The 57,671-nt window shown below is 44.7% G+C and carries 46 protein-coding genes and 1 other annotated feature (2 of these 47 only partly in view); of the genes, 38 read left to right on the top strand and 8 right to left on the bottom strand.

What is annotated here, in order from left to right; all coding sequences use genetic code 11:
• The 3 genes in view from EHV15_RS04080 to EHV15_RS38190 are tightly spaced (at most 24 nt apart) and all read left to right on the top strand, a layout consistent with a single transcriptional unit that may run on beyond the window.
• Positions 1 to 1,084: the 3' portion of an ABC transporter substrate-binding protein gene (locus tag EHV15_RS04080; RefSeq protein WP_246061300.1), read on the top strand. The gene continues 314 nt to the left of window position 1, outside the view; the window shows 1,084 of its 1,398 coding nt (coding positions 315-1,398); its start codon lies beyond the left edge, outside the window; it ends in the stop codon at positions 1,082 to 1,084.
• A 15-nt stretch (positions 1,085 to 1,099) separates the two neighbouring features.
• The gene (locus EHV15_RS04075) at positions 1,100 to 2,443 is read left to right on the top strand and encodes an MBL fold metallo-hydrolase (RefSeq protein ID WP_128630113.1); all 1,344 of its coding nucleotides are present in this window, start codon (positions 1,100 to 1,102) and stop codon (positions 2,441 to 2,443) included.
• Between the two features lie 24 nt (positions 2,444 to 2,467).
• Positions 2,468 to 2,551 (top strand): putative holin-like toxin, encoded by an 84-nt coding sequence (locus EHV15_RS38190; protein WP_425464462.1) that lies wholly within the window; start codon positions 2,468 to 2,470, stop codon positions 2,549 to 2,551.
• 259 nt (positions 2,552 to 2,810) lie between these two features.
• Here EHV15_RS38190 and fucO read toward each other — a convergent pair whose 3' ends face one another.
• The 4 genes from fucO to EHV15_RS04055 all read right to left on the bottom strand — a co-directional run bounded on the left by fucO (position 2,811) and on the right by EHV15_RS04055 (position 5,459).
• Complete coding sequence (gene fucO, locus EHV15_RS04070) at positions 2,811 to 3,962, bottom strand: lactaldehyde reductase (protein WP_128630112.1); 1,152 nt, start codon at positions 3,960 to 3,962, stop codon at positions 2,811 to 2,813.
• A 168-nt stretch (positions 3,963 to 4,130) separates the two neighbouring features.
• Positions 4,131 to 4,394 (bottom strand): hypothetical protein, encoded by a 264-nt coding sequence (locus EHV15_RS04065; RefSeq protein ID WP_128630111.1) that lies wholly within the window; start codon positions 4,392 to 4,394, stop codon positions 4,131 to 4,133.
• Positions 4,395 to 4,409: 15 nt separating this feature from the next.
• Complete coding sequence (locus tag EHV15_RS04060) at positions 4,410 to 4,904, bottom strand: hypothetical protein (RefSeq protein ID WP_128630110.1); 495 nt, start codon at positions 4,902 to 4,904, stop codon at positions 4,410 to 4,412.
• Between the two features lie 264 nt (positions 4,905 to 5,168).
• The gene (locus EHV15_RS04055; RefSeq protein WP_128630109.1) at positions 5,169 to 5,459 is read right to left on the bottom strand and encodes a DUF6809 family protein; all 291 of its coding nucleotides are present in this window, start codon (positions 5,457 to 5,459) and stop codon (positions 5,169 to 5,171) included.
• Positions 5,460 to 6,236: 777 nt separating this feature from the next.
• On the opposite strand from EHV15_RS04055, the gene EHV15_RS04045 reads away from it, so the two are divergent.
• The 4 genes from EHV15_RS04045 to galU all read left to right on the top strand — a co-directional run bounded on the left by EHV15_RS04045 (position 6,237) and on the right by galU (position 8,745).
• Positions 6,237 to 6,548: an ArsR/SmtB family transcription factor gene (locus tag EHV15_RS04045; RefSeq protein ID WP_128630108.1), complete on the top strand. Its 312-nt coding sequence runs from the start codon at positions 6,237 to 6,239 to the stop codon at positions 6,546 to 6,548.
• Between the two features lie 13 nt (positions 6,549 to 6,561).
• Positions 6,562 to 7,083: an SRPBCC family protein gene (locus EHV15_RS04040; RefSeq protein WP_178075756.1), complete on the top strand. Its 522-nt coding sequence runs from the start codon at positions 6,562 to 6,564 to the stop codon at positions 7,081 to 7,083.
• 362 nt (positions 7,084 to 7,445) lie between these two features.
• Positions 7,446 to 7,640 (top strand): hypothetical protein, encoded by a 195-nt coding sequence (locus EHV15_RS04035; protein WP_128630106.1) that lies wholly within the window; start codon positions 7,446 to 7,448, stop codon positions 7,638 to 7,640.
• Between the two features lie 208 nt (positions 7,641 to 7,848).
• The gene (galU, locus tag EHV15_RS04030) at positions 7,849 to 8,745 is read left to right on the top strand and encodes a UTP--glucose-1-phosphate uridylyltransferase GalU (protein WP_128630105.1); all 897 of its coding nucleotides are present in this window, start codon (positions 7,849 to 7,851) and stop codon (positions 8,743 to 8,745) included.
• A gap of 22 nt (positions 8,746 to 8,767) precedes the next feature.
• Here the strand turns inward: galU and EHV15_RS04025 are convergent, their stop codons facing one another.
• A complete protein-coding gene (locus tag EHV15_RS04025; protein ID WP_128630104.1) occupies positions 8,768 to 11,224 on the bottom strand; it encodes an O-antigen ligase family protein in 2,457 nt (818 codons plus the stop codon).
• Positions 11,225 to 11,329: 105 nt separating this feature from the next.
• Here EHV15_RS04025 and EHV15_RS04020 point away from each other — a divergent pair, with 105 nt between their 5' ends.
• The 18 genes from EHV15_RS04020 to rfbD all read left to right on the top strand — a co-directional run bounded on the left by EHV15_RS04020 (position 11,330) and on the right by rfbD (position 33,289).
• Positions 11,330 to 12,124: an ABC transporter permease gene (locus EHV15_RS04020; protein ID WP_128630103.1), complete on the top strand. Its 795-nt coding sequence runs from the start codon at positions 11,330 to 11,332 to the stop codon at positions 12,122 to 12,124.
• 27 nt (positions 12,125 to 12,151) lie between these two features.
• Positions 12,152 to 13,441: an ABC transporter ATP-binding protein gene (locus EHV15_RS04015; protein WP_128630102.1), complete on the top strand. Its 1,290-nt coding sequence runs from the start codon at positions 12,152 to 12,154 to the stop codon at positions 13,439 to 13,441.
• Positions 13,434 to 14,339: a class I SAM-dependent methyltransferase gene (locus EHV15_RS04010; RefSeq protein ID WP_128630101.1), complete on the top strand. Its 906-nt coding sequence runs from the start codon at positions 13,434 to 13,436 to the stop codon at positions 14,337 to 14,339. Before EHV15_RS04015 ends, EHV15_RS04010 begins: the two co-directional genes overlap by 8 nt.
• A gap of 17 nt (positions 14,340 to 14,356) precedes the next feature.
• A complete protein-coding gene (locus tag EHV15_RS04005; RefSeq protein WP_128630100.1) occupies positions 14,357 to 15,871 on the top strand; it encodes a coiled-coil domain-containing protein in 1,515 nt (504 codons plus the stop codon).
• Between the two features lie 17 nt (positions 15,872 to 15,888).
• Entirely contained in the window at positions 15,889 to 18,123 is a 2,235-nt protein-coding gene (locus EHV15_RS04000) for a glycoside hydrolase family 99-like domain-containing protein (protein ID WP_178075755.1), read from the top strand.
• Positions 18,124 to 18,143: 20 nt separating this feature from the next.
• Positions 18,144 to 19,088, top strand: coding sequence for a glycosyltransferase family 2 protein (locus tag EHV15_RS03995; RefSeq protein ID WP_128630098.1), 945 nt, complete (start codon positions 18,144 to 18,146; stop codon positions 19,086 to 19,088).
• Between the two features lie 113 nt (positions 19,089 to 19,201).
• Positions 19,202 to 22,564 carry a hypothetical protein gene (locus EHV15_RS03990; protein WP_128630097.1) on the top strand — a complete coding sequence of 1,121 codons (3,363 nt, stop codon included), beginning with the start codon at positions 19,202 to 19,204 and terminating at the stop codon, positions 22,562 to 22,564.
• Between the two features lie 233 nt (positions 22,565 to 22,797).
• Positions 22,798 to 25,062, top strand: a complete 2,265-nt coding sequence (locus tag EHV15_RS03985) for a hypothetical protein (protein ID WP_128630096.1) — start codon at positions 22,798 to 22,800, stop codon at positions 25,060 to 25,062.
• A gap of 87 nt (positions 25,063 to 25,149) precedes the next feature.
• Positions 25,150 to 25,500 (top strand): EamA family transporter, encoded by a 351-nt coding sequence (locus EHV15_RS03980; RefSeq protein WP_128630095.1) that lies wholly within the window; start codon positions 25,150 to 25,152, stop codon positions 25,498 to 25,500.
• 38 nt (positions 25,501 to 25,538) lie between these two features.
• Positions 25,539 to 26,651, top strand: coding sequence for an FAD-dependent oxidoreductase (locus EHV15_RS03975; RefSeq protein ID WP_128630094.1), 1,113 nt, complete (start codon positions 25,539 to 25,541; stop codon positions 26,649 to 26,651).
• Positions 26,648 to 27,622 (top strand): glycosyltransferase, encoded by a 975-nt coding sequence (locus EHV15_RS03970; protein ID WP_128630093.1) that lies wholly within the window; start codon positions 26,648 to 26,650, stop codon positions 27,620 to 27,622. The genes EHV15_RS03975 and EHV15_RS03970 overlap by 4 nt, the downstream gene beginning before the upstream one ends.
• 13 nt (positions 27,623 to 27,635) lie before the next feature.
• Complete coding sequence (locus tag EHV15_RS03965; RefSeq protein ID WP_128630092.1) at positions 27,636 to 28,415, top strand: NAD-dependent epimerase/dehydratase family protein; 780 nt, start codon at positions 27,636 to 27,638, stop codon at positions 28,413 to 28,415.
• Positions 28,412 to 29,248: a sugar phosphate isomerase/epimerase family protein gene (locus EHV15_RS03960; protein ID WP_128630091.1), complete on the top strand. Its 837-nt coding sequence runs from the start codon at positions 28,412 to 28,414 to the stop codon at positions 29,246 to 29,248. Before EHV15_RS03965 ends, EHV15_RS03960 begins: the two co-directional genes overlap by 4 nt.
• Complete coding sequence (locus tag EHV15_RS03955) at positions 29,245 to 30,069, top strand: glycosyltransferase family 2 protein (protein ID WP_128630090.1); 825 nt, start codon at positions 29,245 to 29,247, stop codon at positions 30,067 to 30,069. The genes EHV15_RS03960 and EHV15_RS03955 overlap by 4 nt, the downstream gene beginning before the upstream one ends.
• Positions 30,066 to 30,809 carry a sugar phosphate nucleotidyltransferase gene (locus EHV15_RS03950; protein WP_128630089.1) on the top strand — a complete coding sequence of 248 codons (744 nt, stop codon included), beginning with the start codon at positions 30,066 to 30,068 and terminating at the stop codon, positions 30,807 to 30,809. The genes EHV15_RS03955 and EHV15_RS03950 overlap by 4 nt, the downstream gene beginning before the upstream one ends.
• A 23-nt stretch (positions 30,810 to 30,832) precedes the next feature.
• On the top strand, positions 30,833 to 31,381 hold the full coding sequence (gene rfbC / locus EHV15_RS03945) for a dTDP-4-dehydrorhamnose 3,5-epimerase (protein WP_128630088.1): 549 nt from the start codon (positions 30,833 to 30,835) through the stop codon (positions 31,379 to 31,381).
• A 13-nt stretch (positions 31,382 to 31,394) separates the two neighbouring features.
• Positions 31,395 to 32,417: a dTDP-glucose 4,6-dehydratase gene (gene rfbB, locus EHV15_RS03940; RefSeq protein ID WP_128630087.1), complete on the top strand. Its 1,023-nt coding sequence runs from the start codon at positions 31,395 to 31,397 to the stop codon at positions 32,415 to 32,417.
• Positions 32,414 to 33,289: a dTDP-4-dehydrorhamnose reductase gene (gene rfbD, locus EHV15_RS03935; RefSeq protein ID WP_128630086.1), complete on the top strand. Its 876-nt coding sequence runs from the start codon at positions 32,414 to 32,416 to the stop codon at positions 33,287 to 33,289. Before rfbB ends, rfbD begins: the two co-directional genes overlap by 4 nt.
• A gap of 64 nt (positions 33,290 to 33,353) precedes the next feature.
• Here the strand turns inward: rfbD and EHV15_RS03930 are convergent, their stop codons facing one another.
• Positions 33,354 to 34,478, bottom strand: a complete 1,125-nt coding sequence (locus tag EHV15_RS03930) for an acyltransferase (RefSeq protein WP_128630085.1) — start codon at positions 34,476 to 34,478, stop codon at positions 33,354 to 33,356.
• A 120-nt stretch (positions 34,479 to 34,598) separates the two neighbouring features.
• Here EHV15_RS03930 and EHV15_RS03925 point away from each other — a divergent pair, with 120 nt between their 5' ends.
• The 4 genes from EHV15_RS03925 (at position 34,599) to EHV15_RS03910 (ending at position 38,606) form a co-directional block, all read left to right on the top strand.
• Entirely contained in the window at positions 34,599 to 34,814 is a 216-nt protein-coding gene (locus EHV15_RS03925; protein WP_246061298.1) for a hypothetical protein, read from the top strand.
• Positions 34,815 to 35,179: 365 nt separating this feature from the next.
• Positions 35,180 to 36,109: a glycosyltransferase family 2 protein gene (locus tag EHV15_RS03920; protein WP_128630084.1), complete on the top strand. Its 930-nt coding sequence runs from the start codon at positions 35,180 to 35,182 to the stop codon at positions 36,107 to 36,109.
• Positions 36,110 to 36,179: 70 nt separating this feature from the next.
• Complete coding sequence (locus EHV15_RS03915; protein ID WP_128630083.1) at positions 36,180 to 37,691, top strand: sugar transferase; 1,512 nt, start codon at positions 36,180 to 36,182, stop codon at positions 37,689 to 37,691.
• Positions 37,692 to 37,727: 36 nt separating this feature from the next.
• Positions 37,728 to 38,606 (top strand): phosphatidylinositol-specific phospholipase C/glycerophosphodiester phosphodiesterase family protein, encoded by an 879-nt coding sequence (locus tag EHV15_RS03910; RefSeq protein WP_128630082.1) that lies wholly within the window; start codon positions 37,728 to 37,730, stop codon positions 38,604 to 38,606.
• An 86-nt stretch (positions 38,607 to 38,692) separates the two neighbouring features.
• Here the strand turns inward: EHV15_RS03910 and EHV15_RS03905 are convergent, their stop codons facing one another.
• Together EHV15_RS03905 and EHV15_RS03900 are read right to left on the bottom strand one after the other, a co-directional pair.
• Positions 38,693 to 39,349: a hypothetical protein gene (locus EHV15_RS03905; protein ID WP_128630081.1), complete on the bottom strand. Its 657-nt coding sequence runs from the start codon at positions 39,347 to 39,349 to the stop codon at positions 38,693 to 38,695.
• A 135-nt stretch (positions 39,350 to 39,484) separates the two neighbouring features.
• Positions 39,485 to 39,832 (bottom strand): DUF7689 domain-containing protein, encoded by a 348-nt coding sequence (locus EHV15_RS03900; RefSeq protein WP_128630080.1) that lies wholly within the window; start codon positions 39,830 to 39,832, stop codon positions 39,485 to 39,487.
• A 439-nt stretch (positions 39,833 to 40,271) separates the two neighbouring features.
• Between EHV15_RS03900 and pcrB the strand changes: the two genes are divergently transcribed.
• The 9 genes from pcrB (at position 40,272) to EHV15_RS03855 (ending at position 55,716) form a co-directional block, all read left to right on the top strand.
• Positions 40,272 to 40,967, top strand: coding sequence for a heptaprenylglyceryl phosphate synthase (gene pcrB, locus EHV15_RS03895; protein WP_425464424.1), 696 nt, complete (start codon positions 40,272 to 40,274; stop codon positions 40,965 to 40,967).
• 214 nt (positions 40,968 to 41,181) lie between these two features.
• Entirely contained in the window at positions 41,182 to 43,563 is a 2,382-nt protein-coding gene (gene pcrA, locus EHV15_RS03890; protein ID WP_128630079.1) for a DNA helicase PcrA, read from the top strand.
• Positions 43,564 to 44,683: 1,120 nt separating this feature from the next.
• Positions 44,684 to 46,705 carry an NAD-dependent DNA ligase LigA gene (ligA, locus tag EHV15_RS03885; RefSeq protein WP_128630078.1) on the top strand — a complete coding sequence of 674 codons (2,022 nt, stop codon included), beginning with the start codon at positions 44,684 to 44,686 and terminating at the stop codon, positions 46,703 to 46,705.
• Between the two features lie 147 nt (positions 46,706 to 46,852).
• Complete coding sequence (locus tag EHV15_RS03880; protein ID WP_128630077.1) at positions 46,853 to 48,205, top strand: radical SAM/SPASM domain-containing protein; 1,353 nt, start codon at positions 46,853 to 46,855, stop codon at positions 48,203 to 48,205.
• A gap of 222 nt (positions 48,206 to 48,427) precedes the next feature.
• The gene (locus tag EHV15_RS03875) at positions 48,428 to 49,840 is read left to right on the top strand and encodes an ABC transporter substrate-binding protein (RefSeq protein ID WP_128630076.1); all 1,413 of its coding nucleotides are present in this window, start codon (positions 48,428 to 48,430) and stop codon (positions 49,838 to 49,840) included.
• 24 nt (positions 49,841 to 49,864) lie between these two features.
• Positions 49,865 to 51,283 (top strand): ABC transporter substrate-binding protein, encoded by a 1,419-nt coding sequence (locus tag EHV15_RS03870; protein WP_246061296.1) that lies wholly within the window; start codon positions 49,865 to 49,867, stop codon positions 51,281 to 51,283.
• A gap of 48 nt (positions 51,284 to 51,331) precedes the next feature.
• Positions 51,332 to 52,702, top strand: coding sequence for an ABC transporter substrate-binding protein (locus tag EHV15_RS03865; protein ID WP_128630075.1), 1,371 nt, complete (start codon positions 51,332 to 51,334; stop codon positions 52,700 to 52,702).
• 67 nt (positions 52,703 to 52,769) lie between these two features.
• The gene (locus EHV15_RS03860) at positions 52,770 to 54,173 is read left to right on the top strand and encodes an ABC transporter substrate-binding protein (protein WP_128630074.1); all 1,404 of its coding nucleotides are present in this window, start codon (positions 52,770 to 52,772) and stop codon (positions 54,171 to 54,173) included.
• Between the two features lie 178 nt (positions 54,174 to 54,351).
• The gene (locus EHV15_RS03855; RefSeq protein WP_128630073.1) at positions 54,352 to 55,716 is read left to right on the top strand and encodes an ABC transporter substrate-binding protein; all 1,365 of its coding nucleotides are present in this window, start codon (positions 54,352 to 54,354) and stop codon (positions 55,714 to 55,716) included.
• A 361-nt stretch (positions 55,717 to 56,077) separates the two neighbouring features.
• Positions 56,078 to 57,671 (top strand) — a sequence feature (most likely nonfunctional fraction of RNA operon) (it continues 112 nt past the right edge of the window).

Raw genomic sequence — 57,671 nt, 5'->3', positions numbered from 1 at the left:
GCTGGTGGCCCAGGGCAGCTATGACGATCTGTCGCAGAAACTGATGGCCGCAGCGAAAGCGAAAACTTCGCCCACGATGTCCCAGGCCTATTCCAATTGGCAGACCGAATACGTGGCGAACGAACTGATTGAAGACCTGACGCCATATATCAACGATGCCAAAGTAGGCCTGAGCGCCGAGGACCAGGCCGATATCGTCAAAGCTTTTATGGATGACAACGCCTGGGACGGGAAAACATACGGCCTGCCTTTTAACAAAAGTACGGAAGTGCTGTACTACAACCAGGACTATTTGGACAAATTCAGGCTTGGCGTTCCGGCAACCTGGGATGAGCTGAAAACGGCGGCGGCCAAGCTGACGACCAACATCAACGGTAAAAAAGTCGTTGGCATCGGTTTTGAAAACTCGGTATCCGGCAATTTGGCCACCTATGTAAAACAAGCGGGCGGTGAATACGTAACCGAGGACGGCAAAATTGCGTTCAATTCTCCGGAAGGCGAACGAGCACTCGGTTTTCTATACGACTTGATCGTTACGACCAAAACGGGACGTTTGGCCGGAGAAGACGGTTATATGTCCGATCCGTTTGGGCGCGGGGACGTAGCGATGTATATCGGTTCTTCCGCCGGCACCTCTTTTGTCGATAGCGCGGTAAGCGGCAAATTCAAATGGTCGACCGCGCCGCTGCCCAAAGATAAAGCTGCTGCTTCCCCGTTTCAAGGCACGAACGTGATTGTTTTCCAAAGCGCCACGCCAGAGCAGAAACTCGCAGCCTGGGAGTTCGGGAAATTTCTGATCTCCAAGGAAGCGACGATCCAGTGGGCCAAGGAAACCGGATACGTGCCGGTGCGAGGTTCGGCTCTGGAAGACAGCGAGTGGACGGCGTTCATCGCGGAGCACCCCGAGCAAAAAGCGGCGTCGCAGCAATTTGACTCCGCCTTTGGCGAGCCGCATCTGGACGGCTACAACAAATTGCGCACCGATGTATCGAAGCAAATCGACGAGGTGCTGCACGGACAGAAAGCGGTAAAAGAAGGCTTGGCGAGCGCCGAGCAAGCCGCATTGAACAGTTTGAAGCCGTAACGGAGGTGGTTTGTTATGGGAGAATCGAACACGCGCATCCGTTTTTGGTCCGGTTTGCGGACGATTGGCGGAACGATCGTCACGGTGGAGCACGGGCAAAGCCGCATCGTTTTCGATTTCGGCCGTTGCTTCAGTCCGGCAGGGAATATGATGGAGCGCGGCATTGCTGAACTGACCGACCCGGTGGCCGACTTTTTGCGGTTGGGGCTGCTACCGCCGCTGGACGGGCTGTACGGCGAAAAGCCGCTGCTCGCAGCAGGAAGCGGTCTTCGCCCGGCAGGTGACGGCCACTTGCGGCAGGCGGTTTTTATCTCGCATCTACATCTGGATCACATGGCACTGATGGGAATGATCGATCCGTCGGTGCCGGTTCTGATGTCTGAGGAAAGCCTGCGGCTGTACGAAGCGCTGGAGGCGATCGGCGAAGGTGTGCCTAATGTGTCCGGCCGTACGTTTAGCTCTTTTGCCTATGATCAGCCGGTTGTTTGCGGCGAGATCGGCGTCACGCCGCTGCGGGTGGACCATGATGTGTCCGGCGCCTGCGCTTTTCTGGTGGAGACGCCGGACGTCCGGCTGCTGTATACGGGTGATTTCCGTTTGCACGGCAATCATCCCGAGTGGACGCTTGGGATGGCGGAGGCGGCGAAGCGCCGGCAAGTCGATGTGTTGATCATTGAGGGTACGACGCTTGCTCTGACGCAGGATGGGGAGGATGACGGCGATTCTTCCGGAGGCGCGGGCCTGGTCACGGAAGCCAGCGTGGCGGAACGCGCCGCGGCGGCGATGCGGGAAATGTCTGGCTTGGCGGTCATCAATATGTACCATCGGCACATTGAGCGGGTGGAGGCTTTGTGCGAGGCAGCGATCGCGGCTGGCAGGAAGCCCGTGTTGGAGCCGGACACGGCTTTCCTGCTGCGTTTGCTCACCGGACGGGAGGGTATCACCGTGCTTTCAGAATCTCCGGCCGAAGGCTTTGTTCCGGTTTCGCTCGCCGACATCAACGCAGCCCCGGAGCGGTTCGCGCTGCAGAACAGCTTCGCCCGGTCGTTGGAGTTGCTGCGGCTGCGGACGGAAGGAGGAGTGTATATCCACTCCAACGGAGCACCGCTCGGCGCCTACGATCCCGACTACGCCGCACTGCGGGACCTGCTGCGGCGGATCGGCCTGAATTATCGCTATATCGGCGCTTCCGGCCACGCAGCCCCCGAGCACCTGCGGCTTATCGGCGATCAGATCGGGGCCGATTGGTTTATTCCGCTGCACAGCCTGCATCCGGAACAAATGGAGTTATCGTCAGGGATTCGCCTGCTTCCCGAATACGGGAAGACCTACTGTTTTGAAAATGGGAAGCTTGTCTAGCAAAGAGAACAGGAAGGATGCCAGGTGGAAGTTTATCAAGCATTAGCGCTAATGATTTCATTTGCGACCTTAATTGTCCTGATACTTTCCTTCCATAAACACAAATAGACCGCCCTAGGCAAAGGAACCGGTCTATTTGTGTCGGTATGCCATTAAAAGCCTGCCGCCCTTAAAAGCGGCTATTGCCCGGGGCCGTGCCCTGCAAGCACGGCTCCCTAATAATAAAGGCTTTTAAAGCATTTAAAGTACTTTCATTGTATCACAAATAGAATGAAATTTACACGATCGCGAAGATTTTTTAGGGGGAGCCTGCAGCCGTTCTATGGCTGTGAGCTCCCCTACTTATTAACCTGTGAGATTTAGAAACCTAAAAAATCGCCCGATACAACTCCTCAATCTCGGCCACCGACGTTTCCCGCGGATTGCCCCCCGTACATACATCTTCGAACGCGGAGCGGGCGAGGGCGGGGATGTCCCCTTCCCGCACACCGACTTCACGGAGACGGGACGGGATGCCGACGTCCTCCGACAGCTGGCGAACTGCGGCAACCGCGGCGCTGCGCGCTTCTTCGATGCTCATTTGTTCGGTTCCCGGCACGCCCATCGCTTTGGCGATATCGCGGTATTTTTCCCCGGTGTAATCGGCGTTGTATGCCATAATGGACGGCAGCAAAATGGCATTGGCCACCCCGTGTGGCGTATCGTAAAAAGCTCCCAACGGATGGGCCATCCCGTGCACCAGCCCCAGGCCCACATTGGAAAAGCCCATGCCGGCGATATACTGCCCCAGCGCCATTCCTTCGCGGCCTTGTGGATCGTTGCTCACGGCACCGCGCAAAGACCGGGCGATGATTTCCACCGCTTTGAGGTGAAGCGCATCGGTCAGTTCCCAGGCCGCTTTGGTAATGTACCCTTCGATCGCATGGGTTAAAGCGTCCATGCCGGTGGCGGCGGTGAGTCCTTTGGGCATGGAGCTCATCATATCCGGGTCGACGATGGCGACGACGGGAATATCATGAGGATCGACGCAGACAAATTTCCGTTTGTTTTGCGTATCCGTGATCACATAGTTAATCGTAACCTCCGCCGCTGTCCCGGCTGTTGTCGGAACGGCGATAATCGGAACCGATTTATGGGCCGTCGCCACCGCTCCCTCCAAACTGCGAACGTCGGCGTATTCCGGATTGTTACTGATGATGCCAATTGCTTTGGCCGTATCCATCGGCGATCCGCCGCCGATCGCGATGATATAATCCGCACCGGCTGCCTTAAAGGCGGCCAATCCTTTTTGCACAACTTCAATAGTAGGATTCGCTACCGTTTCATCGAATACGGAATAGGGTAATTTGTGGAGGTCAAGCAGATCGGTTATTTTGGACACAACGTGATGCTTCACGAGCTCCTTGTCGGTTACGATCAATGCCTTAACAAAACGGCGCTGCTTCACTTCAGTGACGATATCGGCAATCGCCCCGGCCCCGAAATACGAGGTTTCGTTCAAAATCATACGTTGGCTCATGGCCAAACCCTCCTTTTTTGTGAAAATGTTCACTTGAATAAGGACATATAACTTTCAAGCTTTGTGCTTCTGACTCCATCATAAATATGATTTATTGGTAAATCAACATAAAACAACATTTATTTGTGGTTTTTGTTTGAATTTTTGGGCATAAAAAAATCCGCTCCATTAAGAGCGGACTTTGAAACCAGTAATGCGTTCAAATTCCTCATCAGCTTCTATTCTTCGTTTATCATATGCCTCTTGGCCAATGGATTGAATTATTTTTTGCCGGGCTCTCCGCATTAAAATCGAAGATTGTTCTCTTTGAGCACGAGTAGGAGGAATAATCATGACCCCATTTACAGGTGAAATTGCCCGCTTAGTCTTATGGGATTTGATTACCGAGGATTGGCTGACTCTAAGGACTTTACGAAGCTTTACCTTTGTCATAAGAGATCATCTCCTTTACTTATAGTATAACTTAATTAAACGTATGGCTTCAACATCGGTAAGGAACATCATTCCTCTACCGCCAAAATGGGCATGAAACCTCTCGCGATAATAAGTATACAAATTGGTTTTTGGATAAAAAGCTACATCTCCATGATAACCAGCCGCAAAACTCTGGAGACATGCTTCTCCCAAAAGAACATCAGCAACGTTTGTGAATTCACGGTTTTGATTTTTGTGACGGTTTGTAGGAGCACTCTCTAAAAGATCCACAAAAATGCGTCTCTCGAGCGCATCCTCATAATAAGCAATAGCTCCTTGTATTACAGAATTTCCAATAACCAAGAGCTTATACGGCATGGATACTTCATTTGGTCCTAAATATCTTGTCCAATCAAATGTGTTCTCCCAGCCTGCTTTATGTAAGGACTTTGTATCGACAATATTCATCTGTAAAATTTGAGAAGGGTAAAGTTCACCGTTACTGTGCTTCAAATGCCATTGTGACATGATTACACACCTCCGCAAGATCTCATTTGCGAAATTAATTGTCCTGATCCTATATTTCCATAAACACAAATAGACCGCCCTAAGCATAGGAATCGGTCTATTTGTGTCAGTCATTCCGCTGAAGCCTGCCGCCCTAAAAGTGGCTATTGCTAGAGGCCATTTTCGTAGCACTTCCGTACCCTTAATACAAGTGCCTTCCTTATAAGTAATAACATTGTCCCGCCTTCCTCCTCTTTTATCTGTGCGGGAGATCACGTTTCCGTTCTAAATTGAGCGGACAAGCTCCTCTTTTCCGACCAGCACTTCCGCCATGATGGCCGCTCCCAGCTTGAAGCCGTGCGTGAATGCCGCCTCATTATGCATGGCACTGGCCTCTGCATGAAGATCCAGCAAAGCTTCCAATTCGCGGAATTCCTCTTCGCCCAGTTTCTTGCGCCAGTTCTCCATCGCCGCGGAGATTTGTCCGCATAATGGACGATATTTCGGGTTCCTGGGCACGATCATTTCATCCGGCAAAATATTTCCGGCATAAAGCTCTTCCAAAATGCTTGGCATGTTTATCCTCCCTTTCTATATAAGTACGTGTTCAAAAAGTCGGGTTTGGAGCACCGAAGCTAATGCTTACGATGTGCGTTTTTTCAAAACGCTGTAGGTCGGATGAAGCTAGGGACGAAAGGAGCGGAGCGTACGTTTTGGGTACGTGAGCAACTGAAATGTTTACGCAGGAAACATACATCGAAAGCGTATGCTTGGCCCGGCTGAATTCAAGATTCGACGCCGAATCCGCTTCTTGACCTGCTTCGTGATCAAAAGATGACTTTTTGAACTACCTCATAATAAGAGGCCGCCTCCTTGAAAGGAAAGATTGCACATGGTAGGATATTTATGCAACTTTCCTTTGTTGGGGGTTGCCTTGGGGGAAGTGGCGTCGTTCTTTTGCGGGATGCGCCGCTTCCTTTTATTTTTCTTCTTCGGACAAAAGCAGTTTCAGCCCCAGACGGATCGCGTCAGTTCTGGTGATATTATGTTTCTTACAATAATCAGTCACAGCTCTGTACGTTTCTTCATCGAACCGCGCCTTAATAATGTAATTCTTGGGGTTGTCCGCTTTTGGCCGACCTGTTCGTGGACTCAGCTTGTACACCTCCTTTCTGTGTCACACAAATAAAACATATATTATGTGACACGTAAAATCAATATAAAATTCTAGTTTTTTACGTGAAAATACTCCTTTCAACAGAAAATTCTTCTTTTCGCCATATTCATATTATATAAACTTGAAGTTATATAACTAATAAGTTATGTTAATGATAAAGGAAGGGGGAGATAGGTTTGCCGGATACCTTTGCCGTCATTGCCGAGCCTTCCCGCCGGCGGATTTTGGACTTGCTGCTCCAGTCGGAATCGAACGTAACGGATCTGGCCGGAGCGCTGGGGCTGTCGCAGCCCTTGGTGTCAAAGCATTTGCGGACACTGCGCCAAAGCGGCCTGGTCAAGGTCCGGATCAAGTCCCAGCAGCACATCTACTCGCTGGAAGCCGAGCCGCTGGCGGAGATCGACGAATGGCTGAAGGCCTACCGCAAGAAGTGGAATCGACATGTTGACGCCTTGGAGAATTTTTTGGACCAGCAGAAAAAAGATTAGGAGGAAACGGAACATGAGATCGCCGATTGAGAATCCAAAGCTTATGCAAGAGCAGGAGGATTGGGTGCTAGTGCTGGAACGGGTATTGAACCATCCGCCTGAAAAAGTTTGGGACGGGCTGACCCGGGTCGATCAAGTCCCCAAATGGGGGCCGTTTTCAGCAGATAAGGATCTGGTTGAAGTGGGGGCCGTACGGCTGAAGCCTATCAACACGCCTGAGGCAGAAGAGATGGAAGGATATGTTTTAGAGGTTAACGCTCCGTATCTGCTCGTGTTTCGCTGGGGTGAAGACATCCTGCGCTGGGAACTGGCCGCCCTTGGCCAAGGTAAGACGACGCTGGTGTTGCGGCATCGGTTTGAAGATCGCAAACAAGCGCCTTCCTATGCGGCAGGTTGGCATCTTTGCCTGGATGGTTTGGCCGGAACGCTGGCCGGCGAACAAATGCCCTCGATGGTTGGGGAAGAAGCACTCAAATACGGTTGGCAAGAGCTATACGAGGCCTACGCAGAAAAGCTGGGCATCCACACGAAATGAAGGCCGAAACCCGACTGAAAACCGACTGATTAAAGCACAACGTCACTCGCTCAACTGACTCGAAAATAAACAATGTAAAGTCATTGAATAAGTTTTAGACAAGGGCGTTCCGCTAATGGGGGCGTCTCTTTTTTGAACGCAAAAATTCAGAATTCTCCCCGTGCAGACAGTCGTTTTTCTAGGAAAGACAAGTTTTGGAAGTTTTGTGAACTGAGGTACTGAAAAGCCTGATAACCAATGTTTATCAGTGCTAAAAAAATCGTTGATTTGCTATAATGAAGGCGTAAACAAAAGCATCGCTTATATCGTCGGAAGGCCATGATTTTTAAAGCAAAGCTTATCAATTTAGGAGGGTGACTTAGATGGTTGAAGGATTCCTTGAGGTGCAAATCGCCGTACACCAAATTCAAGGACGGTTGGAAATCGACGGAGAATCGGAATATCGCAAAATCGAATTCGGTACCGAACGTTTCCTGCACACTCCTGAACCCGGCCATCGGCTACACAGCGAAGAAGAACCTCAGCAACCTACGCGGCGCAAATGGTGGTTCCACTAAAAAATGAAGCTGTCGAAGAAGATGTTCTAGCCTGAACATGTTATCCCAACCGCTTTATCGGACATCCGTCTGGTGAAGCGGTTTTTTGTGTCGCAAAAAAGGGCGGGGGCTGGAGCATGTCTCTAGGTCGGTGTATCTATTTTTGTGCGAAGTATATGGTATAATGTCAACATCTGCAATTTTACTTTGATTTAGGGAGAATTTAGTAATGAAAATACGCAAAGCGATTATTCCGGCGGCTGGACTGGGGACGCGGTTTTTGCCAGCCACTAAGGCAATGCCTAAGGAAATGCTGCCGATCGTCGACAAACCCACGATCCAATATATCGTGGAGGAAGCGGTCGCCTCGGGGATTGAAGACATTATTATCGTGACGGGGAAAGGCAAACGCGCCATTGAAGATCATTTCGACAATTCTTTTGAACTGGAGCACAATTTAACGGAAAAAGGCAAGTGGAAGCTGCTGGACGAGGTGCGTAAATCGTCGGAAATGGCTGACATTCACTATATCCGGCAGAAAGAGCCTAAGGGATTAGGGCATGCGATCTGGTGCGCACGGAAGTTTATCGGCGACGAGCCGTTTGCAGTACTGCTGGGCGACGATATCGTCGAGTCGGAGGTACCTTGCCTAAAGCAAATGATCAATGTGTTTGAGGAGCATAAAGCTTCGGTAGTTGGCGTACAGCCTGTAGACTGGAATGAAGTGTCCCGGTACGGGATCGTGAATCCTACGGCGATTCAGGATCGCGTATATTTGGCCAACCAACTGGTGGAAAAGCCAGAAACCGGCAAAGCGCCATCCAATCTGGCGATTATGGGCCGCTATATTTTGACCCCGGCTATCTTCGGCATTCTTGAAGAACAGCGAGTAGGCGTAAACGGAGAAATCCAGCTGACTGATGCGATCTCACGGCTAGGCGATACCGAACGGATCTTGGCCTATAACTTCGAAGGAACCCGGCATGACGTTGGCGAGAAGATGGGCTTCATTCAAACCACCATCCATTATGCACTGGAGAACCCCGAGCTTCGTGACGAATTGCTTCGCTACATGACAGAAATCGTCAACCAGAATATGAATCAAAAAACGGCCTCTCCTAAGTGAGAGACCGTTTTTCTTTTTGCTATTAAAAGTTTAGCTTGGAAATCTTGTCAATTTCCTCTTTTTCGTTTGGATCAACTTGCAACAAGCGATCGTACAGCGCCTGGTCGGTGGTTCCGTTCTTTTGCAGAGCAGCCAAATACCAGAGGGCGATTTCGTGATTCGTATCATCGTTCAGGTCGTCCTTAATGCCGACTTTGAAAATTTCCGCGGCTTTAGCAGAATCATTTAACATGTATGCCATTTTTCCGGCGTTCAGTACCATCGGCTGCGTAATTTCAAATGGATCCCCCTGCAGTTGTCCCTCAGGAAGAGTTTTCAGATGTTCAACCCCCTGGATCACATGCTGATATGCGGCAAGTCCAGACTTGAAGTACTCGTCCTTCTTCGCGATATCCTGTTCGCCCAACGCTTGGTAACCAAGCTCGTAGGACTGTACGATCAGTTGCTCATACCAATCCATATCATAGGTATAACGATTGGCATTATCGCGAAGGATAGCGTATGCTTTACCGTTTTCTCCCTTGGATTGATACAGCTTGATGAGCTGTTTGTACATATTTTTGTCGAATGCTTCTTTTTTCAGTGCATTGGTCAGTAGGTTGAGCTCCGCATTGTAAAAAGACTCATCCTGCGTCTGATCAAACCCTGCTTGAAGCAGACTGCTCATGTATAACACGGCGTCGGGATGCCCGCCGCGTTTGCTGAGAGCTTTATCCAGCGGTGTTTTGATTTCCTGGAAGTCGGTGCTTGTAGTGATCAGTTTTTTCGCCTTAACCACATCCTGGCTTGCTCCAATATAACGGATCGACACAAAGATCAGAATTACCGAGGCAAGCACCATGACTGCGCTATACAAGCCTCGCATTGTGCTCGGCTTCAACTTGAGTTTGGCTACCGGACGGTTATCCATCGCAGCCGCCATGCCGGCCAGTCCCAGGAAGACAAGCATGCCGATATACACGTAACTCATGTTGAAGTCCATCAGACTGTGCATCAAGAGCGAAAATACGATAATAAAATATCCGAAGTACGATTCCCGTTCCTGTTCCCCTGCATTAATATACCCACGGATATATTTATAGAAAATAAAGAACAAAAAGGCCAGCAATACAATAAATCCAAGAAGGCCGGTCTCCACCAGGTACTGCATCACAAAGCTGTGTGCTTGACGGCTGGTGTACGGGTTGTTTTGATATTTCTCAAAAATTGAAGCCCAACCGCCGCCGCCTGCACCGATGATCGGATAATCTTTAAGAACTTTTACGGCGTCTTTATAGAACGTCATCCGTTCAAGGAAGCTGTGCTGCTGAAGGTTAAGGTTTTCCAGGCGATCCCCGATGTTGCCCGGCAGAATATGCTTGAGGTTCGTTCCGAGGAACAGAAAGGCCAGCACGCCTACTGCCACGACGGAGACAAGCGGCAGCCACAGATTGGCAAGCTTCTTAGCTGACCACTTGCTTGTACCGTTTTCTAACCGTGGAGCTACAAACTGTTGAATCAACCATGCGAGTACGGCGAGCACCAGCGATGCGCCAAGTACATAAAACCAGCCTTTGGCCGGATCGTTGATCTGCCCCAGGTAGAATTGCTGCCCGAGGTTCGTCACCGGTTTGGCGACTACAAGCGTGGCTCCCCCGGCAATGACGCTATACAAAATCCATAGGATTTGTTTTGCTGGTTTTAGAAATAACAACAATACAACGAAGACGACTGGCAAGAAAACCAAACCGCCGCGCGATAGCGTAAGCAGCAGCGAAAGAACGATCGGTACGAGCATAAAGGCGTGAATCGCTTGTCCATACCACTTCTTAGAACGGGTAATGCCGAACACGGCGACAAAGAAGAAAGCCATAAGGAAAGCGGCATACGTATTTGGATATTGGAATACGGAAGCTAGACGGGGCCCGTTTGCGTCAATCCAGACTGCTTGAGTGTACTGTCCGTTGACAACTGTCCCGGAGAACCAACTGACAATAGCCGACACTGTTCTTCCCTGACCGAGCCAATTAAACAAACCGAACATCACAATGATGTAAGCAACCGTAATCAAGGTCGTTTCCATCACTCGGTTGGCTTTGCGGTTTTGCAGTAAGTACAGCCCAATAACGAACATAAAAGCATATAGAGCTTGAATCAAAACCATATTAGAAGCAAAGTACTGGCTTGCCGCTGAAATTAGTGCGATAATGTAAGTTATGGGAATTAAGAGTACAAACAGGGCAGTCCAATCCCGCTGGTCTTCCAGCTTGATATTTTTGAAGAAAGCCGTGGCCCATATCAGCAGCAGCACGCTGCCGATAATAACCGACCAATAAATCGGCTGCTCAAATTCTAACACAAGACCGTTAAATACACCGGCCTGAAACGGGGCCCAGACCAAAAAGGCTATCAGACCAATGATCAACAACAATAACGCCGCAGGTAACTTTTCCCGATTTCTCGACTCTGCGGCTTTTTTCCCGTATACTGGATTCGACACAAAATTATCTCCTTTGCTAATAGATACGGGTATTATTTTAGCATAGTTTGTAGTTAAGCAGAAAGTCCGATAAATTAGTTTATTATTATGGGAGAGGGTTAAACAGTGAATTATTTGAAAGAGAATCTACAAACAAACTATAGACTATTGTTTGATTTATCTAAGAATGACTTTAACAAAAGATTTAAGGGTTCTTATTTTGGTATATTTTGGGCGTTCGTTAACCCACTAATTACAGTGCTGTTATATTGGTTTGTTTTTGAGATAGGTTTTAGAACAGGAAGTACACCAGAAGGATATCCATTTATATTGTGGCTGATCTGCGGTATGGTTCCGTGGTTCTTTTTTTCGGAAGCTTTTATGAATGCGACTCTCTGTTTTTCGGAATATAGCTTTTTGGTAAAAAAAGTTGTTTTTCAGATTGGAATACTTCCATTTATTAAGATTTTTTCAGCATTATTCATTCATATTTTTTTCGTGGCTTTTTTAATTATTATTTTGCTTTGTTATGGTGTCACCCCTACACTATCGTGGTTTCAACTTTTTTATTATTTATTTTGTACTATGATTTTATTGGTTGGAACAAGCTTCATTACTGCTTCGATCCTTCCTTTTTTTAAAGATATCGCTCAAATAGTTTCAATTATAGTTCAAATTGGTTTTTGGCTAACGCCAATTGTATGGACTCTTGATATTGTCCCCTTAAAATATCGGCTTCTCTTTAAATTAAATCCCTTTTATTATATAGCAGAAGGGTACAGGGATACTTTTCTGAATAATTACTGGTTTTGGAATAAGCCTTTCGAAAGCCTCTATTTTTTGGGGTGTTGTTCTGCTATTTTATTTGTCGGGATAGTTTTATTTAAAAAGTTAAAGCCTCATTTTTCGGATGTCCTATAATTATAATTTACGTAGGAGAGGGAACTTATGGACCGGGTTATTGAAATAAATAAATTAACTAAAGTTTACAAACTCTATTCAAGTCCAACTGATCGTTTGAAAGAATCATTGCATCCTTTGAAGAAAAGTTATCATAAAGATTTTTATGCACTTAATAATGTCTCATTCTATGTTGAAAGCGGGGAAGCTGTTGGTATAATTGGGAAAAACGGGTCCGGAAAATCAACTCTTTTAAAAATTATTACAGGTGTGCTTTCACCAACATCTGGGGATGCTAAAGTAAAGGGAAAAATATCGGCATTGCTTGAATTGGGGGCAGGTTTTAATCCGGATTATTCAGGAATCGAAAACATATATTTGCATGGAACAATGACAGGGTTTAGCAAAGAGGAAATGGACTCTAAATTAGAGGAAATAATACAATTTGCAGACATTGGGGAGTTTATTTATCAGCCTGTTCGAACCTATTCGAGCGGAATGTTTGTTAGACTTGCGTTTGCAGTAGCAATAAATGTAGATCCAGATATTTTAATTGTTGATGAGGCTTTATCGGTAGGTGATATTTTTTTTCAATCAAAATGTTTCAAGAAATTTACCGAGTTTAAGGAGCTTGGAAAAACGATTTTATTCGTTACGCATGACATGAGTAGTATTATGAAATATTGTGACAGAGTAATTGTCATGAATGAAGGTACTATTGTGGAGGAAGGCTTACCAGGGCCAATGATTGATATATATAAAAAGATTTTGGTTGATATGTATAAAGATTCTGATGGCACTCAATCATCTCAATTCATTGACTTAGGCCATAATTATGAGACCTGGAAGGATAAATTGACTATTAATCCTGAATACTCTGATTATGGAAATAAACGAGCGGAAATTCTTGATTTTTCCGTTTTTGATCACAGTGGTGAACTTACAAATATTATTTTGAAGGGGAGGCCTTTTAGCATTAAACTCCGAATTCAATTTAATGATGACTTAAAGGATCCAATTTTTGCATTTAGTATCAAAGACGCTAGGGGAACAGAAATAACTGGAACGAATACGATGCTGGAATCATTAGCTACTGGGATTAATAACAAAGGTTCAATAATTGAGGTTTGCTTTAAACAGAATAATGATCTTCAGGGGGGGGACTATTTGATTTCATTAGGATGTACGGGTTACGAAAGTAATGAATTTGTAGTTTATCATAGGTTATATGACATTATGAACCTTCATGTTATTGCAAATAAGAATAGCGTTGGTTTCTTCGATATGAATTCAACGATTAGTATTTCTGATATAGAAAGGAAGAGAAGGTATGTTTGAATATATCAGAAATGTAAAAATGAACTATTCATTTTATAATGGTCAAGATAATTACTCGGATGGAGAAATAGAGGATGAACTATTAGATATAGTAAAAAACAAATATAATATTGGTCAAATACTTAAAGAAGATCGGCGGTGGCCAATACTATACCATCTTTCACCTACTCGGCACAATCTTTTAGAATGGTTTCCTTTCAATAAGAATGGTAATGTGCTTGAAATTGGAGCTGGTTGTGGAGCCATTACTGGTTTGTTATGCGAGAAAACAAAAAGTGTAACATGTATTGAACTTTCTAAAAAACGTGCACTTATTAATGCTTACCGTCATTTGGATCAAGCGAATTTAGAAATAATTATTGGGAACCTAAATGATATCGAACTAACTAAAAAATATGATTACATTACCTTAATAGGGGTATTGGAATATGCTGCAGTATACACAGATACCAATTCTCCTTATTTATCCTTTCTAAATAATATTAAAGATTATTTAAAAGAAGATGGAGTACTTATAGTAGCCATTGAGAATAAGTTTGGACTAAAATATTGGGCTGGCAGCCGTGAAGATCACACCGGAGAGTTTTTTGATAGTATTCAAAATTATCCATCAAGTCGAAAGATATCCACTTTTACAAGATTTGAATTGGAAAATCTGCTCAAGATAGTTGGATTTGAAAAGGTAAGTTTTTATTATCCGTACCCGGATTATAAGTTGCCTACACAAATTTATTCGGATGATCGCTTGCCTTGTATTGGAGAAATAAAAAGCCAGAATTATAATTATGACCAAAGTAGAATGGTTTTATTTGATGAAGAATCAGTAATGAATAATATAATTCAGAATGATTTATTCTCTGTTTTTTCTAACTCATACCTTGTCTTTTGTTCGGTTTAAAAGGAGGGGAGTCAAAAATGGGGACGATATATGCTAAATATAGTCGAGAGCGGTTACCAAAATATCAAATAAAAACAAACATAATTAAAGACAAAAATATATACGTGTCTAAAACTGCTTTAACTAATTCTTCAAAAAGTCATATAAAGCAAATTTATGATAATTATAGAGTTTTAGACAAAATATATCTTGAAAATAGTCTTGTAAAGCCAATAGCTTTTGAAGAAGATACAATTGTCTTTGAGTATTTGCAAGGCAAAAATTTAGACCAGGTATTGATCAATTCAATAATAAATAAGTCAAGAGAACAAGTCTTTGAGATATTAGATTTGTACAGCAATTTTGTAAGTAGTGTAGGTGACAGAAATTATTGTGAATTTTATGAAACATCTGAATTTGTTGTTGCTTTCGGTAAGCATGAAAGACTGGTTGGTTTAAAAAGTTTTACTGTATCTAATATTGATCTGAATTTTGATAATATATTATTAGATGACAACAAACGCTTGTGTATCATCGATTATGAGTGGGTATATGAATTTCCTATCCCTTTAAATTTTATTAAATTTAGAGCTATCAACAGCTTTTATTATTCTCATTATAATCTTGTTCGAAATCTGATTTCGATTGATGAAATGTTTGAGTATGTTGGTATTTCTAATGAAGAAATACCGGAATATATTGAAATGGCTAACAAATTTGCGGATTTAATAGGTACTGAATCAGAGCGGGAATATCTTAATAAATATTTGAAGAAGGCTATACCGTTTAAATATGAGGAACCCAAAGTTTATAACGTACAGTTATTCTTTAGTTCTGATCAAAATTTTGCCGAAATTAACAGTATAAATGTTGGTCTAGAGGAACCTAGTCATAAGATTTCATTTGAGCTTTCTAAAGTAGGGAAAATATCATTCTTTCGTTTTGACCCTATGGAAACTAAAGGACTCGTAATTATTAAAGAAGTAGCTCTCAAAGATATAAAGGGTGAATTCGTAAATATAAATGAGCACTATACAAATGCAGACTGGAAGATAGGGAATAACTATCTATTCTTAGAGGATGATCCTCAAATTATATTTGAAGCCGAGTTTAAACAATACAAAAGCATAGAAATTACAATTGATTACGTGCAAAATTTCCCTGAAGAATTTATGTTTTTAGTAAAACAAGAGTATAGGCTGCTTAAAGAGGAATCATTACAAAAATTATTACAAAATAAAATTGAAAAAGAAAATTTGATCAACTCCTTAAATAATTTAAGCAAGGAGAAAATTAGCTTGGAATCAGATCTTAACAAGAGGGAGGAAGAAATTAATATATTGAATCAAGATTTAGAGTTATCTGGTCAAGAAATTAGCAGATTGTGTAATGAAGTTGAGCTATTAGGAGATAAAAATAACGAATTAAATGCATTATTAGAAGGTAGAGAAAAAATAATCTCTGAAATTTTTAATACAAAGTGGTGGAAAATTAGATTGTTTCTTGTAAAAATCTATATGAAGATCTCATCGCGCTTACATTTAAATAAATGATGTTAGGAATGATTTCGTTGAAAGAACTAGAAGTCTTTGATTTAATTGGTTTAATTCGACAAGATAATAATAAATGGGAAAGCACTACTAATGACCCTCAAATTTATTTTAAAGGAGCCTTTAAAAAAGGTTGGTATAGACTAGAATGTGAAGGTTCATCAGAAGATTTGAGGTTCCTTAAGTTATATATTGACTATGGTAACGGATTTAATGAAGATAATTCTGTTGTTATTGGTAAATTGGATCATAACAACTCGAATACTAAGCCAATTGAATTTAAACACGATGTAAGTTCATTGCGTCTAGATCCAGGCGATTCCCACGGTGTGTTTTCTCTAAAATGCAATATAAAAAGAATAAGTGCTTTACAAATTTGGATTCAAGCTTTTCTTAGCTTCAGACAGTTAAATAAAGATACAAACTCTGTTCTTATTACTAAAGTTATTAAAAAATGGAGACAGAATGGTTTCAAATGGTTATGGAACAAGGCAATTACACTTATGGCTAACAGGCCAGAGTATCAGGTAAGGGGATATGAGCCCTATAAGCATATTGAAGAATCAAATGTTAGAAACTATGATTATTCATATATTCCTTTGTATTCAATAATTATTCCTATATTTAAAATTAATGAAGATTATCTAGAAAAATGTCTTTCTTCTATTTTAAATCAATCTTATCAAAATTTTGAATTATTTATTCTTGGTAGAGGAAATATCAACGAATATCAATCATTAAAATTTAATAATAGTAAATCAACATTTGTTCATACTGATAAAGATAATATTTATGAGATGTTACTTGAAATAAGCGAAAAAATAAATGGAGATTATACCATTATATTACAACAGGAAGATTTCATTGCAAATAATACTCTTCATTATATTACTTTAAAGGCAAAAGAAAAAGCTGACTTAATTTTTACAAATGAAGATAGGTATATGGATAATGCTGGTTTCTTTGCTCCATTTTCTAAAGAAGAATATCTTGTTAACGGAAAAATAAATTCAAAAATAGTCGGTGAATTCATAGCTATAGATACAATGCTTTTTAGGGAAGTTTTAACTTTTGATAATAATAAAAATTATTCTGGTTTTTTGATGCAATGCCTTGGGACAGCCAAAAACATTCAACATATTCCTAAATTTCTTTACCATCGAAGAGCTATTGAGAGTATGTGGCCTAAGTCAAATTCAAAAATGGATATTATATCCTTTTATCTGCCTCAATTTCATGCTATACCAGAAAACGATGAATGGTGGGGAAAAGGGTTTACAGAATGGACTAATGTAAAAAAAGCAACCTCTTTATTTTCCGGGCATTATCAGCCTCACATTCCTGGAGAGTTAGGCTATTACAACTTAGTTGAAGATAAAGATATACAAGATAAACAGATACGCCTTGCAAAATCGTATGGAGTCTCTGGTTTTTGCTATTATTATTATTGGTTTGATGGAAAAAGATTGCTAGAGAAACCGTTGAATGCTTTTCTTGAAAACAAGAACTTGGATTTTCCATTCTGCATTTGCTGGGCGAATGAAAGTTGGACAAGACGATGGGATGGGCAAGAAAAAGAAGTGTTAATGAAGCAAGTACACAACCAGGACTCGGATCGGAGATTTATTGAAGATGTGATACCAGTTTTGAAAGATGAAAGGTATATTCGTATAAATAATGACTCGCCCTTACTACTTATCTATAGGGCCGAATTGTTTCCTGACCTGAAGGCCACTGTAGAATTTTGGAAGAGAAAATGTTGGGAGGAAGGTATTCCTAACTTGCATGTTTGCATGGTTCAATCCTTTGGACAGATTGATCCAACAATATATGGTTGTGATTCAGCTGTTGAATTTCCGCCGCATGGTATTTATGCCAATGAAATATCTAAAACGATTCCTGATTTAGTACCCGATTTTTCAGGAAATATATATGACTATCGTGAAGTAGTCGATAGATCACTTCAAAAAAGGAATTCTGGAGATTATAACTGGTTTAGAGGAACTATGCTAAGCTGGGATAATACAGCTAGAAGAAAAAGCTCTGCTAATGTTTTTAATTTTGCTAGCCCAATTGAGTATGAAAAATGGTTGGTTGGACTTGTAGATTATACTCGTAGATTCAATGAAAAAGAACATCAATTGATATTTGTGAATGCTTGGAATGAATGGGCTGAAGGTACTCATTTGGAACCGGATCAGAGACACGGGTATCAATATTTAGAAGCTACCAAAAGAGCAACGCTGGTGCGTTAGAATGGAGGTTCTTGGGAAAAATGGTAGAACCTAGTGAAACATTGGTGAGTGTTATAGTTCCCTCATATAATTATGAGAATTATATTATACCTGCGTTAGAATCAATTTATAATCAAACTTATCAACCGATTGAATTAATAGTTATAGATGATAATTCAAAAGATAATAGCTGCAATTTAATAAAAGAGACTATTAAGAGTAAAAACTACATTGAAAGGTTTAGATCAATAAAGTATATTCAGCATCAGTATAATAGAGGAGCTCATAATTCAATTAATGAAGGAATTCTCTCTTCCGTAGGTCAATATGTATCAATATTAAATGCCGACGATCTTTTTGAATCTAACAGAATTGAGGAACTTATAAAAGCTATTATCAACAAGAGTTCAGAATTTGTATTTTCAAAAATAAATGTGATTGATGCTTTTGGGAATGATGCTAGTTTTTCTTCAGACTTGGCGAAAAATTTTATCAAAACTCAAGAATCTATTAAAGAATTCCCCAGCGTTGGTTGGTCTTTTATTCCTCATAACACTGCTATTTCAACGGGAAATATGCTATTCAGTAGAAAGATATTTGATGCTGTGAAAGGATTTCGTAATTTGAAGTATTGCCATGATTGGGACTTTGCTCTAAGGTGTTTGCTTTTAACTGAACCGTTGTTTATAGAAACAACAAGGTATTATTACCGATTGCACGGTAATAATACGTTTATGTCTTTGGGTGATGTAGTGGATAAAGAAGTGAAAATTGTATTGGGAAATTATTTTAAACAATGCAGGAAAACAACAATTAATCAACTTGCCCCATCGCCTAGAAATTGGCCTGATATATTTTTTGATATGATTAAAAATTCGTCTTTGACAAATTTTTGGTATTTCTCCAAAACTATTGCGAATAATTATCTGCAATTTAAACAAAATCGAGCGGATTATAAAGACTATAAATATTTAAATTGGTTTTAAGAAAAACTTTTGAATTATAAACAAATACGGAAAAAGGCTGGAAAGTTAATAAATATTGATCTTCCAGCTTTCCTTAAACATTTTAAAAAATTAGCATGTATGAGGAGTAAGAAATGCTGCATAAAAAAATAGAGGAATCTTTTGGAGATAATAGAAATTTCATAATTTCCTTAGTTGCATCCAGTATACTAATGTCTTTACTATTAATGCTACCTATACTTAAAAATGTTCTTATTTATTCTCCGAGTATAAAGGATTTTTCAGAGCATGTCATGTCTTCTGCAACATCATTTAATCTTGATATAGGTAATCGAATAAAAAGTTATTACTTAGTTTTTTTTGGAATAGTTTTTATTTTTTTTGGCTTTTTTATTTCTTTTTACAAATTATTTTATAAAATATCGAATAATAACGACGAATTTTTTATATATATAAAAAATTTGTCATTTATTGGGATTGCCGGTATTATATCAAGTTTTTTATCGAGTTTTGACTTGGCAATTTATTTTGTAGGAGGAGCAGTATTCTTAAGTTTGGTATTTTTTAAAACTTCCAAATCGAAAAATTTAAATAACTCAGATATTGCATTAATGATATGGAATATACTTATTGCTATACCCTTAACTCTTTTTATATGGGTTATTTTAAGAAAATATAATACTATAGAAATCATTTCAAAAAAACCACTTTTAAAAATTGGATTATCAGAATCGATATTTTTCATTTTGATATGGTTTATAGTTACACTATGTATTTATTTTTTTATAAGAGTAATTATTCAAATAATTACTAAGAAATTCAATATTTCGATTGATAATTTTAAATCTTTAGTTGTTATCTCAAGTATTCCAGTAATGTTTACTGGAATTATTCAATCAATTTGTTTGGAAATTGGTAATATATTGAATAAACGTTTTGAGATTATTTTAAATAAACCTTATTTATTATATTTAATAATTTTAATGATTTCAATAATTGCTATGTTATTGATATTTATAAAATTAGCAAAAAAAGAAAGAAATTTTAATTTAAATATTGTAATTAATAAAATTTATATACCTGGAATATTGATTACCTTCTGTTTAATTATTGCCCAACCCGCTAAAATGGCAAGTGTTGGTAATGAATTTTTTGAAATGGCGAATCACGGTTTGTCAGTAGATCATTTTTTTAGATATGGCAGCTTGCCTATAGTTGAAACCTTTGATGCACATTTATTGTCAAATCAAGTGTTTGCCTATATATATTCTATATTTAACGGATATGAACCATGGGCAGCTTTCTTATATGATCAATATATTCAGGTGATATATATATTTATCCTTTATATCATAATAAAGTCTCTTATTGGGGAAATGAATTCATTTTTCTTTATGATTTCTTTTTCTTTACTTGATCAGCTATTTAATATGTATTTTTTATTATCGGCAATCCTGGCATTTTGTTTGTATAATTATTTTAAAAATAAACAAACTTTTCAAAACAGTATTTTATTTTGGCTTACTGCAACGGTTCTATGTATTTATAGGCTTGATTTAGGGGTAGCTGCTTTATTTGCTGCATTTTTAACTTATTTAGTTACGGCATTGTTATATAATAGAAGAACTGATATTATTAAATTTTTTACGATGGGTTTTGTAACCGGATGCTCTGCTTTATTTATTTTCGTAATCTTATGTTTATTTAAAAAGATTGATCCTTTAACTAGGCTCGTTGAACTGATTAAAATTTGTTTATCTAATCAAAATTGGGCTTATTCAACTGTTGGAGATAACAGGTTATTTGTATACTATTTGGTTTATTTTGTCTTTCCTTTAATAGTTATATTCATTCTTGGTTTTACCATTACAAAATTCTTTCTGTTTAAGAAAAAAATACTACAAGTAAATCAAAACCATTTTATTATGCTCTTATTTTTTTCTGTATTTTACCTATTTAATTTATCAAGAGGCATAGTACGGCATTCGCTGGCAGAAGGGACAGTAACTTTTATACTTGGAACCTTTTCCCTCTCGATATTAGTCTTTGTGGTAAGTATAAGCGGTGAGAAGCGCAAAGTTGTTAATTTTTTAGTTGCTTCATTAATTGTTGTGATTTTAACTAATAATACTATGACTTTCAATGGAAGTTCGTCAGTAGCTGCAAAAGCTATATCTTCAGTTAATTATCAAGATCAATACGTGAATACACAATCATTTAATAGGAGTAGGGTTAGTGGTGAGGAGCCTGATGATGTAAAACAACTTAAAAAAATTCTCGATTCTACATTAGCTGAAGAAGAAACCTATTTTGACTTTTCATCTTCAAACTATTATTATGCATTAGTAAATCGAAGAAATCCAATTTATGCAAATCAATCTCCACTAATGTTAAGTGGTGATAAAACGCAAGAATTGGCCCTGAATGAAATTAAATCCCAAAAACCTGCATTTGTCTTAATGCCCATTTTTGGGAATAAGTGGAGTGATATTGATGGTATTGCTGTGGACTTTAAATATTATTTAATTTCTGAGTATATTTACGAAAATTATACCCCATTGGCGAGGTTATCCAATTTTGATTTGTATTGTTTGAAAGGAAAAGAAGAGATTTATCAAGAAAAATTAAAGGAACAGGGGATATTACAAAATACATTATATTCCGGGGATTTCAGTTACATTAGTCCAACTGATCTTTTCAAACATAATTCGGATGTGAACCTTGATAAAGGAAACATGATAATTGAAACTAAAGGTGAAGATCCATATTTTATAGGGTTATGGTCGCAATTAATGAAATCAAAACCAGATATAAAAGAAAATTATGACCATAATAAACCAATTAAAATTTTTATTAATTTAGAATCATACAATTCAGGTAATATTCAACTATTCTACACCTTGAACGAAAATGAGGACTTCTCTGAAATTCAATCTCAAGTATTTGAAGTAGGTCAAGGAACAAAGAGAATAGAGATTGAATTGCCAACTGTCCCTAATGAAATAAGGATAGATGCTAATAGTTCGAAGGTTACATTAACAAGCATAGATATATCCCAAGGATTAACTATAATAAATGATCAGCCGGAGGTTTGGGTGAGAGAATTAGGAAGTATACCCAAACTATGGGCCGAGGAAGATGCCCACTTTAGAAAAGCACCGAATTTAATCAAGCCTATAGTTAGTATTTCTAATTTCAAAGTTAATGCAAGTACAATTAAGCATGATCAACCTATGTATTTGTTTTTACAAATTGAAAGTGCAACAGATCAAAAAAGTTCAATTGAATTAGTATCAAAATCTAAAATTCTAGGAGTGTTCAATTTTAATTTATTTAAAGGTACACATGAATATGCCATCAGATTAAGCTCAGATTACAAGTGGTGGAATGGTGAGGTAGAGAATGTTGTTTTTAACACACAAGAAAATGTTACATTCAATAAAATTAGTTTTTATCTGGAATATGAAGGGGAATATAAGGAATTGAATTTTGAGTAAAAAGCTACTTAATAGTTATCTGTAGAGAGTTTATTTAGACTCCCATGTGCGTTTAGTGACATGGGAGTCTAAAACTTTGCATAGATTCAAATTTTTATTTACTTGAATCTCTTTTTAGGTCCTCCGAGGTACATGCTATTTTTTAAAAGACGAGAGACATTAATGATTATTTGTTCCAAATAAAGTTACTAGTATGGCTTAGCATTGAGAAAGTATTATTTAGGGGGATATGCGTGAAGAAAAATATATCTTTAAATAGTTTATTTAACTTGCTTATGGTTATTTCAATCATTGGCATATGTGTATTAGCAGGAATAAAGAGAATTTACCTTTCTGATTTTGTACCAATTAATGGGGACTTTCAAACCTATAATGGGCTCAGACGTCTATTAGACGGACAAATTCCGTTTAAAGATTTTTATTTTTATCTAGGTCTAGGACCATTATATTTAAACTCGTTTTTTTTGTTACTATTCGGAAATAACTTTACCAATAGCTTGTTTGTTACTAATTTTATAACAGCACTAATGTTTTCTATAGCAATATTGGTAGTGTTAATGTTAAATCGTGTTAAAAATAGCAATGCTTTAATTATTACTTTTATAATTACGGCTTTAGGATTGGGTATTAAAGATCCACACAATTTTTATGTTTTTTTTGAAAGAATTAATTTTTTATATTATGTTTTTCCGGGAGTTTCATTAAGAATGCAAAGGGCATTCTTGCCTTTTTTCATTGCACTACTCTTTTTATTGCTAGATAAAAGAATAAAGTGGTTGGATAATGAAATAATACGTGTCGGTTTATTGGGATTACTTTCAGGTTCATGTTTATTATGGTCTAATGATTATGGAATAAGTGTATGTTTGGCTATTAGTTATATCTTCTTTTTAACAAAATTTCATTTAAACTTAACTTTCATGAAACAATTTCTTATTTATATTTTGGGGGCTTTTTTAGGGGCAGTTTTTCTTGTTCTCCTATTTACTTGGGGAAATCTTTATAACTGGATAGACTATAATTTCTTTGGAGTTGCAAAAGACCAATTTTGGTATTATGAAAGAAATGCAACCAGCAAATTTTTAGTCCTTACCGATTTACCGATTAATTTTGAAATTGTTTGTGGCATTTTAATGTCGCTCTTCTTATCTTATAAAGTAAGGAAAGGGAAGGCAACAAAAAAAGAGATTTTATTATTACTAGTTATGCTAAGTACGCTTTTAGCGGGTTATGCTTACGCAATTGGAAGCTTAAAAGAAGGACAATTTATTCCCTTTTATTTGATTTTTTATATTTCGGTTTTTTCAATAATACTTAATTATATTAAAAGTATTCATTTTATTAATAAAAAGCTAGCTGTCTTTATAAAAATTTTTATCCCTATTATGGTTTTATTTTTTTTAGTACCAAAAATCAGTATTTCAATTAATCAGTTACACGAAAACAGAGGAGTTTATGTAAAGGAGCTTGGAGGAAATTTATCACAATATGGAGAATCACTTCAACTTGTTGCTAAGTACTTTGTTTCAGATGGGGAATTGTTCTCAACATATTCTTCTGCGCTTGATGTAATGTCGGATAAATTTCAACCTTCAGGAATTGACTACCTTATTCATGTATTAGGCGACCAATATAGAGAAAAATATTTAAAAAGTTTTCATGAAAATAGACCTAGGTATGTTACTACGATTCGTGAGGATTATACACAATGGGAATATTGGGTTAAACGGGAAAATTGGTTTTTTTATAGAGAGTTTCTCAAGAATTATAAACCAATAGCGGTCACTGAATACAATATTTTATGGGAAAAGACAAACAAAGACATGTTGGTGAAGGCAACGGTAGAGGATTTGAAAGTCACACAAGTAAGTGAAAATACTGTCGAGATATATGTAAAAACGAATCCAAAAATAACCAACGCCGTGGCCGATGTTACGATTAATTATTCGAGTCATTGGAACAAGAAGAGATGGAAGGGATTGGGGGTAAGGAAAATTGTTAATGTATCAGATGGTTGGAACATTGAAGGACAAGGAAACTATAATATTCCCGAAGAACATAGTAATTATGCAATACCGATTCGAATTATCGACGGTGAAGGCGTTGTACAAATAACATCTTACCCAACAGATCTGACCAATATAGCAGTTGAGTATGCTAATATAAATAATTTTTATATAGATAAGATAAATTATGATATTGTTAAAGAGAACATGTTAACTGATGTGCGACTTAAAAATGCATATGATAAGGATATTGTAACTATTTCAGACTTTACTGATGCAAATTGGGAGAAGGGGGTTAACCGAGGTAATCCATCAATTATACTATTTGAGAACAATCTGAATAATCATTTGAGTTTAAAACATACAAAATTCATAGATATTAATGGATTAATTTATTCAATAGAAAAAATCGAATTTAAAGACTCGAATTGGATACATGTTTATTTAGATAAGTCATTGATGGATAAAGTTGAATATTTTCAATTAATGTAGCTTTGCCAAAGTAAAATATGGTTATTTAATGAAAAGCCATAAAAAAAATGATAGTATTATCTATATGCCGTTATTTAGGAGATAAAAATGCTTATTATACTTTTACTTCTAGCGATGATTTTCAACATCGTCGCTCAAATTACCTTAAAACATGGAATTAATCTAATTAACCTGAATGGTATCAATCTTCAAACTATTACAAAAATGCTATCCTCACCTTATCTTTGGTCTGGAGCATTTATGTACGGTATTAGTTTTATATTTTATATTTTTGCCTTATCAAAGGGGGAATTGGGAAGGGTTTCCCCGGTTTCCCAAGCTTTGACTACTATGGGGATTGTGACGGTATCCGTATTGATATTTCATGAACCTTTAACTGTGTACAAAATTGTAGGGGTCTTGTTTTTGATAGCGGGAACCATAATTATCTTCTACTAAAACTCTACTCTAAAAATAATGAAAGGAATTGACCTTTTTTGGACTATGATTATGTGATTTTTGGAGCAGGTATATATGGCCTTTATGCAGCTCACTTGCTAGCGAAAAAAGACATGAAGGTGGCAGTCGTTGAGTTTGACGACACCCCCCTCCAAAGAGCCAGTTATATTAATCAGGCAAGGGTTCATAACGGATATCACTATCCGCGTAGTGTGTCGACAGCTGTAAAATCGGCTCATTATTACGAAAGATTTGTACGAGACTTTTCATTTGCAATCAATGACCGCTTCAAAAAAGTTTATGCTATTTCGGCATGCGATTCTTTAACTAATGCAGAGCAATTTTTAAATTTTTGTAACTTTGTAGATATTCCGGCTGTCGAGATAAATAGTAGGATATATTTCAATCCAGGTACGGTAGAAGCAACTTTTGAAACTTTGGAATACAGTTATGATGCTAATCTGATTCGGAATTGGTATGTTGAAGAGTTGGGCAAATTCAGCAATGTGTCTTTAAACTATAATAAAGAGTTGCTTACCGTTCAACAAAACGATTCGGAGTTTATCCTTCAATTCGCCGATGGGTCAACATATGTTACTTCAAATATTTTAAATGCAACATACGCAAGCATTAATCAAATTTTAAAGAGGTTCGATTACGAAATGTTTACGACCAAATATGAGATTTGTGAAGTTATCATGACTGAGGTTACCAATAATATCAAAAATGTTGGTATTACAGTTATGGACGGTCCGTTCTTTTCTCTTATGCCTTTTGGAGAAAGCGGGTATCATTCGTTAACTTCGGTGGGGCATACGCCACATGAGTCATCGTTCAGTTCTTTACCGGAATTTTCTTGCCAACACTATACAGACAAATGCTCCTCAAATCAGTTGTTTAACTGTAATGTTTGTGCAGCCAGACCGAATACGGCTTGGACAAGAATGCATCAGCTTTCCAAAAAATATTTGATTCCAGAAATTGATGTGACTTATAGAAAGTCGTTATTTGCTGTAAAAGCGTTAATTAGCGCTTCTGAGCTTGATGATTCACGTCCAACAGTAATCAAGGAGTTTTCCGAAACTCCTCGATTCTTGTCGGTATTCTCCGGTAAATTCAATACTATTTACGATTTGGAGGAAGTACTATGAAAGAACAAGTGTTTGTTTCTATTGTTCTTTATGCACAAAATAACGAGCATGAAATTTCTCAAGCACTAATTGATGTGGATCGAACAATGATGAATCATTTTAAAAACTACGAAATTATTTTAGTAAATGATTTTAGTCAGGACAATACTTTGGAAGAAGCCCACAATGTGATGCAAAATATATACGGTGATACTACAATTATCAACCTATCAAGGAATCATGGTGTAGAACATGCCATGATGGCCGGATTAAACAGATCGATGGGGGATTTTGTTTTTGAAGTCGAATCTCTATCAATAGATTTTGATATGAAAATGTTATATGAGATGTTTAAAGTTTCAACAACCAAAGGCATCGATATTGTTGCAGCATCATCGGGACAGGCTAACTGGAAATCAAGACTATTTTATAGGATTTTAAATAAAATTTCTTATTTAAATTTATCTTTATCTACCGAATCAGTTCGCTTAGTAACTCGTAGGGCATTAAATGCGATGTTAAATTTGAAGGAAAGAGTCAGATACCGTAAAGCTCTTTATGAACTAACGGGATATTCCAAAACTTTATATCAGTACAGGGCCTTAAGTAAGGCTCCAAGCAGAAAAGTGAATCGTGAAAACATATCCTTGGCTTTGGATGCATTAGTTTCATTTTCTCATTTTGGATTAAGAACCGCACACCTTCTAACGGCCATTTTCTTCGCTTTTTCTTTATTTATGGGCGGATATGCTTTGTATAATTACTTTTTTAATCAATCTGTAGTTCAAGGTTGGACTACACTAATGATTTTGATTTCACTCGGTTTTGCAGGTTTATTCTTTATTGGTGGAGTAATTGGAGAATATACCTCGCGGATTTTGATAGAAATTCAAAATCGGCCATTCTACAGTACGAAATCCGTTGAAATGTATAAAGAGAAAAAGCCGCGCTTTGAACTTATTAAGGATCGAAATAGTGTTTCTAATCAATAGAGGAGAGATCAAATTGAATAAACGGTGTTTACTTGGCTATACGGGGTACGTTGGTTCGACATTGCTATCCCAGACGCAATTTGATGATCTATATAACTCCAAAAATATAGAGACCATTAAAGGCAAAGAGTATGACCTTTTGATTTGCGCAGCAGCACCAGCGGTGAAGTGGAAAGCAAATCAAGCTCCAGTTGAAGACTTGGAAAATATCAAAAAACTAATGGAAGCAATAAAAGGCGTTAGAGTGAATAAATTCGTGCTAATCTCAACCGTAGACATATATCAGGATCCAGTTGATGTGGATGAAACTACCATTATTGATCCGGAACTTACAGAGCCATATGGCAAACATAGATTTTACCTAGAACAATTTATTCGGGAGAACTTCGGGGATAACCTGATTATTCGCTTGCCTGGCTTATTTGGTAAGGGGCTGAAGAAGAATTTTATTTATGATATTATTTATAATAATGCTTTGCACCTGACGCATTTTCGGAGCGAATTCCAATTTTATAATACGGCTCGACTCTGGAACGATGTTCAAGTTGCTCTTAATCACAAGTTGTCGCTAGTTAACTTTGCAACTCAACCGGTTAGTGCCAAAGAAATTGCTTACCAATCGATTGGCTTAGTTTTTCAAAACGCAACAGAGAAAGAGCCAGTTCGCTACAATATGAAGAGTAAATTTGCTCAATTATTTAATCCTTACGCCTCCGAAGGATATATGTCTTCAAAAGAAGAAGTTTTAAATGAAATTAGCTCCTTCATTTTGGAAGCGAGGAAGCATTTATGAGACTATCGATTTCTAATATTGCATGGGATTCGGAAGAAGATGATTTAGTCATTCCGTTATTAAAAAAAATGGGAATCACAGAAATCGAAATTGCGCCTACAAAGTTCTGGAAACAGCCATTACAAATATCCGATTCTCAAATAGATAATTTAAGAAGAGACTGGCTTAATAAGGGGTTCAGCTTTGTTGCGATGCAGTCCTTATTGTTTGGCCAAAACCATTTAAATATGTTTTCTTCCGACGACTCTCGCCAAGAAATGGTTCATTATCTATCCGGGATTATTTCCTTGGCAGGGAAACTGGGAGTCAATTCACTGGTTTTTGGATCCCCTAAAAACAGAAAAGCGGGATCGCTTTCCCATAAAAAGCAAATGGATATTGCCATTCCCTTCTTTGAGCAATTGGGAACTCTTGCTGGGCAGGCAGGAGTTATTCTATGCATTGAAGCAAATCCGGTTCAATATGGATGTGACTTTATTACCAATACGGATGAAGCTATAACGTTAGTTCGTGAGGTAGGGAATCCCGGATTCCGCCTTCATTTGGATGCAGGGGCAATGGCATTAAACAACGAAGATATCTATTCGGTTATTGAACGGAGTATGCCTTATTTGCAGCATTTTCATGTCAGTGAACCTTATCTTAATTTAGTTGGGCCTGGGATAACAAAACATAAACAGATGGCACAGGCGCTAAAAGCTTTAGGATATGATAAATGGGTGTCCATTGAAATGAAAAATAATTTACTGTCTAACAATACTGAAAGTGTTGAGACAGCTGTAACTTATGCTTTGGAGACCTATATACAGCAAGGAGCGAACCTATTAACATGATACCTAGTTGGCAAGTTCCCCAATATAATTTGAAGGAATTTAAGCCGAAAGTACATGACTATTGTGTATGCATCCCAGTTATTAATGAGGGAATAAAAATTCAAAAACAATTAGCTAAGTTAAAAGAATTTTCTGATAAAATTGATATCATTATTTTGGATGGTGGCAGCACGGACGGTTCTTTAAATGAACATATTTTGTTGGAAAATGACGTCAGAACTCTTCTGACCAAACAAGATAGGGGGAAATTAAGCGCACAGTTAAGAATGGGGTTTGCGTATGCTCTTGAAGAGGGTTATAAAGGAATTGTAACTGTGGACGGAAATAACAAGGATAGTGTTGAGTCGATTCCTGACTTCATAAAAAAACTAAATGAAGGCTATGACTTTATTCAAGGTTCGCGTTATGTACCTGGCGGAAAAGAGATTAATACGCCTTTGTCCCGAAAGTTGGCAATTAAGCTAATACATGCTCCGTTTATCTCATTGATGGCGGGATTTCGCTATACGGACACTACCAACGGATTTAGAGCACATTCAAGTGTTTTTTTGCAGGATCATCGATTGCAGCCGTTTCGTGACGTATTTGAAACCTACGAATTATTGGCTTATTTATCAGTCAAAGCCCCAAGATTGGGATATAAAGTAATTGAAATCCCGGTTACACGCTCTTATCCTAAGGGTAAAGTACCTACTAAAATAAGTCCTTTGCGAGGTAATTGGCTACTTATCAAAATTTTGCTTTACTTGTGTTTCAAAAGGTATGATATAAAGTATGATGTAAATTATGATGATAGGAGCATAACTAAGGAGGAGCAATGAAGGGAATAATACTAGCAGGTGGTACAGGCTCACGCCTCTACCCACTAACCAAAGTAACCAATAAGCACTTATTGCCGGTTGGTAAATACCCAATGATTTTTCATGCCGTTAGTAAACTTAAACAGGCTGATATCACTGATATCCTTATAGTTACCGGTAAAGATCACATGGGGGATGTTGTAAATCTCCTTGGCAGTGGCAGCGATATGGGGGTTTTTTTCACCTATAAGGTTCAAGACGAAGCTGGAGGGATTGCACAGGCCTTGGGTTTGGCAGAACAGTTTGTTGGTGATGATCAGATAGTCGTTATCCTTGGAGATAATGTTTTTGCCGATGATATTTCTCCATTCGTGGCCAACTTCAAAAAGCAGCAAACAGGGGCGAAAATTCTTATTCAAGAAGTTCATGATCCTAAACGCTTCGGTGTTCCTGAGTTGCAAGGTGATCGGATTCTTTCTATTGAAGAGAAACCTCAGAATCCTAAATCGAATTATGCAGTAACCGGAATTTATATGTTCGATCATAAAGTCTTTGAGATTGTAAAGACATTAAAACCGTCCGCTCGTGGCGAGCTGGAAATCACCGATGTCAATAATGCATATATTGAACGTGGAGAGCTTAGTTACGATGTTCTCCAAGGCTGGTGGACGGATGCGGGTACGCATGCGTCGCTGGCGAGAGCTAACGAGCTCGCAAAGGACCTCGTATTTGGGGAAGAGTTTGGGAAACTTAAGCTTTAGATAGATAGGGAGGATGGTTGACAATGAAACTCACCTCGCTTAAGTTGGAAGGCGCGGCATTGCTTGAACCGGTGGTACATGGGGATCACCGGGGTTTTTTTATGGAAAGTTACAATGAGTCGGTGATTTGCAAGCTTGGCATAAATTATGAATTTATTCAGGACAATCAGTCGTTATCTGCTGAGCCGGGAGTGCTGCGGGGGCTGCATTATCAGCTGAATCCTAAGGCGCAAACGAAATTGATTCGGGTGCTGTCCGGGGCGATTTATGACGTGATCTTGGATATTCGCAAGAGTTCCCCCACTTTTGGTCAATGGGTCGGTGTTATTCTAAGTGAATACAACAAACGCCAATTGTTGGTTCCTAAAGGCTTTGCTCATGGTTTTTGTACCCTCATACCAAACACACAAGTTCTATATAAAGTGGACGAATATTATTCTCCGGAGCATGACCGCGGCATATTATGGAATGATCCGGCTTTAAAAATTGATTGGCCGGTCAGTGAGCCGTTGCTTTCGGACAAAGACCGGAGGCATCCGACATTCGCGGAAGCGGAATTGAATTTCGACTAGGAGGACCTTTTTCATGAAGCTGCTTGTGACAGGCGGTGCCGGATTTATCGGCAGTAACTTTGTTTTATATATGCTTAAACAGCATCCGGAATACCAAATTGTGAATATAGATGCGCTGACCTACGCGGGGAACTTGGAAAACCTGAAGTCGGTGGAAGGTAACCCCAATCATACTTTCGTGAAGGCGGATATTACGGACGCCAAAGCGATGGATCAATTGATCGGTCAAGGCGTTGACGTTATTGTTAATTTTGCGGCGGAGTCGCATGTGGACCGGAGCATTTTGGAGCCTGATGTATTCGTGAGAACGAATGTATTGGGGACTCAGGTGCTGCTTGACGCAGCAAAAAAGCATAGCGTTAAGAAATTCGTGCAGGTGTCTACAGATGAGGTCTACGGAACTCTGGGAGAAACGGGATTGTTTACTGAGGAAACGCCACTGGCGCCAAATAGCCCGTACTCGGCTAGCAAGGCCGGCGGGGATTTATTGGTGCGCGCGTATCATGAAACCTTTGGGCTTTCGGTGAACATCACCCGTTGCTCCAATAACTACGGTCCGTATCAGTTTCCGGAGAAATTGATCCCCTTGATGATTTCCAAGGCTTTGGCCAATGAGGCACTGCCGGTTTACGGCGACGGGTTGAATATTCGCGACTGGCTGTATGTCGAGGATCACTGCAGTGCGATTGATTTGGTGATTCACCAAGGGCAGAATGGCGAAGTATACAACATTGGCGGAAACAACGAACGGACGAATCTGCATATTGTGCGGACGATTTTGGAGCAGCTAGGCAAACCGGAGTCGTTGATCAAACATGTGCAGGATCGACCCGGACATGACCGCCGTTATGGCATTGATCCAACGAAGACAACGCAAGAGCTTGGCTGGAAACCAAGGTATTCTTTTGAAACCGGGATTCAAGAAACGATTCGCTGGTATCTGGACAATAAGGAATGGTGGACACGGATTCAATCCGGTGCGTATCAAGAGTATTATGCCAAGCAATATGGCGACCGTTTGGGTGAGCGCTCATGAGAGTGCTCGTCACCGGGGCCGGAGGACAGCTAGGAAAAGACGTCGTGCTGCTTTTTGAGCAAGCCGGGCATGAGATTCTTCCAAGTGATCGGGTGTCGCTGGATATTACCGATTATGAGATGTGTTTGGAACGCGTTCAGGAATTCAAGCCCGATGCGGTCATCCACTGTGCGGCATATACCGCAGTAGATCAAGCGGAAACCGATGTTGATGCGGCCTATACGGTGAATGCAGTAGGAACCAGAAATATGGTCGTTGCTACCGAGCAGGTTAAGGCTAAGTTTTGCTATATCAGCACGGATTACGTTTTTGATGGAACCGCAACCTCCGTATATCAGGAATACGACAACACCAATCCCCAAAGTGTCTACGGTAAATCCAAGCGGGCGGGCGAAATTCTGGTGCAAAGCTTATCTTCCGCGTTTTTTATCGTGCGAACTTCCTGGGTGTACGGACTGTATGGCCATAACTTTGTGAAAACGATGTTGAAGCTCGGCCAAGAGAAGCCGACGCTTAATGTGGTGAACGATCAAAAAGGCTCCCCAACCTATACGGTGGATTTAGCAGCGTTTCTTTTGGAGCTGGTTCAAACGGAAAAGTACGGAATTTACCACGCTTCGAACGCAGGGGAATGCACGTGGTTTGAGTTTACCCAAGCGATTTTTGCGGAAGCTGAAAATATATTCAGTCAAACCTATCCGGTTCGTGTGGAGCCCTGTACGACGGATGAATTTCCACGTCCGGCTCGGCGTCCACGGAATTCGGTGATGGATCATCTGTCGATCCGTACGAACGGGTTTCAGGATTTGCGGCCTTGGCGGGAAGGGCTGAGGGCGTTTTTGATTGAGCTTAAAGAAAGCCAAGATAGTTAATTCTTTTCACGGTGTCGATTGTTGACGTCCGCCGAGCGGCGGACGTCAACATCCTCTGCCAATTCTACACCTTCCCCACCCACATCTCACCCACCGAAATCTTCATCCGGCTGAGCCAAACGGTAAGGAACAAACTGATAGAGGCGCACAGCACAAAGGATATCACCGTTTGTGAATACACGTCCAGCATATACAAATAGTCGATGGCCAAACGGCTGGTGAAACTCAAGACGAAAGCGTGCATGAGATAGGTACCAAAGGAATATTTGCCGAACAAGGCGAGAAGTTGGGTAAACTTCGTTGGTTTACTGGCCAACTTCATCGCGGCGGCGAAGATGAGCACGATCAAAGCGATGATGGTAATCATCATAAACGGTTTAAGCGGCGCCGTTACGTTGGCGGTGTAGAGATACGGATCGCCGGTGGAACTGCCGGTAATCCGGACGATATCGTCAAAAATGAAGTAAAAGCAAACCGCCAGAGCCGCGATGGCTACGTATTTGGCTTTGTCGACAAATTTCTTCCATGTTTCGTAGTACAGCCCCGCCAAACCACCCAGCATAAAATAAAACATCCAGAACAGGAAGTTCCGGTCCAGATAGTCAAAAATAAAGGCAAGCTGCGGATTGTCCGAGGCGATCATGCCTTTGGACAAGGCGTAAACTAAAATGAGATTCACCACAAAGAAAACGGCCACGACGAGCAGATTGAGCCAGGTTTTTCTTTTTTTGGACATCAGTAATCGAAACCAGGGAAACAAAATGTAAAACGGAATGATCATCACCATAAACCACAGATGATATGAGGCCTTCCCCGTTAGAGCGGCTTCCACCAGGTTAAGCAGCTCATTCCAGGTCGTTGATGCCGGAACGCCGCTTAAGAAGCTGACCCAAACAAAGTAAAAAACGGTCCAGGTCAAATAGGGCAGGATGATTTGCCGGAATCTTTTCCGCAAAAAGCTCAGATAGTTCAGTTTGCCGTCATAATTATAAAATAACACCACGCCGGTGATAAAAACGAACAGCGGAACCGCAAAGCGGATGAATCCGAGGAACGTCGTCCCGGCGATGATGGATGGGGCGCTTAAACCCGGTTGGTAAAAGACGCCGGCGATGACATGCTGCAATACGACCGCCAAAAATGCAATCCCTCGCAAGATTTCGATCTCTTCCAATTTTGCTTTTTTCAAGGGGAATTCCTCCAGAAGCTTTTGTCATAAAATTACCATAATGAAAAAGTGCTGCTCCGTCAACTGAAGTGCACTCAACCGCTTTTTGTTCGCAAATACTCCTATATCAACCGCTACAAAATGATCTATAAAAACCTTTCCGGCTATCAATGGTTAAAACATCTGCCGAAGCTCTTGGCCTATGAACTGGCCAGCAACGGGTACATTTTGCTGAGGGAACCGAAGGTGTTGGGCGCGTGGAAGGACTTTTTTGAGCAGCTGCCGCATCTGCGGGAGAAACGAAGAATTATTCGGGAGAAAAAGCGTGCGGCCTCCAGTAAAAAGAATTACCAGTAGAAAAAGAATAGGCTTCGATAATGGAAACTATCTATTTCCTATTGAAGCTCTTATAGCGGGTCGCCCAACGGGGATCGGTTGCCGCCGGTCTCTTTTTTCCACTTCCTCAAGAAAACCATCTAATGAAGAGACGTGGAACATAAAGTAAAATATCTAATGTCACGGTTGCAGTGTCAGCAAATCGCTCGTTTTTGGTTCTGCTCCATTTCATGATAGGGCACCTCGCATTGGAAGGGATTTACTTTAAGTATAACATGGGGCGAATCACACAAAAAAGTCAAATGAAAATTTCTTACACCTCTACCTGCGGTCCTACCTATGATATAATGTCGATAGATTACTATATTTGTCAGGAGCGTTGCTCGGTGGATTTAAGCATTGTCATCGTAAATTACAACACATGCCGCTTAACGGTCGATTGTCTGCGATCGGTCTACGCGTCGGAAACGGACTACACCTATGAAGTGATCGTCGTCGACAACCATTCGCATGATGATTCGGTGGAGACGATCCGCAGCGAATTCCCCCAGGTTACGTTGATTGCCAACGAGCAAAATACGGGTTTTTCGTACGCCAACAACCAGGCGATTAAAATATCCTCCGGCCGTTATGTCCTGCTGCTGAATTCGGATACGGTCATTCAACAGGACACGCTTGGCATCATGCTTTCCTTTATGGACAGCCGCGCTGATGTGGGAGCCTCCGGGTGCAAGGTGATTTTGCCGGACGGATCGCTGGATAAAGCGTGCAAACGCGGGTTTCCGACGCCTTCGGCTTCATTTTATTATGCGTTTGGGTTCTCCAAAAGGTTCCCGGACAATCCCAAGTTCAATCAATACCAGCTCGGCTACCTGGATCCGGATGAGGAATATCCGATCGACTGCCTGGTCGGGGCGTTTATGATGGTCCGCCGGGAAACGATCGACCAGGTCGGCTTGTTGGACGAGGATTATTTTATGTATGCGGAGGACACGGACTGGTGTTACCGGATCAAGCAGGCGGGGTGGGTGAACTACTATTACCCCCGTACGACGATCGTGCACTACAAAGGAGGCAGCGCACCTCGCCGCCCGCTAAAAATCATTTATGAGTTTCACCGGTCTATGATTCTTTTCTATCGCAAGCATTATCGGAAAAATTACAACATATTCGTGAGTGCGGCCATATACGCCGGAATTGCGGTACAATTTGCCCTGGCTTTGGTGAAATCGGCATTGGCTAAACCCGCAAAACGGCCCGCACCGGCGGCTGCGCAGAGCCAAGGGTCCGGCCGGGACGTCGGCATGAACGGGTAGGTTGCCGCTCTAAGAACGCGGTTAGTGATAGGCGTGCCAATGGCTTGAAGTTTGTATAGGGAGTGTAGGAATGAACTCGTCCGTTTCGATGAATAACCAAAAAATAAAAGCGACCAATCTGCTGATCGCGGAGAATATCACGGCGTACAAAAAAAGGACGGTACGTCTGGAGTGGATTCTCAATTTTTTTCTGATCGGCTTCGAATATATCCTGTATGTTGTCAGCTTCTTGGCGCTGTTTTCGTTTCGCGTACTGCCCGCTTACAACATGAGAAGCTGGTCAACGCTGTTTCAAAACTTGGAGCATCTGCCCATCGCGTGGGATTACGGAATTCTCCTGGCGGTCATTTTCGCCATTTATGCGCTGTACAGCACGCACAACGGCCTGTATAAATGGGACCGGGACATTAAGCTGATCGATGACACGTTCACCGTCTGCAAAGCCGTGTTCTTTTCCTTTTTGATCGCGTTGGGACTTATCTTTTTCCTCCAAACAGGGACGGTGTATTCCCGGCTCGTCATCTTTTCGTTCGCGGTCATGATCGTGGTTTGCGCTTTTGTGTCCCGGCTACTGCGGATGGGCGTCATGCTCCTCCTCAAACGGACCGATATATACAGCAAAAACGTGCTGATCATCGGGGCGGGGCGCGTAGGGGAAGAGATTCGGAACAACCTGTTTGCCAGCAAAACGAACGGCTATCGTTTCGTCGGGTTTTTGGACGATTACAAAGCGGGGGACGACCACGTCATCGGCAGCGTCGATCAGGTTGAAAAACTGCTGCAGCACTATCAAATTCACGAAATTTACGTTACGATCCCGTCCGAGCGGAAACTCATTAACGAGCTGATCACGAAAATCCGCAAATACGATGTCCGCATCAAAATCATCCCGGAAATGTTCGAAATGGTCACCTCCGGCGTTGTATTTGACCAGGCTTACGATTACCCGTGCATTGAGATCGTCAAAACTCCTTTACGCGGCTTAAATCTGATTTTGAAAAGAGCCGTCGATATCGTACTTGCGAGCCTGGGGCTGATCGTCATCTCGCCGCTGCTGGCGGTGGTGGCGGTCTGCATCAAGCTGGACTCCAGAGGCCCGGTCATGATCAAGCAACGGCGCATCGGGAAAAACGGCGCTCCTTTTAACATGTACAAATTCAGATCGATGGTGGAAAATGCCGAATCGCTGATCCATCAGCTGGCCGTTCATAACGAAGCGGACGGACCTGTTTTTAAAATGAAAAACGATCCCCGGATCACCCGGGTGGGGCGGTTTATCCGCAGGTATTCGATTGACGAGCTGCCGCAGCTGATTAATGTCGTTTTTGGCCAGATGAGCCTAGTTGGTCCCCGTCCCCCGCTGCCCCAGGAAGTGGAGCGGTATACCGACTACGAATGGCGCCGCCTGGACATCCGCCCCGGGATTACGGGGCTTTGGCAAATTAACGGCCGCAGCGATCTCCCGTTTGACGAGTGGGTCAAGCTTGACCTCTATTATATTGAGCATTGGAGCCTCGGGTTGGAGTTGAAGATTATTTTCAAAACGATCCCGATTGTCATCAAAGGTACCGGGGCTTATTGAATACGATACACAACTAAGATAGGAAGTTTTCTTTACATGAAAAACAAACTGAAGTATAACGCAGCAATCATCATCGCTTGTCTGGTTCTTTTGTTGGCAGGCCTGTCCGGCCGGCAGTCCCCGCAGGTTCAAGGGTTTACGGCCCACCGGATGGTGGCCCATGCCCTCGGCGGGATTAATGGAATGACATACACGAATACCTATGAAGCTTTCATTGCAAACTATGAAAAAGGTTTCCGCATTTTCGAAGTGGATCTGCTGCTGAGCAGCGACGATCAACTCATTGCCCGCCATGAGTGGGGCGAAAGCTTCACTAAAATGATGGGCCAACAGGACGAACTTGAGCCGGACCGCCATAGTGCGATCTTTTCCCACGCTGAATTCAAGGCGGCCAAAATCATGGGCCAATACGAGCCGCTGGACTGGGACGACATTTTGGGGCTGATGGAGCTCTATCCGGACGTGTATTTCGTGACGGACACGAAGCAAAGCAAACCGGAGGAGATTCAGCACATTTTTACCCAGATTGTCGCCAAAGCTGAGGCGAAGGACCCGGCGCTGCTGGAGCGGATCGTGCCGCAAATTTACAATCAGCCGATGTTGGAACCGCTGAAGCAAATTTATCCGTTCCCGTCGGTGATTTTCACGTTGTACCAGACGACCGACACGGATGAAGAAGTGGTGCGCTTTGCCAACGAAGCAGGCATCACCGCCATTACAATGTCCGAGCAGCGGGCGAATTCCCAACTGATCACGGCACTGAACCGGATCGGTGTGGTTTCTTACGTTCATACCATAAACGATCCGAAAAAGATAACGGCGTTCAAAAAGATGGGGGCTTATGGCTTTTACACCGACTTTTTGACCGAAGCCGACGCGGCCAAGCCGGGATGGGTTTTGGCGTTGGGGCAGTAAACGGGCTCTGAATATAATACAACTCCAGTACCGATGAGGCGCTGGAGTTGTATTTATATATTTGGACGTTTGTGGTAGCGCGTAGACTATTTTTGTTTATCTATAACAAAAGTTCTGATTTTTTCAACGGTATCACTGTTTTTATCGTACCATGACTTATAGTTGTTGCCGGCTTCTCCTTCTGTTAAGTAATCCAGTGACGGGACGAGATTGGAATGACCTGCGTCGATGCTTTTGAGAATAAAAGGAATGGCTGGAGTACCTAATCTGTTGAGGCGCTGTATTTTTTCGGCGTTACTATCATCAGAATTGACGATTTGACTTACCTTTTCCGGAATTTGGGATAGATGAACATTCCATTTTTTCGCAAATTGTTTTGCAGTGGACCATCCCGTTTCGGCTTTGAGATCTATCTTTGAAATTTGCTCTAGTGCGATCGCATAAATGTACTCTGTTAATCCGTTCTCGGGTGAATCGTTAAGAAGTTCTGTAAGCGCGGGGATGGCTGCATTCCCTAGGGCGACGATATTCTGATATTCTTTATTATCCTTGACATAGTCATACGGATTGGAACTTGCGGCCAATTTCGGATTCATTTCCGGCAAGGCCGTAATGTTCTTTTGCAGAGCATTCATATGACTTATGATCTGATCTTTTACCTCGGCACGGGCATGGTTGGCTTGAAGAGCAGTGAACACAATAAGAAATGATGCAGCCAATATCAATATATAAAGTTTCTTCACGGGGCACTCCTCCTGCATTAATTATAATATCTTAGAGCCGGACCGTAACCTCCATTTGGTTTATACGGATCCCATGTTGTTTGCATCAATTCAAGAGATCCCCATTTAGATTTTGCCACATAAGCCTGAGTGGCTTTAGGCAAAATGATTGATGTTATTAGTACTTGGACCATAAGCAATAATTCCTGGTGTTGCGTAAACATATCCAAATGTATTTCCCTTGTACCCATATAACTTCAAGAATGAATCGACTTGTGATGTGGTAGCCGTCTCACCCCATGGCCAAAGCCATCGATCTGTATAACCAAGCGCGTAAGAAAGGCAATTGTATGTTGTAGAGACTGGACCGATCTCAGTGTAATTATAAGCTATTGCATCGTAAAATTCTTTACTGTAGTACAACGCATATGCTGAGGTTCCTCCAGCTAGAACAGACGTAATAAACATCGAGATGACCAACATTTTCTGAATTATTTTTTTCACAAAAAGTTGTCCTCCTTCATATCAATTTTCTGGATAGGTTGCTACCCTCCTTCATCTTAAATTTGCAATAAAATGGTAAAAAATATTATGAATTTACATTAGTTCCGTCATGCTCGTTTTGTCAATCGGCAAATTGGTTAAAGTGTATTTTGTAGTTACATAAAGAAGATTCGCAGTTAATTTTTCGTTCCCCTGTTATGCGAACATTGACACGTTATTCACGGTAACATAGACTAGAAAAAGAATAAGAAACCGGGGAGAAAAAGAGTCTCTCAGACGGTTTGACGAACAACGATGATTACGTTGAGCGGACGAGAACGGGGCGGAGCGGGATAGGCCCCGTTTTTCGCGGGCGCGGGACGGGTTGGGAGCCCCGGCTCCTTCGTCCCCGATCCCCGCTGGTGAATCCTGTAGGCATCGATTTATTGGAGGAATTCGCTTGAATCAAATGATAGCATCCTGGCGGCACGTATTTAAGCTGGATCCGGACCGTTCGCTGGATGATCGGGCCCTGGAGGCCGTATGCCTGTCCGGAACCGACGCGATTATGGTTGGCGGGTCGAGCGGCATAACCTATGAAAATACCGTCGATTTGCTCTCGCGTGTGCGCCGGTATGAGGTGCCCTGCGTGCTGGAGGTGTCCGACCTGGAGGCGGTCGTGCCGGGCTTCGATCTGTACATGATCCCGATCGTGCTGAATGCCGGCCATCCGGATTGGCTCATCGGCCAGCATGCCCGGGCGATCGAGCAATACGGCTACATGATCCCGTGGGAGCAGTTGATCCCGGAAGGGTACATCGTTCTGAACCCGGAGGCGACCGTAGCCAAGGTTACCGCAGCGGATGCCGGGCTCGACGCCGCCCGGGCTGGCGCTTACGCCCAGTTCGCCGACAAGTTGCTTGGGCTGCCGATCGTGTATGCGGAGTACAGCGGCCAACTTGGCGATCTGGAGCTGGTGTCGGCGATGCGGCGGACGCTGGAGCGCTCCCGCCTGTTCTACGGCGGCGGCATCACCGATGCCGAGTCGGCCCGCCGGGCGGCGTCAGTATGCGACACCGTCGTTGTCGGCAACGCGGTTTACGGCAACCTGGAGCGGGCGCTGGAAACCGTGGCGGCCGTGAAGGGGACGCGATAGATTTTTTAAGTACGTGTTCAAAAAGTCGGCTTTTCAGCACCAAGAAGGTTGGATAAAGCTAGGGACAGAGGAGCGGAGCGTACGTTTTGGGTACGTGAGCACCGGAAGGCCCGGCTGAATTCAAGATTCGACGCCGAGTAAGCTCCATGATTCTACTTCGTGATCAAAAGATGACTTTTTGAACTACCTCTTTAAGAAAGGAAGGTGCATGAACATGCAACCTGTTAACATACAAGAGGCGGTCAACCGCCTGAACCCGCAGCAAAAGCAAGCGGTGGAGGCGACGGAAGGGCCGCTGCTCATCATGGCCGGCGCGGGCAGCGGCAAGACGCGCGTGCTGACGCACCGCATTGCCTATCTCATCGCCACCCGCAAAGCGCCGCCTTGGGCGATTTTGGCGATTACGTTTACGAACAAAGCCGCCCGCGAAATGCAGGACCGGGTATCCCTCCTTGTCGGCGGCGCGGAAGGGCGGGACATTTGGGTGTCCACGTTCCACTCCATGTGCGTGCGCATTTTGCGGCGGGACATCGAGCGGATTGGCTTCAACTCCAACTTCAGCATTCTCGATTCGACGGACCAGCTGTCGGTGATCCGCAACTGCATGAAGGAGCTGAACATCGACACGAAAAAATTCGAGCCGAAGGCGGTTCAAGCGATGATCAGCACGGCCAAAAACGAACTGATCACACCGCAGCAGTATGAGCAGAAGATTGGGGATTATTTTGAAGGCATCGTCGCCAAAGTGTACGGCATGTACCAAAAACGGCTGCGCAGCAACAACTCGCTCGATTTCGACGACCTGATCATGAAGACGATTGAGCTGTTTAAAGAAACGCCGGAAGTGCTTGATTTTTACCAGAAAAAATTCCAATACATCCACGTCGACGAATACCAGGACACCAACCGCGCGCAGTACATGCTGTGCCGGATGTTGGCCGATAAGCATCACCGCATTTGCGTGGTCGGCGACAGCGACCAGTCGATCTACCGCTGGCGCGGAGCAGACATTACCAACATCCTAAATTTCGAAAAAGATTATCCCGAAGCCAAAACGATTATGCTCGAGCAAAACTACCGCTCCACTTCGACGATCCTGAACGCCGCCAACGCGGTGATCGGCCAAAATACGGGGCGCAAGCCGAAAAACCTGTGGACCGATAAAGGCGAGGGCGACAAGATCATGGTGTACCGCGCCGATTCGGAGCATGATGAAGGGTATTTTGTTACTTCGGAAATTCATAATAGTGTGAAAAAAGGCCGCAGCTACCGCGATCATGCGATTTTGTACCGGACCAACGCGCAGTCGCGGGTGATCGAGGAAATTTTGATCAAGTCGGACATCCCTTATCAAATCGTCGGCGGCATCAAGTTCTACGACCGCAAAGAAATCAAGGACCTGCTCGCTTATTTGCGGCTTTTGTCCAACCCGGACGACGACATCAGCCTGACGCGGGTGATCAATGTGCCGAAGCGGGGCATCGGCGACACGACGGTGTCCAAGCTGGCGGACGCTGCGGCCGAGCGCGGGACGTCGATTTACAAAGTGTTGGAAACAGTCGACGACCTCGGGCTGGCGGGACGTACGCGCAACGCGCTGGTGGAGTTTTACGATATGATCGCCGCGCTGCATCAGATGGTCGATTACCTGTCGGTCACCGAACTCACGGAAAAATTGCTGGAAATGACCCATTACCGGCTTGAGCTGCAAAACGAAAACACGATCGAATCGCGGTCGCGCCTCGAAAACATTGACGAGTTCCTGTCGGTGACGATGGAATTCGAGAACAACAACGAGGATAAGTCGCTCGTTTCGTTCCTGACGGATCTGGCGCTCATCGCCGATATCGACAGCATGAACGACAACAGCGACGCCGACAAGCCGGCCGACGACGCCGTCGTGCTGATGACGATGCACAGCGCCAAAGGCCTGGAGTTCCCGGTCGTGTTCATCATCGGCATGGAGGAAGGCGTGTTCCCGCACAGCCGCGCGTTCCTCGACAACGAGGAGCTGGAGGAGGAACGCCGCCTGGCGTACGTGGGCATTACGCGCGCCGAGGAGCGGCTGTTCCTCTCGTGCGCACAGATGCGCACGCTGTTCGGGCGCACGACGGCCAACCCGCCGTCCCGGTTCCTCGACGAAGTCCCCGAGGAACTGAAGGAGGACGGCGGGGGCGCGCCGCGCGACCGCTACCGCCGCGGGCCGGGCGCCGGCGGCGCCTACAGCGGCCGCGGCTTCGGCAGCGCCGGCGGCGGGAACTTCGGCCGCCAACTGGATGGCGGCGGCCTGGGCTCGCGGTCCGCGGCTGCGCCGGGCGGACCGGCCGGTCGCGGCAACGTTATCCCCCTGCGGGGGCGGGACAACGTTGCCGCGACCACCGGCGCGCCGGGAGCCCCGGCGGCCAAGGCGGCGAACCCCGGCGATTTTAGCGCCGGGGACAAGGTCTCCCATGCCAAGTGGGGCGTTGGCACGGTCGTCTCGATCAAAGGCTCCGGCAACGATACGGAGCTGCAGATCGCTTTTCCGGCGCCGGTCGGCGTCAAACGCCTGCTTGCCGGATTTGCGCCGATCACCAAGGTCACCGACGGCGAGTGAGGGCCGCCGTACCGCCGTGGCACGTACCGTGCGAGGCGCGGTAATGAATTGAGGTACGATAACAAGTTGGGTTCACGCGGTCAGTTTCCCAAGCGGCCAGTAGTACCCCCGGCTAGCGGACTCTATGGTTGTTGGGCTGTCCGAAGGTTAGCCCAAACGAGAGCCAGCAGACTCATTACCAGTAGACCCAAAGTATATCTCCCCCAAACTGGGGAACTGATGATAATAGGTATTAGCGGAACTTGGGGCTGGCTCTGGAACACGATAGATCTGCGTACGTGGCGTTGCGCTCCTTGCCGTCGGTCAGGTCAACCGACCGAAATTGCCGGGAGCAGTTCCTTTTCCCACCAGCTACCCGAAATAACGGTATCTTATGGCGCTATCTATCCGATTTTCGTCTTCTGAACATAAATAGCGGTAAAAAATGTCCCTATCCATGCAACCTGGCCTGAATTGGAGCCATTTTGCGGTGGTGGCCCAAAAATAGCGACATAAAATTCCCTTAACTGGCATAAACGCTCCAACCAAGACAAATAACGCCCAAAAAAGTCGCTAATTCCGCTTTAACTCTTGCACAAGACAACTTGTTGCCCTGACACTTTTCAGATTTCTCGCAAAAGCTCAGGTTTTTGAGCTATACTATCACCCATCGGAACTCTAACGGTTGCAGCAGCGGCTATTTTGCGAAAAAAGCCCTTTTCTAAATTCTAACGGTTGTGAGCGCCGTTATTTGCCTGAATCTAAGCAAAATTAGCCGGGTTTAAGTGAAATAAGCGCTATGGCAACCGTTAGAATAGTTGTGCGGTTAGAAATGTATCTTGTCCGAGTTGATGCAACGCTAGTGCCTAAAAGGACGTCATTTTTACTAAACCTGCTACTGTTAACAAAAGCCCGGCTTCGCTAGCTTATCGGCATCGACGCTTGATCACTAACTGGTCCGGCACGTAACCAATGGCATCGACGCTTGATCACTAACTGGTCCGGTACGTAACCAATGGCATCGACGCTTGATCACTAACTGGTCCGGCACGTGACCAATGGCATCAACGCTTGACCACTGACTGGCACCGGCCATACCCGGAATGTTCCGTTTCTACATTATAAGGAGGGTTGTCCCTGCATGGATGTTACGCAAAAAATGAAGCAGCTCGTGGAGCAATTGAACAAGTACAACTATCACTATTACACCCTGGATGAGCCGTTGATCAGCGATAAGGAATACGATCAACTGTACGATGAGTTGACCGCGTTGGAGGCGGAGACGGGCGTAACCTTGCCGGACTCGCCGACGATGCGGGTGGGCGGCGAGCTGCTGCAGGGATTCAAGCCTCATCGGCATCTGGCGCCTTTATGGAGCCTGGATAAGGCCCAAAACGAGGAGCAACTGCAAAACTGGAACAACCGGGTGCTCAAGCTGATCGCGGATTATAACACCAAAAATCCCGAAGATCAGCTTCCGGCGCCGACGTATGTCGTCGAGCTGAAGTTCGATGGTCTGACGTTGAACCTTACTTATACGGACGGCAATCTGGTGCAGGCGTCGACCCGGGGGAACGGCGTCGTGGGTGAAGGCATTTTGGCCCAGGTGAAAACGATCAAATCCGTGCCGCTGACCATCCCGTACCGTGAGGGCACGATCGAGGTACAGGGCGAAGGCATCATGAATTTGTCCGTACTCGCCAAATACAACGAAACGGCCGCCGAGCCGCTCAAGAACGCCCGCAACGCCGCGGCAGGCGCCCTGCGCAACCTGAATCCGCGCGTCACCGCAGAGCGGAAGCTGAGCGCTTTTTTCTACAACGTGGGGTATTCCGATCAAATCCGGTTCCGGGACCACCGCGAAATGATGGATTTCCTCAAGGAGAACCGGTTTAAGGTTAATCCTTATGTTACGTATCACGACAGCTTTGACGAAGTAATGCAGGAACTGCGGCGGATCGAGGAAAGCCGCACTTCGCTCGATTATCTCATCGACGGAGCCGTCGTCAAAATTACCGATATGCGTACCCGCGAGATTCTCGGTTACACGGATAAATTCCCGCGCTGGGCGGTGGCGTTCAAATTTGAGGCGGAAGAAACGACCACGATTTTGGAGTCCGTTTCCTGGAACGTCGGGCGTACCGGCAAAATCACGCCGCTGGCCAAAGTCGAGCCGGTTGAGCTGGCCGGCGTCACCGTTCAAAACTGCACGCTCAACAACGTCGGCGACATCGAGCGGAAAAACTTGAAGTTCGCGCTCGGCACTCGCGTCTTCATCCGCCGCTCCAACGACGTCATCCCGGAAATTCTCGGCAAAGTGACGGATGAACAGGACGGCGGGGAGATCATCTTTCCGACCGTGTGCCCGGCGTGCGGCACGCCGCTGGAGCAGCGCGGCGCGCATCTGTTCTGCAACAACCGGCTGGGCTGCAAACCGCAAATCGTGGCGCGGATCACGCACTTCGCTTCGCGCGACGCGATGGACATCGAGACGTTCAGCGAAAAAACCGCGGAGCAGCTGCATGACGAACTGAACGTTCATGAACCGGCCGACCTGTACACACTCGCTTTCGACGATCTAATCAAGCTCGACCGTTTCGGCGAAAAGAAAGCCAACAACCTGCTGGAGGCGATCGAACAGAGCAAGGGACGTGACCTCGCCTCCTTCCTGTTCGCGCTTGGCATTCCGAACACCGGCAAATCGACCACCAAAGTGCTCGCCGACCATTACGGCAGTTTATCCGCGGTGATGTCGGCAACGGTGGAGGATCTGATTACCCTGCCGGACATCGGCGGCATCGTGGCTGAAAGCATCGTTTCGTTTTTTGCCGACCCGTTCCAGCAGGCGGCCATCCGCAAGATGCTGGAGCAAGGCGTCGAACCGAAGGCGCCGGACAAACCGGCGGCCCCGGTGACGGACTCCTTCTTTTCCGGCAAAACCGTTGTCCTGACCGGTACGCTGCACCAGCTCGGCCGCGATGAGGCGACCGCCCGGCTGGAGGCGCTTGGCGCTAAAGTGACCGGCAGCGTGTCGAAGAAAACCGACCTCGTCATCGCCGGGGAAAAAGCCGGCAGCAAGCTGGCCAAAGCCCAGGAACTCGGCATTCCGGTCATCGAGGACGAGGATGAATTCGTCCGACTGCTGAACGAAAGCAACGGATAGCCAAAAACCCCCGAAAACGGCATGATCGCCAATTTCGGGGGTTTTATTGTGACGCAGATCACGGCAGGGGGATGCTCCTTTTTTCCATCATAGAACTTAAGGGCTTTTGCCCGATGTTTCCTATTTCAAAATAAAGGATGGATCAAAATGAGTTTTGACGCGTCACAGTGGAAGGCTTCGCGCTTTAATGCGCAAAGCGAGACGGATGACGGCGGCCTGATGCTGTACAACAGCTACACCGGGGCGATCGCTTCCTTCTCGTCGGCGGAACGGAAAGAAGTTTTGGAGTGGCTGGCACCGGCCGCCCCTGTTCCCGAGCCGGCGCCTCCGCTGGTTGACGGTTTGATAGAGCAAGGGTTCCTCGTCCGTTCGGACGTGGATGAACAACGCCGTGCCTTGTTTTTGCACCACTCCATGCATGCCCAGGACGCTATGCATCTGGTGCTGCTCGTGACGGAAGCCTGCAACTTCCGCTGCACTTATTGTTATGAATCGTTTCCGCGCGCTTCGATGCGCGAGGAGGTGATCCGCGGTCTGGAAGCTTATACGGCCGAGCGGGCCAAGACGTTGAAGCAGCTAACCGTAAGCTGGCATGGCGGCGAGCCGCTGCTCGTTCCTCATATTATCGAGCGCCTCTCCCGTTCTTTTATCGAAGTCTGCGACCAAAACGGCGCCACCTACGGCGCGGAAATGTCGACGAACGGCTACTACCTGACCAGGGACCGCTTCGAGCAAATGCTGGATCTGCATGTCCAGCGCTTTATGGTTACGCTGGATGGGGAAGGGGAAACGCATGATTCCCGCAGGGGTCTGAACGGAGGCGGGGGAACGTACCGGACAATCGTGGACAATTTGCTGTCCTTGAAGCAGGTAGACCGCCCGTTTGAAATTAACCTGCGCGTCAATTTCGACAACGGCAACCTGGAGGCCGTATCGCGATTTATTCCCGTGCTTCGGAAGCTGTTTGCCGATGATCCGCGGTTTAAAGTTTATTTCCGGCCCGTCGGCTGCATGGGCGGCGAAAATGACCTGAACCTTCCGGTATGCGATGAGCGAACGAAGGATCGGGCGATTTGGGAGTTGAACGAGCGGGCGATCGCCGAAGGACTGCAGGTAAGCTCCTTCATTTCGGATATTTTGCTGCCGACCGGCGCGGTTTGTTATGCGGCGAAGCCGAATTCCCTGATCGTCGGCTCCGATGGCATGCTGTATAAATGCTCCGTCGCGCTGGAGCAGGACAACAACCGGCTCGGCCGGATTCATGAGGACGGAACGGTGGACCTGGATTATGACAAGCTGGCGCTTTGGACAACGTCCGGGGAAGAAACGGATAAGAAATGCCAGGCGTGCTTCTTCCGGCCCGCATGCCAGGGCAATCATTGCCCGCTGTACCGCATGCGGACGGGGAATCGCCCCTGCTCCTACGAGAAGCGGCAAATCAAGAAGACGCTGCGGACGATCTGGATGGGGGCCCGGCGGGATGAGGAGGTGATACTATGAAAATTATCCGTCCAGCGGCGCAGCCCGCTTTGGTTAAAACCGGCCGGGTATCCAAGTCCGTACCGGGCAATCTAAGCTGATGGAATAAGATATCCGGGAAAGCCAACCCTTAGGGAAATATAAAAAGGGTTGGCTTTTTTTTGAGAAAAAAGTAACTAATTCGTGTCTAATTACGTCTAACTAATGGGGCAGATTAAAAAAGATTCATTTTAGGGGGGCGCGATGAGGAGAGGGAGACGAATATTACATAAGGTTATGCTGGTGCTGGTTAGCGGGCTGCTGTTTGCCGGCTGCTCCAGCGGGCCTGCCCAAGAGGCCGAGCAGGTCTCGAGCCTGAAGGTGATGTTTTGGAACGAGAACTATTTTTATCAGGAATACGGCGATTTGTTTGCGATGAAATACCCGAATATCGAGATTGAAATCGTCACAACGGATCGGATTTACCAAGACAGCGACAAGGAAGATTTTGACCGTGAAAAAGCGTTTGCCGATTTTATCGAAGCAGAGCAGCCCGACGTGCTGCTGTTGGATGCGAATGAGTATGAAAAGCTCGCTTCCGCAGGCAAACTGACGGAGCTTGATCCGCTGATCGCCAAGGATAAATACGATACCGAAACGATTTTCCCGGGTCTCATGGAAATTTTGAAGGAAAAAGGCGGCGGAAAGCTGTACGGTTTATCTCCGACTTTTTACGGATCGGTTGTATACTACAATGCTGATTTGTTCGAAAAATACGGAGTTGAGGTGCCGCATGACGGAATGAGCTGGCAGGAGATCCTCGACACGGCCCGCCGCTTCCCGACAGACGGGGACGAGAAGACCCGCATCTATGGATTCGGTTCGGATTACGGCATGTCGATGGAAGATTTGGCTTCGGGTATCGCATATACCCAAGGCTTGAATTATATCAACCCCGACACGATGAAGCTCACGATCAACACCGATTCGTGGAAGCAAGTCTATAAAATGGCTATGGATGGCCTGGACTCCAAAGCAATTTACAATCCGGACAATGGGGGCTTCCAGGGAGGTTCCATGGAAGAGTACTATCAAAGCCAGCCCTTTATGATGGGCCGTATGGCCATAACGGTCGGAGCCCCCTACATGCTGCAAAACATGAAGGATGCCCAGCAGCGGCTTAAGGACTATAAACCGTTTCGGATCGGGGCGGTCGCAGGGCCGGTAGATCCGGCAGAACCCGATAAATCGCGGAACATCTCGGTGAGCGACATTTTTTCCATTCGGGCGAACTCGGCAAATGCCGATGCGGCTTGGGAATTTATCAAGTTCGTAAACGGCGAAGAATTTGCCAAGGTCAAGTCCAGAACCTTAAATGGCGGCACGTTGTCCCGCATGGGAGTGCAAAAGGAATTCAATGGCGTAAACCTCGACGTTTTCTACAAGTTGAAACCTAAAGTGGACAACGACTCCGACAACTATGATAAGATCCCGGAAAGTTTCCATGAACAATACCGTACTATTTTTGACCGGGAAATCAAGCTGGTTCAGGAGAAAAAGAAATCCATCGACGAGGCGTTGCAGACTGTTCAAGACGAGGGACAAGCGGTTTTGGACAAGGCTGTGAAGGAAGAAGCGGCAGGCAAAAAGGAAGAATCTGCTGCGGAAGTGGAGTAGGCGTAATAATTATTTTAGGAGGTTATGATGAAGAACGGAATCTTACATAAGGTAATGTTGGTGCTGGTGTGCGGGCTGCTGTTTGCCGGATGTACCGGCGGGCCCGCCAAAGAGACCGAGCAGGTTTCGAGCTTGAAGGTGATGTTTTGGGACGAGAATTATTTTTACCGGGAATACGGCGATTTGTTTGCGATGAAATATCCGAATATCGAGGTGGAAATCGTCACAACGGACCAGATTTACCAGGATAATGACAAGGAAGATTTTGACCGTGAAAAAGCGTTTGCCGATTTTATCGAAAAAGAGCAGCCGGACGTGTTGCTGTTGGATACGGATCAGTATGAGAAGTTCGCTTCCGAAGGCAAGCTGGCGGAGCTTGATTCGCTGATTTCCAAGGATAAATACGATACCGAAACGATTTTCCCGGCCATCCTGGAGATTTTGAAGGAAAAAGGCGGCGGGAAGCTGTACGGTTTGTCCCCGACCTTTTATGGATCGGCTCTATATTACAATGCTGATTTGTTCGCCAAATACGGAATCGAGGTACCCCATGACGGGATGAGCTGGCAGGAGATTCTCGACACGGCCCGCCGCTTCCCGACGGACGGGGACAAGAAGACCCGCGTCTACGGTTTCGGTTCGGATTACGGCATGTCGCTGGAAAATTTGGCTTCGAGCATATCTTCCACCCAAGGCTTGAATTATATCAATCCCGACACGATGAAGCTTACCGTCAACACCGATTCGTGGAAGCAAGTCTATAAAATGGCCATGGATGCCTTGGACTCCAAAGCAATTTACAATCCGGATGATGGCGGGTTCCAGGGAGGGACCATGGAGGAGTATTACCAAAGCCAGCCGTTTATGATGGGCCGTATGGCCATGACGGTCGACGGCACCTATCTGCTGCAAAATCTGAAGGACGCCCAAGGGCAGATTAAGGACTATAAGCCGTTCCAAATCGGGGTCGTTGCAGGGCCGGTTGACCCGGCGGAGCCCGATAAATCGCGGAACATTTCGATGAGCGAGATTTTGGCCATCCGGGCGAACTCGCCGAATGCCGAAGCGGCATGGGAGTTTTTGAAGTTCGTGAACGGCGACGAATTTGCCAAGGTCAAATCCAGAACCTTAAATGGCGGCTTGATGTCCCGCATGGGAGTGCAAAAGGAATATAACGGCGTAAGCCTTGATGTGTTTTACAAGCTGAAACCTAAACTGGATAACAGCTACAGCAATTATGACAAAATCCCGGATAGTTTCCATGAAAAGTACTACTCCATCTTTAGCCGGGAAATGAAGCTGGTGCAGGAGAAAAAGAAATCCATCGACGAGGCGCTGCAAACCGTTCAAGACGAAGGCCAGGCGGCCTTGGATAAAGCGGTCCAAGATGAAGCGGCCGGCAAGAAGGACAAGTCTGGCGCGGAAACGGATCAGGCCGGCTAACGGAACTTAGTTGATCGCCATTAACATTATTTTTTGGAGGCTATGGTGATGAACGGTGTTCTGCAAAAGGCCGTGCTGGTGCTGGCAAGCGGCTTGCTGCTTGCCGGTTGCGCCGGCGGTCCGGCCAAAGAGGCCGAGCAGATGGTAAGCCTGAAGGTAATGTATCGGGATGAGGCTTCCTTTAATCAGGATTATGGCGAACTGTTTGCGATGAAGCATCCGAATATTAAAATTGAAGTTGTATCAACAGACAGCCGCGGCGGAACGTTTGCCGATTTTATTGAAAAAGAGCAGCCGGACGTGCTGCTGCTGAGTGAGAAGCAATACGAAAAGTTTGCTTCCGAGGGTAAGCTCGCGGATCTCGATCCGCTGATCGTGCGGGATAAATACAATACCGAGACGATTTTCCCGGGACTTCTTGAGGTTCTTAAGGAAAGAGGCGGCGGGAAGCTGTACGGTTTGTCCCCGACCTTTGACGGCTCAGTTTTGTACTATAATGCCGATTTGTTTGCCGAATACGGAATCGAGGAGCCGCATGACGGGATGACCTGGCAGGAGGTTCTCGATACGGCCCGCCGCTTTCCATCCGATGGTGTCGGGAAGAACCGGGTTTACGGATTTGGGGGAGCGGATTATGGCATGCCGATGAAACGTTTGGCTTCAAATATTGCCTCTACCCTAGGTTTGGAATATATCAATAAAGCCACGATGGAACTCACAATCAATACCGATGCGTGGAAGCAAGTCTACACAATGGCCATGAATGCCTTGGACTCTAAAGCAATATATAACCGTCCGGATGAAGATTTTCTGGACGGGTCGCTGGAGGCTTATGAAAGCCAGCCGTTTGTAATGGGACGTATGGCCATGACAACTGACAGCCTTTATTTTCTGCAAAGTCTGAAGAATGCCCAAGAAGATGTCAAGTTTCAAGTCGGGGTTGTTGCAGGGCCGGTAGATCCCGCTGAACCTGATAAAACGCGGGATTTTTCGCTGGGTGACATTTTTGCCATCCGGGCGAATTCGGCAAATGCCGATGCGGCTTGGGAGTTTCTGAAGTTCATGAACGGCGAAGAATTTGCGAAGATCAGGTCCAGAACCATAAGCGACGGCTTGATGTCCCGAATGGGAATTCAAAAGGAATACAACGGCGTAAACCTTGACGTATTTTACAAATTAAAACCTAAAGTGGATAACGATGATTCCGACAGCTACGATAAAATTCCGGATAAGTTCTATGAACAGTACCGACCGGTCTTTGACCGGGAAATGAAGTTGGTAGAGGAGAAAAAGAAATCCATCGACGAGGCGCTGCAGACGATTCAGGACGAAGGCCAGGCGGCCTTGGATAAAGCGGTCCAAGATGAAGCGGCCGGCAAGAAGGACAAGTCTGGCGCGGATACGGATCAGGCCGGCTAACGTGCCTTAGTTGCCCCCGGAAAGCGGCTTTTGTGCGTGTGGAGTTATAAAAATTTTGGAGGTTCAGATGAAGAACGGAATATTATATAAGCTTATGTTGGTTATCATATGCGGACTGCTGTTCGCCGGGTGCGCCGGCGGTCCTGCCAAGCAGGAAACGCAGACTTCTACGCTGAAGGTCATGTTTTGGGACGAAAGTTATTTTTTCACCCAATATGGCGACCTGTTTACGATGAAGAATCCGAATATCGAAATTGAAGTAGCTAACATGCAAAGCATTTATAACGACGAGGAAAAGGACTATGACAAGGCGTTTGCTAAATTTGTGGAAAAAGAACAGCCGGATGTCATATTGCTGAATTCCACCGAAAATTACGAAAAATTCGCAGCCGAAGGCAAATTGATGGACTTGGATACGCTGATCGCAAGGGATAAATACGATACCGAAACGATTTATCCGGCGCTGATCGAGCTGTTGAAAGAAAAGGGCGGCGGGAAGCTGTACGGGCTGGCTTCATCTTTTAATGTGAATGCGATTTTTTATAATGCCGATCTGTTTTCCAAATATGGAATTGATCCGCCGCATGACGGGATGACCTGGCAGGAAATTATCGATACCGCCCGCCGTTTCCCTACGGATGGGGATAAAGACAGCCGGATTTACGGATACGGTTCTCGTTACGGGGATGCTTTTGGTGAATTGTCCTCTGCAATCGCCATGACGCAAGGGCTGCAGGCGCTGAATCCGGATACGAAGAAAATGACGATCAATTCGGATTCGTGGAAACAGGCTTTCCAGCTGGCTCTGGATGGCGTCAAATCCAAGGCGATTTATGATCCGGGCGACAACGGGTTCTCAGGCGGGACGATGGAAGAATATTATAAGAGCCAGCCTTTCTTAATGGGACGTTTGGCGATGACGATCGACGGCCCTTACCTGCTGCAGTACCTGAAGGAGGCCAAAAACGCCGTAAAGGATTATAAGCCGTTCCAAATTGGCATCGTGGCAGGTCCGGTGGACCCGGCGTTGCCTGATTCGACGCGGGATGTCAGCTTCAATGAAATTTTCGCGATCCGGGCCGATTCCCCAAATGCCGACGCTGCCTGGGAGTTTCTGAAGTTCGTCAACGGCGAAGAATATGCCAAAGTGAAATCAAGAACGCTGAATAACGGTCTCTTGTCCCGGATGGGCGTGATGAAAGATTACGAGGGACAAAGCCTGGACGCTTTTTACAAGTTAAAACCTGCAGATAGCAGCGGCGGGTATATGGGGATCAGTGACGCCCCTGACAGCTTTTACGGACAATACCAGCAAATCAAGGACCGGGAACTGGATCTTGTTCAGAAGGGAAGCAAATCGATTGACGAGGCGCTGCAAAAAATTCAGGAGGATGGACAAGTAGCCTTGGATAAAGCGTATAAAGAGGAAGAGGCTAAGAAGGAAGAAGGAAAAGAGGATACCAGTTCCTAAGAAGAAGCGGACGTGGACGCGGCAGCGATGACGGTATGGTTATCAGCGGTAATTAGCTGCCACTTTTAAGCCGCAGTAAATAGAAGGCTAACCTTTGCAGCTTTGCTCGGGGTTGGCCTTCGTTTGTGTACCCTGTACGTTTTATCTTTTACGAAAATCGTTGAAAGAAGGGAACGGGATGAAGCTTTTCGGCAAAATGTTTTTCATTGTGCTGAGCGGGTTGCTGGTTGCGGGCTGCGCTGCCGCGGGGAACGAGGTGTCTTCAAAGGCCACGCTAAAGGTGATATACTGGGACGAAAGCTCTTTTTTTGCGAATTATGGAGACCTGTTTGCGCTTGGGCACCCCGAAGTCGAGGTGGAGGTGGTCAGCACGGCTGCGCTGCGCCGAAGCGGCGTTACGGACGAAACGCTCGAAGCGTTTGTCAACAGGGAACAGCCCGATGTTTTGGTGCTTGAGATCGGCAATTACGAGGCGCTGGCGGCGAAGGGAGAGCTAACCGAGCTTAGCGCTTTGATCGAGCGGGATCAATTTGATATCAACACGATGTATCCCGGGTTGATCAGCATGCTGAAGGCAAAAGGGGGCGGCAAGCTGTACGGACTGACCCCCGGGTTCGACACGGACGTGATTTTCTACAATGCGGATTTATTTGCAAAATTCGGCGTGGAGCTTCCGCACGATGGTATGACCTGGCAGGACATGATGAATACGGCCCGCCGCTTTCCGGCGGGAGGACAGGGAGAGGATCGCATTTACGGATTTGCGTTGGGTCATGCGTCGTCGTTCAGTGAATTGGCCCTGCTGATTGGAAGTTCCGAAGGCTTGACCATGAATCGTCCCGAAACCGGCGCATTAACGCTGAATTCGGACGGCTGGAAGCAAGCGTACCGGACCGCACTGAACGGGATCGAATCGGGGGCTGTATTCGACGTTGATAACGAAGGGGCTTTTTCCGCAGCAGGGGATTATTATTCCGGCAACCCGTTTCTGGTGGGGCGGGCGGCGATGACGACGGGCGGCTCCCACATGTTTCAAGATATGAAGAAGGCGGAAACGAGCGCGGCGTACAAACCGTTTAAAGCGGGAGCGGTTGCCGGACCGGTGAACCCGGCCGAGCCGGATAAAACCGGCGATATGGATGTGCGCAACATCTTTGCGATTCGCGCCGGTTCGCCAAATGCCGAGGCCGCCTGGGAGTTCATCAAGTTTGCAAACGGCGAAAAACTGGCCAAAGTAAAAGCAAAAACGCTAAGCAACGGTCTCCCGGCAAGAATGGATGTCGTCAAAGAATACGAGGGGGTTAATCTTGATGTTTTTTACAAACTGGAGCCCAGATCAAGAAACAATGCGGTTATGTCGGACATGCCTCCCGGCTTTAACGAGCAATATCAGCGCATTCTTAGCCGTGAACTGGATTTAGTGCGTAGGGGCAGTAAATCGATTGACGATGCGCTGGATACGGTGCAGGCCGAGGCACTGGCTGCATGGGACCTGGCCCGTAAAGCTCAAGAGGAAGAGGAGGGGAAGCAAAGCGGCCGTTAGACTAATGGATCAAATTTAGAATATGGAAAAACATTCATATTGCAAAAGCCTCCCGATCGTGATAAATTATTACTTGTCGCTTCAAAAGACAGTTTGCCGCAAGGCTTTCAACAATGTCGAAATTTGAGGTTGACATCGTGAAGAGAAGTGGTTATAATAAGTAACTGTTCGACAAAAACTGATATTTATCGAAAATGCCGGACAGCAAGTTCTTTGAAAACTGAACAAATGGAACGCGTCAATAAACTTTGAACGATTTTTTAGAAATCGTCAGTAACTGATTGAGCTAATCGCTCTTTCGAATAAAGTTTCAACTTGGATGGAAAATCTCGTACCTTCGGGTGCGAGACTCCTTCCAACTTTATTGGAGAGTTTGATCCTGGCTCAGGACGAACGCTGGCGGCGTGCCTAATACATGCAAGTCGAGCGGAGTTAATCGGGAGCTTGCTCCTGATTAACTTAGCGGCGGACGGGTGAGTAACACGTAGGCAACCTGCCCGTAAGACCGGGATAACTACCGGAAACGGTAGCTAATACCGGATAATCAAGTTTCTCGCATGAGGGGCTTGGGAAAGGCGGAGCAATCTGTCACTTACGGATGGGCCTGCGGCGCATTAGCTAGTTGGTGGGGTAACGGCTCACCAAGGCGACGATGCGTAGCCGACCTGAGAGGGTGAACGGCCACACTGGGACTGAGACACGGCCCAGACTCCTACGGGAGGCAGCAGTAGGGAATCTTCCGCAATGGACGAAAGTCTGACGGAGCAACGCCGCGTGAGTGATGAAGGTTTTCGGATCGTAAAGCTCTGTTGCCAGGGAAGAACGTCTTCTGGAGTAACTGCCAGGAGAGTGACGGTACCTGAGAAGAAAGCCCCGGCTAACTACGTGCCAGCAGCCGCGGTAATACGTAGGGGGCAAGCGTTGTCCGGAATTATTGGGCGTAAAGCGCGCGCAGGCGGCTGTTTAAGTCTGGTGTTTAATCCTGGGGCTCAACTCCGGGTCGCACTGGAAACTGGACGGCTTGAGTGCAGAAGAGGAGAGTGGAATTCCACGTGTAGCGGTGAAATGCGTAGAGATGTGGAGGAACACCAGTGGCGAAGGCGACTCTCTGGGCTGTAACTGACGCTGAGGCGCGAAAGCGTGGGGAGCAAACAGGATTAGATACCCTGGTAGTCCACGCCGTAAACGATGAGTGCTAGGTGTTAGGGGTTTCGATACCCTTGGTGCCGAAGTAAACACATTAAGCACTCCGCCTGGGGAGTACGGTCGCAAGACTGAAACTCAAAGGAATTGACGGGGACCCGCACAAGCAGTGGAGTATGTGGTTTAATTCGAAGCAACGCGAAGAACCTTACCAGGTCTTGACATCCCTCTGACCGGTACAGAGATGTGCCTTTCCTTCGGGACAGAGGAGACAGGTGGTGCATGGTTGTCGTCAGCTCGTGTCGTGAGATGTTGGGTTAAGTCCCGCAACGAGCGCAACCCTTGACTTTAGTTGCCAGCAAGTGAAGTTGGGCACTCTAGAGTGACTGCCGGTGACAAACCGGAGGAAGGTGGGGATGACGTCAAATCATCATGCCCCTTATGACCTGGGCTACACACGTACTACAATGGCCGGTACAACGGGAAGCGAAGGAGCGATCTGGAGCGAATCCTAGAAAAGCCGGTCTCAGTTCGGATTGCAGGCTGCAACTCGCCTGCATGAAGTCGGAATTGCTAGTAATCGCGGATCAGCATGCCGCGGTGAATACGTTCCCGGGTCTTGTACACACCGCCCGTCACACCACGAGAGTTTACAACACCCGAAGTCGGTGAGGTAACCGCAAGGGGCCAGCCGCCGAAGGTGGGGTAGATGATTGGGGTGAAGTCGTAACAAGGTAGCCGTATCGGAAGGTGCGGCTGGATCACCTCCTTTCTATGGAGTACCTCGTTCCTGTAACGGAACGGTACAAATA

This window comes from Paenibacillus oralis (assembly GCF_003863965.1).
GTDB classification, from domain to species: domain Bacteria; phylum Bacillota; class Bacilli; order Paenibacillales; family Paenibacillaceae; genus Fontibacillus; species Fontibacillus oralis.
The sequence above is the reverse complement of the archived record's forward strand: the minus strand, read 5'-3'. Positions and strand labels throughout refer to the sequence as shown.

Coding starts and splice junctions, on each gene's coding strand:
- EHV15_RS04075 (WP_128630113.1), top strand. CDS start 1,100: ATGGGAGAATCGAACACGCGCATCCGTTTTTGGTCCGGTTTGCGGACG.
- fucO (WP_128630112.1), bottom strand. CDS start 3,962: ATGAGCCAACGTATGATTTTGAACGAAACCTCGTATTTCGGGGCCGGG.
- EHV15_RS04065 (WP_128630111.1), bottom strand. CDS start 4,394: ATGACAAAGGTAAAGCTTCGTAAAGTCCTTAGAGTCAGCCAATCCTCG.
- EHV15_RS04060 (WP_128630110.1), bottom strand. CDS start 4,904: ATGTCACAATGGCATTTGAAGCACAGTAACGGTGAACTTTACCCTTCT.
- EHV15_RS04055 (WP_128630109.1), bottom strand. CDS start 5,459: ATGCCAAGCATTTTGGAAGAGCTTTATGCCGGAAATATTTTGCCGGAT.
- EHV15_RS04040 (WP_178075756.1), top strand. CDS start 6,562: ATGAGATCGCCGATTGAGAATCCAAAGCTTATGCAAGAGCAGGAGGAT.
- EHV15_RS04035 (WP_128630106.1), top strand. CDS start 7,446: ATGGTTGAAGGATTCCTTGAGGTGCAAATCGCCGTACACCAAATTCAA.
- galU (WP_128630105.1), top strand. CDS start 7,849: ATGAAAATACGCAAAGCGATTATTCCGGCGGCTGGACTGGGGACGCGG.
- EHV15_RS04015 (WP_128630102.1), top strand. CDS start 12,152: ATGGACCGGGTTATTGAAATAAATAAATTAACTAAAGTTTACAAACTC.
- EHV15_RS04010 (WP_128630101.1), top strand. CDS start 13,434: ATGTTTGAATATATCAGAAATGTAAAAATGAACTATTCATTTTATAAT.
- EHV15_RS04005 (WP_128630100.1), top strand. CDS start 14,357: ATGGGGACGATATATGCTAAATATAGTCGAGAGCGGTTACCAAAATAT.
- EHV15_RS03995 (WP_128630098.1), top strand. CDS start 18,144: ATGGTAGAACCTAGTGAAACATTGGTGAGTGTTATAGTTCCCTCATAT.
- EHV15_RS03990 (WP_128630097.1), top strand. CDS start 19,202: ATGCTGCATAAAAAAATAGAGGAATCTTTTGGAGATAATAGAAATTTC.
- EHV15_RS03980 (WP_128630095.1), top strand. CDS start 25,150: ATGCTTATTATACTTTTACTTCTAGCGATGATTTTCAACATCGTCGCT.
- EHV15_RS03970 (WP_128630093.1), top strand. CDS start 26,648: ATGAAAGAACAAGTGTTTGTTTCTATTGTTCTTTATGCACAAAATAAC.
- EHV15_RS03960 (WP_128630091.1), top strand. CDS start 28,412: ATGAGACTATCGATTTCTAATATTGCATGGGATTCGGAAGAAGATGAT.
- EHV15_RS03955 (WP_128630090.1), top strand. CDS start 29,245: ATGATACCTAGTTGGCAAGTTCCCCAATATAATTTGAAGGAATTTAAG.
- EHV15_RS03950 (WP_128630089.1), top strand. CDS start 30,066: ATGAAGGGAATAATACTAGCAGGTGGTACAGGCTCACGCCTCTACCCA.
- rfbC (WP_128630088.1), top strand. CDS start 30,833: ATGAAACTCACCTCGCTTAAGTTGGAAGGCGCGGCATTGCTTGAACCG.
- rfbB (WP_128630087.1), top strand. CDS start 31,395: ATGAAGCTGCTTGTGACAGGCGGTGCCGGATTTATCGGCAGTAACTTT.
- rfbD (WP_128630086.1), top strand. CDS start 32,414: ATGAGAGTGCTCGTCACCGGGGCCGGAGGACAGCTAGGAAAAGACGTC.
- EHV15_RS03925 (WP_246061298.1), top strand. CDS start 34,599: ATGATCTATAAAAACCTTTCCGGCTATCAATGGTTAAAACATCTGCCG.
- EHV15_RS03915 (WP_128630083.1), top strand. CDS start 36,180: ATGAACTCGTCCGTTTCGATGAATAACCAAAAAATAAAAGCGACCAAT.
- EHV15_RS03910 (WP_128630082.1), top strand. CDS start 37,728: ATGAAAAACAAACTGAAGTATAACGCAGCAATCATCATCGCTTGTCTG.
- pcrA (WP_128630079.1), top strand. CDS start 41,182: ATGCAACCTGTTAACATACAAGAGGCGGTCAACCGCCTGAACCCGCAG.
- ligA (WP_128630078.1), top strand. CDS start 44,684: ATGGATGTTACGCAAAAAATGAAGCAGCTCGTGGAGCAATTGAACAAG.
- EHV15_RS03880 (WP_128630077.1), top strand. CDS start 46,853: ATGAGTTTTGACGCGTCACAGTGGAAGGCTTCGCGCTTTAATGCGCAA.
- EHV15_RS03875 (WP_128630076.1), top strand. CDS start 48,428: ATGAGGAGAGGGAGACGAATATTACATAAGGTTATGCTGGTGCTGGTT.
- EHV15_RS03870 (WP_246061296.1), top strand. CDS start 49,865: ATGATGAAGAACGGAATCTTACATAAGGTAATGTTGGTGCTGGTGTGC.
- EHV15_RS03865 (WP_128630075.1), top strand. CDS start 51,332: ATGAACGGTGTTCTGCAAAAGGCCGTGCTGGTGCTGGCAAGCGGCTTG.
- EHV15_RS03860 (WP_128630074.1), top strand. CDS start 52,770: ATGAAGAACGGAATATTATATAAGCTTATGTTGGTTATCATATGCGGA.
- EHV15_RS03855 (WP_128630073.1), top strand. CDS start 54,352: ATGAAGCTTTTCGGCAAAATGTTTTTCATTGTGCTGAGCGGGTTGCTG.